Source organism: Paraburkholderia caffeinitolerans (assembly GCF_902859945.1).
GTDB classification, from domain to species: Bacteria; Pseudomonadota; Gammaproteobacteria; order Burkholderiales; family Burkholderiaceae; genus Paraburkholderia; species Paraburkholderia caffeinitolerans.
The window spans coordinates 1-57671 of sequence record NZ_CADIKL010000005.1 but is presented as its reverse complement, the minus strand read 5'-3'; the positions used below and the strand labels follow the sequence as shown (position 1 = coordinate 57671).

The 57671-nt window shown below is 67.1% G+C and carries 52 protein-coding genes and 1 pseudogene (1 of these 53 running past the window's edge); 26 read left to right on the top strand and 27 right to left on the bottom strand.

The window, feature by feature from the left end:
- The 6 genes from HV773_RS06250 to HV773_RS06225 all read left to right on the top strand — a co-directional run.
- Positions 1–864, top strand: partial view of a UDP-2,3-diacylglucosamine diphosphatase gene (locus tag HV773_RS06250; protein WP_129561585.1) — the 3' portion only. It extends 90 nt beyond the left edge of the window; the window shows 864 of its 954 coding nt (coding positions 91–954); its start codon lies beyond the left edge, outside the window; the stop codon is at positions 862–864.
- Between the two features lie 79 nt (positions 865–943).
- Positions 944–1975 carry a glycosyltransferase family 4 protein gene (locus tag HV773_RS06245; protein ID WP_129561584.1) on the top strand — a complete coding sequence of 344 codons (1032 nt, stop codon included), beginning with the start codon at positions 944–946 and terminating at the stop codon, positions 1973–1975.
- Between the two features lie 151 nt (positions 1976–2126).
- Positions 2127–2699 (top strand): diacylglycerol kinase, encoded by a 573-nt coding sequence (locus HV773_RS06240; RefSeq protein WP_129563298.1) that lies wholly within the window; start codon positions 2127–2129, stop codon positions 2697–2699.
- A 200-nt stretch (positions 2700–2899) separates the two neighbouring features.
- Positions 2900–3649, top strand: a complete 750-nt coding sequence (locus HV773_RS06235; RefSeq protein ID WP_129561583.1) for a TetR/AcrR family transcriptional regulator — start codon at positions 2900–2902, stop codon at positions 3647–3649.
- Positions 3646–4230 carry an LOG family protein gene (locus HV773_RS06230; RefSeq protein ID WP_129561582.1) on the top strand — a complete coding sequence of 195 codons (585 nt, stop codon included), beginning with the start codon at positions 3646–3648 and terminating at the stop codon, positions 4228–4230. Before HV773_RS06235 ends, HV773_RS06230 begins: the two co-directional genes overlap by 4 nt.
- Before the next feature lie 81 nt (positions 4231–4311).
- Positions 4312–5058 carry an SDR family oxidoreductase gene (locus HV773_RS06225; protein WP_129561581.1) on the top strand — a complete coding sequence of 249 codons (747 nt, stop codon included), beginning with the start codon at positions 4312–4314 and terminating at the stop codon, positions 5056–5058.
- Between the two features lie 17 nt (positions 5059–5075).
- Here HV773_RS06225 and HV773_RS06220 read toward each other — a convergent pair whose 3' ends face one another.
- The 5 genes from HV773_RS06220 to HV773_RS06200 all read right to left on the bottom strand — a co-directional run bounded on the left by HV773_RS06220 (position 5076) and on the right by HV773_RS06200 (position 8597).
- A complete protein-coding gene (locus HV773_RS06220) occupies positions 5076–5696 on the bottom strand; it encodes a DUF924 family protein (RefSeq protein WP_129561580.1) in 621 nt (206 codons plus the stop codon).
- On the bottom strand, positions 5693–6436 hold the full coding sequence (locus HV773_RS06215; protein WP_129561579.1) for an alanyl-tRNA editing protein: 744 nt from the start codon (positions 6434–6436) through the stop codon (positions 5693–5695). The genes HV773_RS06220 and HV773_RS06215 overlap by 4 nt, the downstream gene beginning before the upstream one ends.
- 138 nt (positions 6437–6574) lie before the next feature.
- A complete protein-coding gene (locus HV773_RS06210) occupies positions 6575–6985 on the bottom strand; it encodes a group II truncated hemoglobin (RefSeq protein WP_129561578.1) in 411 nt (136 codons plus the stop codon).
- A gap of 134 nt (positions 6986–7119) precedes the next feature.
- Positions 7120–7431 (bottom strand): zinc ribbon domain-containing protein, encoded by a 312-nt coding sequence (locus tag HV773_RS06205; protein WP_129561577.1) that lies wholly within the window; start codon positions 7429–7431, stop codon positions 7120–7122.
- Positions 7428–8597, bottom strand: coding sequence for a thiolase family protein (locus HV773_RS06200; protein WP_129561576.1), 1170 nt, complete (start codon positions 8595–8597; stop codon positions 7428–7430). The genes HV773_RS06205 and HV773_RS06200 overlap by 4 nt, the downstream gene beginning before the upstream one ends.
- A gap of 275 nt (positions 8598–8872) precedes the next feature.
- On the opposite strand from HV773_RS06200, the gene HV773_RS06195 reads away from it, so the two are divergent.
- From HV773_RS06195 to HV773_RS06175, 5 genes are all read left to right on the top strand, one after another.
- A complete protein-coding gene (locus HV773_RS06195; protein ID WP_129561575.1) occupies positions 8873–9871 on the top strand; it encodes a PDR/VanB family oxidoreductase in 999 nt (332 codons plus the stop codon).
- A gap of 62 nt (positions 9872–9933) precedes the next feature.
- A complete protein-coding gene (locus tag HV773_RS06190; RefSeq protein WP_129561574.1) occupies positions 9934–11253 on the top strand; it encodes an aromatic ring-hydroxylating dioxygenase subunit alpha in 1320 nt (439 codons plus the stop codon).
- 17 nt (positions 11254–11270) lie between these two features.
- Positions 11271–11759 carry an aromatic-ring-hydroxylating dioxygenase subunit beta gene (locus HV773_RS06185; protein WP_129561573.1) on the top strand — a complete coding sequence of 163 codons (489 nt, stop codon included), beginning with the start codon at positions 11271–11273 and terminating at the stop codon, positions 11757–11759.
- An 8-nt stretch (positions 11760–11767) separates the two neighbouring features.
- Positions 11768–13426 (top strand): AMP-binding protein, encoded by a 1659-nt coding sequence (locus HV773_RS06180; RefSeq protein WP_377731172.1) that lies wholly within the window; start codon positions 11768–11770, stop codon positions 13424–13426.
- Position 13427: 1 nt separating this feature from the next.
- Positions 13428–14180, top strand: coding sequence for an SDR family NAD(P)-dependent oxidoreductase (locus tag HV773_RS06175; RefSeq protein ID WP_227875371.1), 753 nt, complete (start codon positions 13428–13430; stop codon positions 14178–14180).
- Between the two features lie 16 nt (positions 14181–14196).
- Here the strand turns inward: HV773_RS06175 and HV773_RS06170 are convergent, their stop codons facing one another.
- The 14 genes from HV773_RS06170 to HV773_RS06105 form a co-directional block, all read right to left on the bottom strand.
- Positions 14197–14694 carry a MarR family winged helix-turn-helix transcriptional regulator gene (locus tag HV773_RS06170; RefSeq protein ID WP_129561572.1) on the bottom strand — a complete coding sequence of 166 codons (498 nt, stop codon included), beginning with the start codon at positions 14692–14694 and terminating at the stop codon, positions 14197–14199.
- A gap of 90 nt (positions 14695–14784) precedes the next feature.
- Complete coding sequence (locus HV773_RS06165) at positions 14785–17304, bottom strand: ABC transporter permease (protein ID WP_129563295.1); 2520 nt, start codon at positions 17302–17304, stop codon at positions 14785–14787.
- Between the two features lie 188 nt (positions 17305–17492).
- Positions 17493–18107 (bottom strand): DUF4126 domain-containing protein, encoded by a 615-nt coding sequence (locus tag HV773_RS06160; RefSeq protein WP_129561571.1) that lies wholly within the window; start codon positions 18105–18107, stop codon positions 17493–17495.
- A 184-nt stretch (positions 18108–18291) separates the two neighbouring features.
- Positions 18292–18612, bottom strand: coding sequence for a DMT family transporter (locus HV773_RS06155; protein ID WP_129561570.1), 321 nt, complete (start codon positions 18610–18612; stop codon positions 18292–18294).
- 132 nt (positions 18613–18744) lie between these two features.
- Complete coding sequence (gene kdpE / locus HV773_RS06150; RefSeq protein WP_129561569.1) at positions 18745–19443, bottom strand: two-component system response regulator KdpE; 699 nt, start codon at positions 19441–19443, stop codon at positions 18745–18747.
- Positions 19436–22390 carry a sensor histidine kinase gene (locus HV773_RS06145; RefSeq protein ID WP_175194377.1) on the bottom strand — a complete coding sequence of 985 codons (2955 nt, stop codon included), beginning with the start codon at positions 22388–22390 and terminating at the stop codon, positions 19436–19438. Before HV773_RS06145 ends, kdpE begins: the two co-directional genes overlap by 8 nt.
- Positions 22391–22571: 181 nt before the next feature.
- The gene (gene kdpC / locus HV773_RS06140; RefSeq protein WP_129561567.1) at positions 22572–23162 is read right to left on the bottom strand and encodes a potassium-transporting ATPase subunit KdpC; all 591 of its coding nucleotides are present in this window, start codon (positions 23160–23162) and stop codon (positions 22572–22574) included.
- 34 nt (positions 23163–23196) lie between these two features.
- Positions 23197–25308 carry a potassium-transporting ATPase subunit KdpB gene (gene kdpB / locus HV773_RS06135; protein ID WP_129561566.1) on the bottom strand — a complete coding sequence of 704 codons (2112 nt, stop codon included), beginning with the start codon at positions 25306–25308 and terminating at the stop codon, positions 23197–23199.
- A gap of 16 nt (positions 25309–25324) precedes the next feature.
- On the bottom strand, positions 25325–27130 hold the full coding sequence (kdpA, locus tag HV773_RS06130) for a potassium-transporting ATPase subunit KdpA (protein ID WP_129561565.1): 1806 nt from the start codon (positions 27128–27130) through the stop codon (positions 25325–25327).
- Positions 27127–27219, bottom strand: coding sequence for a K(+)-transporting ATPase subunit F (gene kdpF / locus HV773_RS06125; protein WP_027819619.1), 93 nt, complete (start codon positions 27217–27219; stop codon positions 27127–27129). Before kdpF ends, kdpA begins: the two co-directional genes overlap by 4 nt.
- Entirely contained in the window at positions 27216–27341 is a 126-nt protein-coding gene (locus HV773_RS06120; RefSeq protein ID WP_035527161.1) for a hypothetical protein, read from the bottom strand. The genes kdpF and HV773_RS06120 overlap by 4 nt, the downstream gene beginning before the upstream one ends.
- Positions 27342–27499: 158 nt before the next feature.
- The gene (locus HV773_RS06115) at positions 27500–28474 is read right to left on the bottom strand and encodes a quinone oxidoreductase family protein (protein ID WP_129561564.1); all 975 of its coding nucleotides are present in this window, start codon (positions 28472–28474) and stop codon (positions 27500–27502) included.
- Positions 28475–28556: 82 nt separating this feature from the next.
- Positions 28557–28946, bottom strand: a complete 390-nt coding sequence (locus HV773_RS06110) for a methylglyoxal synthase (protein WP_129561563.1) — start codon at positions 28944–28946, stop codon at positions 28557–28559.
- A gap of 72 nt (positions 28947–29018) precedes the next feature.
- Positions 29019–29798: an SDR family oxidoreductase gene (locus HV773_RS06105; protein WP_129561562.1), complete on the bottom strand. Its 780-nt coding sequence runs from the start codon at positions 29796–29798 to the stop codon at positions 29019–29021.
- 309 nt (positions 29799–30107) lie between these two features.
- On the opposite strand from HV773_RS06105, the gene upp reads away from it, so the two are divergent.
- The 10 genes from upp to mnmH all read left to right on the top strand — a co-directional run bounded on the left by upp (position 30108) and on the right by mnmH (position 40103).
- On the top strand, positions 30108–30758 hold the full coding sequence (gene upp / locus HV773_RS06100) for a uracil phosphoribosyltransferase (RefSeq protein ID WP_129561561.1): 651 nt from the start codon (positions 30108–30110) through the stop codon (positions 30756–30758).
- A 473-nt stretch (positions 30759–31231) separates the two neighbouring features.
- Positions 31232–31960, top strand: coding sequence for a YebC/PmpR family DNA-binding transcriptional regulator (locus tag HV773_RS06095; RefSeq protein ID WP_129561560.1), 729 nt, complete (start codon positions 31232–31234; stop codon positions 31958–31960).
- A gap of 168 nt (positions 31961–32128) precedes the next feature.
- A complete protein-coding gene (purD, locus tag HV773_RS06090; RefSeq protein ID WP_129561559.1) occupies positions 32129–33403 on the top strand; it encodes a phosphoribosylamine--glycine ligase in 1275 nt (424 codons plus the stop codon).
- 362 nt (positions 33404–33765) lie between these two features.
- Positions 33766–34740, top strand: a complete 975-nt coding sequence (hemF, locus tag HV773_RS06085) for an oxygen-dependent coproporphyrinogen oxidase (protein ID WP_129561558.1) — start codon at positions 33766–33768, stop codon at positions 34738–34740.
- 4 nt (positions 34741–34744) lie between these two features.
- Positions 34745–35527 (top strand): nicotinate-nucleotide adenylyltransferase, encoded by a 783-nt coding sequence (locus HV773_RS06080; RefSeq protein ID WP_129561557.1) that lies wholly within the window; start codon positions 34745–34747, stop codon positions 35525–35527.
- An 11-nt stretch (positions 35528–35538) separates the two neighbouring features.
- Complete coding sequence (rsfS, locus tag HV773_RS06075; RefSeq protein ID WP_129561556.1) at positions 35539–36006, top strand: ribosome silencing factor; 468 nt, start codon at positions 35539–35541, stop codon at positions 36004–36006.
- 113 nt (positions 36007–36119) lie between these two features.
- On the top strand, positions 36120–36590 hold the full coding sequence (rlmH, locus tag HV773_RS06070) for a 23S rRNA (pseudouridine(1915)-N(3))-methyltransferase RlmH (RefSeq protein WP_129561555.1): 471 nt from the start codon (positions 36120–36122) through the stop codon (positions 36588–36590).
- A gap of 151 nt (positions 36591–36741) precedes the next feature.
- On the top strand, positions 36742–37365 hold the full coding sequence (locus HV773_RS06065; protein WP_129561554.1) for a Maf family protein: 624 nt from the start codon (positions 36742–36744) through the stop codon (positions 37363–37365).
- A gap of 8 nt (positions 37366–37373) precedes the next feature.
- Positions 37374–38843, top strand: coding sequence for a ribonuclease G (gene rng, locus HV773_RS06060; RefSeq protein ID WP_129561553.1), 1470 nt, complete (start codon positions 37374–37376; stop codon positions 38841–38843).
- Positions 38844–39026: 183 nt separating this feature from the next.
- Complete coding sequence (gene mnmH / locus HV773_RS06055) at positions 39027–40103, top strand: tRNA 2-selenouridine(34) synthase MnmH (protein WP_129561552.1); 1077 nt, start codon at positions 39027–39029, stop codon at positions 40101–40103.
- 128 nt (positions 40104–40231) lie between these two features.
- On the opposite strand, the gene HV773_RS06050 is transcribed toward mnmH, so the two are convergent.
- The 3 genes from HV773_RS06050 to msbA form a co-directional block, all read right to left on the bottom strand.
- On the bottom strand, positions 40232–40543 hold the full coding sequence (locus tag HV773_RS06050; protein WP_129561551.1) for a DUF4148 domain-containing protein: 312 nt from the start codon (positions 40541–40543) through the stop codon (positions 40232–40234).
- 187 nt (positions 40544–40730) lie between these two features.
- Positions 40731–41813, bottom strand: coding sequence for a glycosyltransferase family 4 protein (locus HV773_RS06045; protein ID WP_129561550.1), 1083 nt, complete (start codon positions 41811–41813; stop codon positions 40731–40733).
- Positions 41814–42238: 425 nt separating this feature from the next.
- On the bottom strand, positions 42239–44032 hold the full coding sequence (gene msbA / locus HV773_RS06040; RefSeq protein WP_227875370.1) for a lipid A export permease/ATP-binding protein MsbA: 1794 nt from the start codon (positions 44030–44032) through the stop codon (positions 42239–42241).
- Between the two features lie 347 nt (positions 44033–44379).
- Here msbA and HV773_RS06035 point away from each other — a divergent pair, with 347 nt between their 5' ends.
- Positions 44380–45192 carry a glycosyltransferase family 2 protein gene (locus HV773_RS06035; RefSeq protein WP_129561549.1) on the top strand — a complete coding sequence of 271 codons (813 nt, stop codon included), beginning with the start codon at positions 44380–44382 and terminating at the stop codon, positions 45190–45192.
- A 66-nt stretch (positions 45193–45258) separates the two neighbouring features.
- On the opposite strand, the gene dnaE is transcribed toward HV773_RS06035, so the two are convergent.
- On the bottom strand, positions 45259–48834 hold the full coding sequence (dnaE, locus tag HV773_RS06030; RefSeq protein ID WP_129561548.1) for a DNA polymerase III subunit alpha: 3576 nt from the start codon (positions 48832–48834) through the stop codon (positions 45259–45261).
- A 182-nt stretch (positions 48835–49016) separates the two neighbouring features.
- Here dnaE and HV773_RS06025 point away from each other — a divergent pair, with 182 nt between their 5' ends.
- Both HV773_RS06025 and gluQRS read left to right on the top strand, forming a co-directional pair.
- Positions 49017–49901 carry a sulfurtransferase gene (locus tag HV773_RS06025; protein ID WP_227875369.1) on the top strand — a complete coding sequence of 295 codons (885 nt, stop codon included), beginning with the start codon at positions 49017–49019 and terminating at the stop codon, positions 49899–49901.
- Entirely contained in the window at positions 49898–50845 is a 948-nt protein-coding gene (gene gluQRS, locus HV773_RS06020; protein ID WP_227875368.1) for a tRNA glutamyl-Q(34) synthetase GluQRS, read from the top strand. The genes HV773_RS06025 and gluQRS overlap by 4 nt, the downstream gene beginning before the upstream one ends.
- A 108-nt stretch (positions 50846–50953) precedes the next feature.
- Here the strand turns inward: gluQRS and HV773_RS06015 are convergent, their stop codons facing one another.
- The 4 genes from HV773_RS06015 to purT all read right to left on the bottom strand — a co-directional run bounded on the left by HV773_RS06015 (position 50954) and on the right by purT (position 55056).
- Entirely contained in the window at positions 50954–52441 is a 1488-nt protein-coding gene (locus HV773_RS06015) for a DEAD/DEAH box helicase (protein WP_129561546.1), read from the bottom strand.
- Positions 52442–52953: 512 nt separating this feature from the next.
- Entirely contained in the window at positions 52954–53385 is a 432-nt protein-coding gene (locus HV773_RS06010; RefSeq protein ID WP_129561545.1) for an MliC family protein, read from the bottom strand.
- Positions 53386–53472: 87 nt separating this feature from the next.
- Positions 53473–53619 carry a DUF6726 family protein gene (locus tag HV773_RS06005; protein ID WP_377731201.1) on the bottom strand — a complete coding sequence of 49 codons (147 nt, stop codon included), beginning with the start codon at positions 53617–53619 and terminating at the stop codon, positions 53473–53475.
- A 216-nt stretch (positions 53620–53835) separates the two neighbouring features.
- Positions 53836–55056 (bottom strand): formate-dependent phosphoribosylglycinamide formyltransferase, encoded by a 1221-nt coding sequence (purT, locus tag HV773_RS06000; protein ID WP_129561543.1) that lies wholly within the window; start codon positions 55054–55056, stop codon positions 53836–53838.
- Positions 55057–55358: 302 nt separating this feature from the next.
- On the opposite strand from purT, the gene HV773_RS05995 reads away from it, so the two are divergent.
- Positions 55359–56027 carry an META domain-containing protein gene (locus HV773_RS05995; protein ID WP_129561542.1) on the top strand — a complete coding sequence of 223 codons (669 nt, stop codon included), beginning with the start codon at positions 55359–55361 and terminating at the stop codon, positions 56025–56027.
- Positions 56028–56342: 315 nt separating this feature from the next.
- Positions 56343–57671 (top strand): annotated as a pseudogene (locus HV773_RS05990) (DNA translocase FtsK 4TM domain-containing protein); the annotation flags it as partial.

Genomic DNA, 57671 nt, shown 5'->3' with positions numbered 1-57671 from the left:
GCGGCGCCCACGCTGCCCCTGCCCTTGCCCCTGAATGGCGCGCCCGCGCCCGCCGCCCACGACGACGATCACCCCGCACCGCACCGCTACCGGACGATCTGGCTCTCCGACATTCATCTGGGCACCAGCGGCTGCCAGGCGAACTATCTGCTCGACTTCCTGCGTCACAACGAGTCGGAGTATCTGTACCTGGTGGGCGACATCATCGACGGCTGGCAACTGCGCAAAGGCTGGTACTGGCCGCAGGCGCACAACGACGTCGTGCAAAAGATCCTGCGCAAGGCGCGCAAGGGCACCCAGGTGGTCTACATCCCCGGCAATCACGACGAAGGCGCGCGCCAGTTCTGCAACCTCGCGTTCGGTGACATCCACGTGCGCGAGGAAGCGTTCCATACGACGCTCGCCGGCAAGCGCCTGTGGGTCGTGCACGGCGATCTCTTCGATGGCGTGATCCAGCACGCCAAGTGGCTCGCCTATCTCGGCGACTCGGCCTACACGATGATTCTGGTGCTGAACCGCTGGTTCAACCGCGTCCGTGCGCGGATGGGCTTCCAGTACTGGTCGCTTTCTCAGTACCTCAAGCACCAGGTCAAGAACGCCGTGAACTTCATCTCGTCGTTCGAAGGCGTGATGACCGATGAAGCGCGCCGTCGCGGCTGCGACGGCGTGGTCTGCGGCCACATCCACAAAGCCGAGATCCGCGAGATCGACGACATGCTCTATTGCAACGACGGCGACTGGGTGGAAAGCCTCTCGGCGCTCGTCGAGACCTTCGAGGGCGAACTGCGCATCGTCTACTGGACCGTAATGCAGGCGCCCGAGGCGCAGGGCGCGGCGCGCAAGCCGCGCGTGAGCGCGGCCTGAACCACGCGCTTGAACCACGCTTGAGCCGCATCCGGCAAACCCGCCATTCCCACCCACGTAACCCGAGAGCCGACGACCTATGAAAGTGATGATCGTGACCGATGCATGGGAGCCGCAAGTCAACGGCGTGGTACGGACACTGAAGAACACCACGCGCGAGCTCATCGCGCTCGGGCATCAAGTCGAATTGCTCACGCCGCTCGAGTTCCGCACGGTGCCGTGCCCGACGTACCCGGAAATCCGGCTCTCGCTGATGCCGAGGCGCCATCTGCGCAAGCGCATCGACGCCTTCGGCCCCGATGCGATCCACGTCGCCACCGAAGGCCCGCTCGGGCTCGCCGCGCGCCGCTACGCCATCGATCACGACCTGCCGTTCACGACCGCCTATCACACGCGCTTTCCCGAGTACGTGCAGGCGCGCTTCGGCATTCCACTCGAAGCGACTTACCGCTTCCTGCGCTGGTTCCACAAGCCGTCGCTCGCGGTGATGGCGCCCACGCCGGTCGTGAAGACCGACCTCGAGAAGTTCGGCTTCACGAACGTCGTGCTGTGGACGCGCGGTGTCGACCTCGACATCTTCCGGCCGATGGAGTCGAAGGTGCTCAACACCGCTCGCCCGATCTTCCTCTACGTCGGGCGCGTGGCCGTCGAGAAGAACGTCGAAGCTTTCTTGAAGCTCGATCTGCCGGGCTCGAAGTGGGTCTGCGGCGAAGGCCCGGCACTCGCCGAGCTCAAGTCGCGTTATCCGCAGGCCAACTATCTGGGCGTGCTGAGCCAACCCGAACTCGCGAAGGTCTATGCCGCCGCCGACGTGTTCGTGTTCCCGAGCCGCACCGACACCTTCGGCCTCGTGCTGCTCGAAGCGCTTGCCTGCGGCACGCCGGTGGCCGCCTACCCCGTCACGGGTCCGATCGACGTGCTGGGCACAGGCGGCGCGGGCTCAATGAACGAGGATTTGCGCGAAGCGTGCCTCGAAGCGCTCAAGATCGATCGCGTCACGGCGCGCGCGTGGGCCGAGCGCTTCTCGTGGACGGCCGCATCGGAGCAGTTCGCTTCGCACCTGAAGCCGCGCTCGCACACGGCAATGCAGGAATCGGGCGCGGCGGCCTGAGCGCCGCCCGCAGTCCGCAGCGAAGCCGATGACCCCCACCCGCCCTGCGCTTGCCCCCACCGACACCGACGACGGTGGCCAGACGCTCACAGCCGCGCCCCGCGCAACGGGCGAAGACGCGTGCGATACTGCGGCATCGACTTCGTCTGTTATGACCCCACGTCCTTCATCCCCTTCCAAGGCGCCCACAGCGCCCCCGTCATCGCGCGCGGGCGAGCGCCCCGCGCCGCCTCGCGAACCGCTCGCCGCACTCGAGCCGCCGGAGCCCGCGCATCTGCACGAGCCGCTGGGCCCCGACGATCCGCTGGCCCCGCTGCCGTTCAACCCGTACAAGGGCAACCGTGGCGTGATGCGCGCGTGGAACGCGCTCAAATATTCGATCAAAGGCTTTCGCGTCGCCATCCGCGAGGAAAGCGCGTTTCGCCAGGAGCTCACGCTCGCGGCGATCCTCGTGCCCATTGGCGTGCTGGTGCCGGTCGAGCCGGTCGAGCGCGTGCTGCTGCTCGGCTCGGTGATGCTGGTGCTGATCGTCGAGCTGCTCAATTCGAGCATCGAAAACGCCGTCGACCGCATCGGCCTCGAACGCAACGAGCTTTCGGGGCGCGCCAAGGATCTCGGCAGCGCGGCCGTCACGCTAGCGCTCCTCACCTGCGTGATGGCCTGGGGTTTGATCCTCGTGCCGCGCTTCGGCCCCGCGCTGCTGCACTGGCTCGGCGCGCGCTGAGAGCAAGGCCGGTCCCGCGCCGCACACCCCTTTCCCGGCGTTCATGTCCTGCTTGCCGGACAGGCCCGGCTGTGCGCCAGGAGCGTCGGTTTATAATCGAACGACAGTCTTAAAATACGACCCCCCGCGACCGGGCACGCGACGCTTCGCACTTGCGCGAGCGTTGCCGGCCCGGCGCCGCACCTCCAAGGCCGGACGACATGGATTCAAAACCTCCCCGCCGTACACGCGAACGGATTCTTGAGCTGTCGTTGAAACTGTTCAACGAGATCGGCGAGCCCAACGTCACCACGACGACCATCGCCGAGGAAATGGAGATCAGTCCAGGCAACCTGTACTACCACTTCCGCAACAAAGACGACATCATCAACAGCATCTTCAGCCAGTTCGAGCAGGAGATCGAAAAGCGTCTGCGTTTCCCGGACGACCATCGCGCCACCATCGACGAGATGTGGGCCTACCTGCAGTACATGGTCGATTTCACGTGGCGCTACCGCTTCCTCTACCGCGACCTGAACGACCTGCTCGCGCGCAATCGCACGCTGGAGATGCATTTCAAGCAGATCATCAGCCACAAGGTGCACTTCGCGAAGCAGTTCTGCGAACAGCTCGTGGAAGACGGCGAGATGGTCGCCACGGCCGCCGAGATCGACGTGATCTCGACCAATATCGGCGTCATAGCCACGTACTGGCTCTCGTACCAGTTCGTGATGAACCCGCGCAAGTACAACGACCAGGAAGCGATCCAGGACGAGTTGCACCAGGTGAGCGTGCAGATCATTTCGCTGATGGCGCCTTATCTGCGCGGCCGCGCACGCCAGCTCTTCGACGATCTCGTCACGGGCAAGCTGCCCAAGCGGCAGTTCTACGATTACCTGCCGCCGCGCGAAGGCACGGCGGGAGCGACAGGCGTGGCAGGCGCCAAGGACAACAAGGATTCCCGCGCATGAAAGCAGTCTGCGTATATTGCGGCTCCTCGATGGGAGCCAGACCGGTCTATCACGAAGCGGCGCAGGCGTTCGGGCGCGCGCTCGTCGACGCGAACCTCGCACTCGTCTACGGCGGCGGCAAGGTGGGCCTGATGGGCGTGATCGCCGACACCGTGATGGCGCACGGCGGCCGCGCGATCGGCGTGATTCCCGAACTTCTGGTGGACAAGGAAGTCGGCCACAACGGCTTGACGGAGCTGCACGTCGTGCCCGACATGCATCAGCGCAAGAAGATGATGGCCGATCTCTCCGATGCGTTCGTCGCGATGCCCGGCGGCGCGGGCACGCTCGAAGAGCTGTTCGAGGTCTACACGTGGGCGCAGCTCGGCTATCACCACAAGCCGGTGGGCGTGCTCAATATCGACCACTTCTACGACCCGCTCATCGCGCTGCTCGATCACACCGTGCGCGAAGGCTTCATGCGCCAGACCTATTTCGATCTGCTGCAGATCGACAGCGACCCCGCTGCGCTGATCGGCAAGCTTCAGCAGTACCACGCGCCCGCCAAGGATAAGTGGGCCGATCAGCGCGAGAAGGTCTGAGCCCTTGAGCCCGCGCTGATCCGCACCGCACGTGCATCCCCATGCTTCGCATGGGCGCCATCGACAGGAGGTGACACCCAGATGGGCAAAGTCGTTCTGATCACAGGCGCGAGCCGCGGCATCGGCCGCGCGTGCGCTCGGCTGCTCGGCGCGCACGGCTGGACCGTGGGCGTGAATTATCTGCACAACGAACCGGCCGCCGAGGAAACCGCGGCCGAAGTGGGCCGCGCGGGCGGCCACGCGCGCGTGCTGCGCGGCGACGTCGCCAGCGAGGCCGATGTGGTCGCGATGTTCGACACGCTCGAATCGGCGTACGGACGCATCGATGCGCTCGTGAACAACGCAGGCATTGTCGCGCCCGGCTCGCAAGTCGCCGACATGGACGCCGCGCGCCTCAAGCGCATGTTCGACGTGAACGTCTACGGCGCCTTCTTGTGCGCGCGCGAAGCGGCCCGGCGCATGTCGAAGGATCGCGGCGGCGACGGCGGCGCGATCGTGAATGTGTCCTCGGCTGCGTCGCGCATCGGCTCGCCCAACGAGTACGTCGACTATGCGTCGTCCAAGGGCGCCATCGACACGATGACGATCGGTCTCGCCAAGGAACTCGGCCCGCAGGGCGTGCGCGTGAATGCGGTGCGCCCGGGCCTCATCGACACGGAAATCCATGCGAGCGGCGGCCGGCCCGAGCGCGCGGCCGTGCTCGGCGCGCAAACGCCGCTCGGGCGTCCTGGCAGCGCCGAAGAAGTGGCGCAAACGATCGTGTGGCTGTTGAGCGATGCGGCGTCGTACGTGACCGGCGCCCTGCTCGACGTGAGTGGCGGGCGCTGAGCGACCCGCCCAGCGCGTCAGAACGACGAGCCCGGCTCGAGCAGAAACGCGGCTTCGGCGCCGGTGGTCGGGCGCCCGAGCTGCGCGTTGCGGTGCGGGAACCGCCCGAAGCGTTCGATGACGGCCGCGTGGCGCAGCGCGTAATCGTAGTAGCCCTTGCATTCCGGATCCTGCGCGAGCTCGCCGAAAAGCCGCAACGATTCGCGCTGCGCCTCGGCGGATTCCGCGTGCTCGAACGGCAGATACGCGAACACGCGATGTTGCGGGCTCGGCAGACGCCGATCGGCCCCGCTCTCCACCATCGCGCGCGCAATGTCGAGCGCCTTGTCGTCCGAGGAAAACGCGCGCGGCGTGCCGCGATGGCAATTACGCGAGAACTGGTCGAGCAGAATCACGAGCGCCAGCGCGCCTTCAGGCGTCGCGCACCACGTATCGAGTTCGCCCGCGCACGCGGCATCGAGCAGCGCGCCGAAGCGTTCGCGCAACCGCGCATCGAACGCCACATCCTTGCGAAACCACATCTTGCGCTCGTGGCCGAATTCCACCGAGCCCGGCAGGCCGAACCAGAAGTCGAGCACCTCACGCGCGCGCGGATCGAGCCCGCCGTGCGTGCGAGCGGCATCGGGCGCGGCGCTCATTCGGCCAGCTCCAGCACGAGCCGGCGTGTGCGCGCGCTCTTCTTTTCGAGCTTCGCCACGCGCAGGCGGCCGATCTCTTCGGTATTGCGCACGTGCGTGCCGCCGCAAGGCTGCAGGTCGACGTTCTCGATGCGCAGCAGACGCGCGCGTCCAAGCCCCATCGGCGGCTTCACGCTCATCGTGCGTACGAGTTCGGGGCGCTGCTGCATTTGCTCGTCGGTGATCCATTCGGTGGCCACGGGATGCGCCCCGGCCACCAGTTCGGCGAGGCGTGCCTCAACCATCTCGCGTTCGATCGGCTCGACGGTCGCGAAGTCAAGGCGCGCGTAGTCGGTCGTGATGCTGCAGCCGTCCACTGCATAGGGCAGCACTGCGCACATCAGATGGCTCGCCGTATGCAGCCGCATATGCCGATGCCGGCGCGCCCAATCGATTTCCGCGCGCACGCGCTCGCCGGCGGCAAGGCGCGCGAGCAGCGCCTCTTGGCCCGGTGCGGGGACGTGCAGTGCGTCGTCGGGTGTCGCGCCTTCGAATTTGGCCTTGCGCGTGTCGGCGATCTCGATGCGCGTGCCGTCGGCAAGCACGAGCGCGCCGGTGTCGCCGGCCTGGCCGCCGCCGAGCGGATAGAACACGGTCTGGTCGAGCCGCACGCCATCGTCGCCGACGGCAATCACGGTGGCGTCGCACTGCGTGAGATACGCGTCTTCGCGAAAGAGCGCGCGGGTGGGAGGTGTTGTCATGGGGATCAATGGCCTCGTTTTGATGCCGAATCCTGCATTATGGCGGCCCGAGCTCCGGGCCGAAATACAGGCTGCACGCGCGGCACAGCCGGACTGTACTGGCGCGCACGCCGGGACGGTCGGCTGTCAGAACCGACTTCAGCCCGGATGATTGCGCATCCAGTCGGCAGTATCGAAAAACGAATGCAGCAGACGCTCGCGCAGCGCCTCGGACAGCCCGACATCCTCCATCGCCCAGGCCATGCAGCGCAGCCACTGGTCGCGCTCGGACGAGGCGATGGCGAACGGCAGATGGCGCGCGCGCAGGCGCGGATGGCCGAAGCGCTCGATGTAGTGGTCCGGGCCGCCGAGCCAGCCGCACAGGAACCAGAACAGTTTGTCGCGCGAGCCGTCCAGCGTCTGCGGGTGCATCGCGCGGATGCCAGCAAACTCGGGCTCGAGGTCCATCAGGTCATAAAAACGGTCGACGAGCTCGCGCACGCGCGCCTCGCCGCCGACGAGTTCGAAGGCCGTGGGTTGCTGCGGCGCTTCGTCGGCTGGATCGGTCATACGGTTCTATTGTTGCGAAAACGGTGGCGGCAAGGCGCATGGAGTCCTGCCGGGGAAACGGCCATTTTCGCATGGCGGCGCAGGCAACGCGCGCGTCGCTTGCGCCCTTACCGCGCCGTGCTAGCGGTGGCCTGCTAACGTTTTCGCGCCCACACCCGCATGTCCGTATCGATGACAAGCGCCACCGCTTCGCCCTCGCGCAGCGCCGTGTCGCTGCGCGCGATCACCACTGGCCCCGCTTCGGCGCGCACGCTGGCGAGGTACACATCGCCTCCGCCCTGCGCCCCCACGCGATGCCGCACAACAGTGCTTTCCTCCACCGCGCCGCCGGCTGCGGCCTCGCTCGCCGAGTCCGCCGCGCCGCAGCGCGGGCAGCGGTAGCGCGCCGGAAACACCGCTTCCCCGCATGCGTTGCAGCGCTGGATCATCAGAACGGTTTCGCTCATGCCGGCCTCCTTTCGAGCACTACGGCATTCGCACACATGCCGTAGCGATACTGCACCATGCCGTAGCCGCTCACGAGCGCGAGCCGCGCCTCGCGCACCTGGCGCGCGCCGGCCAGGCCCTGGAGCTGCCGGATCGCTTCGACGAGCCCATGCATGCCGCCTGCCGCGCCCGCCTGCCCCGCCGATAGCTGCCCGCCCGAGGTGTTCACCGCCAACTCGCGCGACGCGATGCGCGCGATCAGCGCGCGCAAATCGCCGCCGGGTGCGTAGCCGAGATCGGCGAGCTGGATCAGCGTCATCACCGGGTAGTCGTCGTAGACCGAGATCACGTCGATGTCGGCCGACGTAACGGCCGCCTGCGCCCAGAGCGCGCTGGCGAGCGCGGCGAGGCCCGTCTCCAGGCCGTCGCCCGTCTGATGATCGGGGTTGTAGCGGCATTGCAAGGCGCGCACATGAAGCGGCTCAGGCGCGTGTTCGGCCTGCGTTTTCACGAGATCCGCGCGCGCCACCACGACGGCGTTCGCCCCGCACACCACGGGCACGCAGTCGAAGCGCCCGAGCGGGTCGGCCACGCGCGGCGCGGCGAGATACTCGTCGAGCGTGAGCGGTGCGCGGTACACCGCGCCCGGATTGAGCGCGGCCCACTCGCGCTGCGCCACGCACAAGGCGCCGTAATCACGCGCGTCCAGCCCGTAGCGGCGCGCATGGCGCTGCGTGAGCATCGAGAACAGGCTGTTCGGCCCGCCGTTTTCGAGCGGCCGCAGGTAGGTGCGCGTCGTGAGGTTGTAGTGCTCGACCAGTTGCCGGAAATCGGCGGCCTCGAAGCGGTCGCCGGAAAGCAGCACGATCACCGAGGCGTCGCCGTGCTGCACCGCGCGGATCGCGTGCTGCAGCAGGTTGATCGCGCTCGCGCCGCCGTGGCAGTCGTCCATGCACCAGCGTGGGCTGATGCCCAGCCGCCAGGCCATGTCGATCGCATGATCGGGCGCGAGCGTGAACGACGCCACGCCAAGGCCATCCACCTCGCGCGCATCGAACCCCGATTGCTCGAGCGCCAGCGCGAACGCCTGGGCAAGCAAATCGCCGGTCGTGTACTCCGGCGCCTGGCGCCGATACGGCACCTCGACGCCGCAAACAACGGCAGCGCCGCCGAAATCAGATTCCATGTCCCCTCCTCGCACGGCATGCCGCCACGCGTGTCCTGTCCGTGTTCATCTTGCCTCGACTCCTCTCGTACGACGATTCGCACCGCCCCGGCCTCGGCCTCGGGAGCACCCGCCTTGACAGCCGGTTTTTTTCATTATCCAATAAAACACATGAATTTTCATATTTTCGAATCTAAAGGGTTTACGCGCAGATCCCCTTCGCAGCGCGTCAATCCTGCTGATCGACGCCTGATCGCAACAGGCAGCGCCCCCATCGCAGCACAAGGAGCCTCGCAATGAGCACCGCGCCCGTCACCGATGCCTTCGACGTCGTCGTCGAAACCATCGAACCGCTTACGTCGCACGTCACCGCGTTTCGCCTGCGCGCGCCCGATGGCCGGGCGCTGCCCGGCTTCACGGCGGGCGCGCATATCCGCGTGCAAGTGGGTGGCGGCGACTGGCGCGCCTATTCGCTCATCAATCTCGCATCCGAAGCCTGCACCGCAAGCGAACACGCGCCCGATCACTACCTGATCGCCGTGCGCCGCGAAGACTCGGGCGCGGGCGGCTCGCTGTGGATGCACACCCAGGTGCGCGCCGGCGCCACGCTGCGCATCGCAGCGCCCGTCAACGCCTTCGCGCTCGACGCCGCCACCGCCGACGCCGTGCTGATCGCGGGCGGCATCGGCATCACGCCGATCGCCTCGATGGCCGCCACGCTCGCCGCGCGCGACTGCCGCTACACCTTGCACTACACGGGGCGCTCGATCGCGCAACTCGCCTTCGTCGACGCACTGCGCGCGCTCGCGGGCGAGCACCTGCATCTCTATGGCGACGACGAAGCCAGCGAAGCCAAGCGCTTCGACCTCGCGCGCCTGTTCGCCACGCTCACGCCGGGCCAGCCGCTCTATGTGTGCGGCCCGCAAGGCCTGATCGACGCAGTCATCGCGCTCGCTGCCGAGCGCGGCTGGCCGCGCGAGCGCATCCGCTCCGAACTGTTCACAGCAGCCGCGCCCCATGCCGGCGATGCCGCATTCGAAGTCGAACTGCGCCAGAGCGGCATGACGCTAACCGTGGCCCCCGCGCAGACGATCCTCGACGCCATGCTCGACGCCGGGCTCGATCCGCTCTACGACTGCAAGCGCGGCGAATGCGGCGTGTGCCAGGTGGGCGTGATCGAAGGCGCAGTCGATCACCGCGATTACTGCCTGAGCGAAGCGGAAAAGTGCTCGGGCAAGGTGATGCATATCTGCGTGTCGCGCGCCCGCGCGGGCCGCCTCATCATCGACGCCTAAACATCAAGACGCACTACAAAACGCACCACAAAACGCATCACGCCCCAGCCAAGGAGCCCGCCATGCCCCGCTATCGCGAAGACGCCGCAGCGCTCGCCGCGCTCGTCGAACCGGACCAGGTCCACCGCGACGTGTATCTGGATCAGGAAGTGTTCGACCTCGAAATGGAGCGGCTCTTTCACCGCACCTGGGTCTATCTCGGCCACACGAGCCAGGTGCCCAACACCGGCGACTACCTCACCGTCGACATCGCAAAAGAGCCGCTCGTGATGGTGCGCCAGGCCGACGGCAGCGTGCGCGTGCTGAAGAACCGCTGCGCCCACAAGGGCGCGAAGCTCGTGAGCGCGCCCACCGGCAACACCGGCAAGTTCTTCCGCTGTCCTTACCATGCATGGACCTACAAGACCGACGGCAAGCCGCTCGCGATCCCGCTGAAAAACGGCTACGAAGGCACGCGCATGAGCGAATGCCCCTCGGGACAAGGCCTGAGCGCCGCGGCCAACGTAGAGACGTATCGCGGCTTCGTGTTCGTGCGCCTATCCGAAGAAGGCCCGTCGTTCAGCGACTATTTCGGCGACTCGCTCTCGTCCATCGACAACATGGCCGACCGCTCGCCCGAAGGCGAGCTGGAAGTTGCGGGGGGCTGCCTGCGCTACGTGCACAACTGCAACTGGAAGATGTTCGTCGAGAACCTCAACGACACGATGCACCCGATGGTGGCGCACGAGTCATCGGCGGGCACAGCGAAAAAGCTCTGGGACGGCAAGAGCGCCGAGGAGCCCAAGCCCATGGCCATCGAGCAGTTCGTGCCGTTCGTATCCGACTACGCGTTCTTCGACGGCATGGGCGTGCGCGTGTTCGAGAACGGCCACAGCTACACAGGCGTGAACTTCTCGATCCATTCGAGCTACGCGGCTCTGCCCGAGTACGAGCAGCAGCTCGCCGCGGCCTGGGGCGAGGAAAAGGCGAAGCAGGTACTCGGCACCGCGCGCCACAACACGGTCTACTACCCCAGCCTCACGATCAAGGGCGCGATCCAGGCGATCCGCGTGGTGCGCCCGATCGCGCCGGACAAGACGGTGATCGAATCGTGGACCTTCCGCCTCAAGGGCGCGCCCGAGGTGCTGCTGCAACGCACGCTCACGTATTCGCGCCTCATCAACTCGCCGATGTCGGTGGTGGGCCACGACGACCTGCACGCGTACCGCGCGATCCAGGAGGGACTCGCCGCGAACGGCAACGCATGGGTGAGCCTGCATCGCGACTATCGCGCCGACGAAAGCGAAGCGCGCGACCTTACCGTCAACGGCACGAGCGAGATCTCGATGCGCAACCAGTTCCGTGCGTGGGCGCGCTATATGGCGCCGCAGACGTCGAAATAATTCCGGGGGACCTAGCGATGAACGCCACACCTGACACGGCCCTGCGCGAAACGCTCGCCGATTTCGTCTACCGCGAGGCGCGCCTCATCGACGAAAAACAGCTCGACGCGTGGTACGAGCTCTTCGCCGAAGACGGCCTCTACTGGATTCCGCTCGGGCCGGATCAGCGCGACGGCCTCAATCACGCTTCGCTGATGTACGAAGACCGCCTGCTGCTCAAGCTGCGCGTCGAGCGTCTGAAACAGCCGCGCGCCTTCTCGCAGCAGCCCGAGAGCCGCTGCCAGCACGTGCTGCAACGGCCGGAGATCGAGTCCGCGGGCGCCGATGGCTATCGCCTGCGCACGCCGTTTTTCTACGCCGAAGCGCGCGGCGACGAGCAACTGATTTTCACGGGCATCGTGCGCCATCACCTCGTCGAGGAAGACGGCGCGCTGCGCATCCGCGAAAAGCGCATCGACCTGCTCAATTGCGACGCGGCGCTGCCGTCGGTCCAGCTCTTCATGTGAGGCACACGGTGAACCACGAACCACGCCATTCCGATCCATTGCCCTTCCCTTCGGTTTATGCGGCCTTTGCCGCGAGCGCCGCGCGCTATCCCGATCAAGACTTCCTCGTCGTGCTGCCGGAAACCGCGCAGATTTACGGCATCGACGCGCAAACGCTGCGCTATGGCGAGGCGCTCGCCCAGGTCGACGCACTCGCCGCGCGCTACCGCGCCGCCGGCTTCGGCTCCGGTCATCGCGCGGGGCTGATGCTCGAGAACCGGCCCGCGTTCTTCCTGCACTGGCTCGCGCTGAACGCGCTCGGCGTCTCGGTCGTGCCGCTCTCGACCGAGTTGCGTGCCGCCGAGCTCGAATACATCACGGGCCACAGCGAACTCGATCTTGCGGTCGCGCCTTCGGCACGTCACGCCGATTTGCGCGCGGCGGCGCTTGCCGCGCAACGCAGCGTCGCGCTCCACGACGCCGAGGCCGATGCGAACGCGATCCCGCCCGCCGCCGCCGAAGCCCACGCGCACGCGCCCGACGCCAACACCGAATGCGCGCTGCTCTACACCTCGGGCACGACAGGCCGCCCGAAAGCCTGCGTGCTGCCCAACGAGTACTTTCTGCTCGCGGGCCTCTGGTACAACCGCATCGGCGGCTTGTGCGCGTTGCGGCCCGGCGTCGAACGCCTCGTCACGCCGCTGCCGATGACGCACATGAACGCGATGGCGTACTCGACCATGGCGATGATCCTCGCAGGCGGCGCCATCGTCGCGCTCGACCGCTTTCATCCGCGCAGCTGGTGGGCGAGCGTGCGCGACGCGCGCGCGACCGTGATCCACTATCTCGGCGTGATGCCGGCCATGCTGCTCGGCGCGCCGGAAGCCGCGCACGACCGCGACCACGCGGTGCGCTTCGGCTTTGGCGCGGGCGTCGACAAGACCCTGCACGCACCGTTCGAAACCCGCTTCGGCATCCCGTTGCTCGAAGCCTGGGCGATGACCGAAACCGGCGCGGGCGCCGTGGTGATCGCCAACCGCGAGCCGCGCAACATCGGCATGTCGTGCTTCGGCAAGCCTGAGGCAGCGCTGGACGTTCGGATCGTCGGCGACGATGGCCAGCCGGCGCGCGCGGGCGAGCCAGGTGAATTGCTCGTGCGCGCGAGCGGCGAGGCGCCGCGCCGGGGTTTTTTCCGCGAATATCTCAAGGATGCCGAAGCAACGGCGGCAGCGTGGGAAGGCGGCTGGTTCCATACCGGCGACATCGTTAAGCAAGACGCCGACGGCCAGATGTACTTCGTCGACCGAAAGAAGAACGTGATTCGCCGCAGCGGTGAGAACATCTCTGCGGTCGAAGTTGAGAGCGTGCTGCGCAAGCATCCCTGCGTGGCCGACGTAGCCGTCGCGGCCACGCCCGACCCGGTGCGCGGCGACGAAGTGCTCGCCTGCGTCGTCGCGCGCGAGCCGCTGCGCGAAGCCGAACGCGCCGCGCGCGCCGCCGAACTCGTGGCGCTCTGCCTCGCGCAGCTCGCGTATTTCAAGGCGCCCGGCTATGTCGCATTCGTCGACGCGCTGCCGCTCACCGGCACGCAGAAGGTGCAGCGCGCCGCCCTCAAGGACCTCGCGCGCACGCTGCCCGGCACGCCGGGCTGCATCGACACGCGCACCATGAAGAAACGCCAGGACTGACATGACGACGAACACCAGCCCAAACAACGCGATGAAGCGCGCCGCCATCGTGACCGGCGGCAATGCCGGCATCGGCCGAGCGGTCGTCGAGCATCTGCTCGAAGCCGGCTATGAAGTGATCTCGCTCGACCTGCGCGCGAACGCGCCGGGGCACGCGCGCCTTCACACCGTCGAGATCGATCTGTGCGACGCAACGGCCACGCGCGAAGCCGCAGCCGAAATCGCGGCGCGTCATGCGCCCACCACGCTGATCCACAACGCCGGGGCGATCCGCCCGGCGCTTCTGCCCGATGTCGCGCACGAGGACCTGCTCGCGCTCACGAATCTGCATCTCGCTGCGCCCATCGCGCTCGCGCAGGCCATGCTGCCCGCCATGCGCGCGCAGCATTTCGGCCGTCTCGTGCTGGTTTCGTCGCGCGCGGCGCTCGGGCTCGCTACGCGCACGGCCTACTCCGCGACCAAGGCGGGCATGCTCGGGCTCGTGCGCACCTGGGCGCTCGAACTCGGGCCGCTAGGCGTCACCGCGAACGCGATTGCGCCGGGCCCGATCCAGACCGACATGTTCCATGAGATCGTGCCCGCCGACAGCCCGAAGGTCGCGCAAATCGCCGCCGGCATTCCCGTGGGCCGGCTCGGCCAGCCCGACGACATCGCACGCGCCGCGATGTTCTTCGCGGCGCCGGAGAACGGCTTCGTCACGGGGCAGACGCTTTATGTGTGCGGCGGCACGAGCACGGGAAGCCTCGCGCTTTGATGGGCCTCGGCCCGGCTCACTTCGCGTGCTGCTCGATCAGCTTGCGCAGCACGTCGACGAAAATCTTCGCCGTCTCGGGCTCGAACGGCAGCAGCACTGAAGCCTCGTGCTCCAGCGCGAGCACCACCAGTTCTGCGGCGAGCGTGCTGCCATGCGGCGTGAGCGCAACGAGCGTGCGGCGGCGGCTCGCCGGATCCTCCTGACGCACGACCAGCCCCGCCGCCTCCATGCGGTCGATCAGCTTGCTCACCGTGGGCTGCTTCGCGAGAATCACGCGCCCCAGATCGCCCATCGGCAAAGAGCCGTCGGAAAGACACGCGAGCACGCGCCATTGCAGCACCGGAATCTTCTTGCGCGCGAGCGTGGCGTGGAATTCGTCGGAAATCAGGCTGCTCGCGCGCGCGAGCAGCGCGGCGAGATAGGTGTCGAGAAAGCGCATCGGCGCGGCGTCGCCGTGCGTGGCCGGCTGGGTCGTACGCTTTGATGCGCGCTTTGGAGTCGATTCGATATTCATGGCATGGGCGAAAAAAGCCCTGGCATCATATGCCGAAATCCATGCCGATGGCAGGCCCCGCGCGTCACTGAACCGCGGTGCCCGCGCCCTTCACGCATCGCGCAGCGATTGCAGCGCGGGCCGCGCGAGCACATGCCGCAGGCTGATCCATCCGCCCACGCCCGCGCAGACCACGCCCGCCGCGACGCCCCCGGGCAAAAGCCACGGATCGAACGCGAGATGGAAGGCGAACACTTTCGTGGCCAGCACCGAACCCACGGCCAGCGCGCCCACCGCCGCCATCAGCCCCGCGAGCGCACCCACGGCGACGAACTCGGCCACCTGCACGGCGCGCACCTGCGCATGCGAAGCGCCCAGCGCGCGCAGCAGCGCCGACTCGTGCATGCGCTCGTCGCGCGTGCCCGCGAGCGCCGCGTAGAGCACCAGCACGCCCGCCGCGAGCGTGAACAGAAACAGGAACTGCACCGCGTTGATCACCTGCTCCAGCATGCGCTGAACCTGCGCGAGAATCGGGCCGACGTCGATGGCGGTCACGTTCGGATACTGCGCCACGAGCCCGTCCACCACGGCGCGCTGCGTCTCGGGCAGATGAAAACTCGTGATGTACGTGCCGGGAAAATCGCGCAGCAGCGCGGGCGGCATCAGCACGAAGAAGTTCACCTTGAACGAGCCCCAGTCGAGCTTGCGCACGCTCGTCACGGGCGCCGTCACTTCGAGGCCGGTCACGTCGAAGGTGAGCACGTCGCCGGGCTTCACATGAATCAGCTTCGCGAGCCCCTGCTCGATCGAAAGCTGCGGCGCGCTCGACTCGCCGTACCAGGTGCCCGCTTCGATGCGGTTGTCCTCGGGCAATTGCGTCGTGTACGAGAGGTTGAACTCGCGGTCGACGAGACGGCGCGCATCCTCGCTCTTGTACTTCACCGGATCCACGGGCTTGCCATTGATCGTGACGAGACGCCCGCGCACCATCGGTTCGAGATCGGGATTCGCAATTCCGTGCGCCGTGAGCCACGCGGCCACGGCGTTGCGCTGATCGGGCTGGATGTCGATGAGGAATTCATTGGGCGCATCGGGCGGCGTGGACTTGCGCCAGCCGTCGATCAGGTCGTTGCGCGTCATCGCGATGAGCAGCAGGCACATCAGGCCGATCGCGAGCGAGGTGATCTGCAGCGCGCTCGCGCCGGGCCGCCGCTCGAGCGACGCGAGCGCATAGCGCCAGCCCACGCCCGCGCGCGCCTCAAAGCCGTTGCGCTGGCTGCGCGCCATGCGCGCCGCGCCCCACAGCGCGACCCGCGCCACGCCCGCGAACACGACGAGACCCAGCGCAAAGCCGCCGGCAACGATGCCGCCGAGCTTAAGCTCGCCCGCCGCAATCACCAGCAGCCCAGCAAACAGCGCAATGCCGATGGCGTAAGCAACCCATGCTGTGCGGCTCTCATCGCCCCACTCGCGGCGCAGCACGCGCACGGGCGGCACGCGCGTGAGCGGCAGGAGCGGCGGCAGCGCGAAGCCGAGTAGCAGCACGAGGCCTGCCGCGATCCCTTCGAGCGCGGGCAGCGGTCCGGGGTTCGGCAGCACCACGTCGATCAGCGTGCCGAGCCAGGCCAGCAGGGCGAGATGGCCCGCGTAGCCTAGCACCACGCCCAGCACGCCGCCCACCATCCCGAGACCCGTGAATTCGAGCACGAACAGCGCGCGCAGCGTGCGCTGGCTCGCGCCGAGGCAGCGCATCGCGGCACAGCCGTCGAGATGCCGGCGTGTGTAGCGGTGCGCGGCCATCGCGATCGCCACGGCCGCAAGCAGCGCCGTGAGCAGCGAAACGAGCATGAGAAAGTGACGCGCGCGATCGAGCGCCTGGCGCACCTGCGGCTGTCCGTCCTGCAACGACTCAAGGCCAACGCCGCGCAGCTTGCCGCCGTCCACGCGCGCATGCGCCCACTCGGTAAACCGTGCGACGGCGGGATCGGGGCCCACCACGAGTAGCCGGTACGTGACGCGGCTGCCGTAGCCCGTCAGGCCGGTCGAGGGCAGATCGGCGGCGTTGAGCATCAGGCGCGGCGAGAAGTTCACGAACGAAAAGCCGCGATCGAGTTCGCGCGTGATGAGCGCGCCGATCGTGAAAGTGCGCGTGCCGACCTTCACCCGGCTACCCACGTGGACCTTGAGCGCATCGAGCAGTTGCTGATCGACCCAGACCGTGCCGGGTGGCGGAATGCCCCGCACCTCGCGCTCGGGCGCGCCGGGCGCGGACGCGAGGCGCAGCGCCCCGCGCAGCGGATAGCCCGGCGAGACCGACTTGACCGCCGCGAGGCGCGTGGCCGCCCGGGCATCAGACACACCCGGCGCACCCTCGGCGCTCACCATGCTCGGGAAGATCGCCGTGGTCGCGGTGCGCAGGGCCAGCGACTGCGCCTCTTGAGCAAAGGCGGGGTCGACGGGATGGTCGGCGCGCACGATGAAGTCGGCGGCGATCATGGCCCGTGCGTCGCGCTCGAGGCCGCGCTGGAGCCGGTCAGCGAGAAAGCCCACGCTCGCGAGCGCCGCCACCGCGAGGACGAGCGCCAGCAACAGCATGGTCAGCTCGCCGGCGCGCCAGTCGCGCGCGCTCATGCGCGCGGCAAGGCGCACGAGGTCGGGCCAGCCAAGCGTAGTACGAGGTTTGGGAAGTACGGGAGGGGCCACGCCTGCCCCACCGCCGCGCGGCTGCTCACTGCCCGAGCGTGACGGAATGGGTCCGGAACGGCCCGGACTGCCGCCCGACGCGGCGCTGGAAGAAGACGAGGAAGGCCCGGCGCCGCTCAATCGTGGCGGCTCCGCAGCGAGAAGCGCGAGACCATGTGCGTGGCCATACCGCGAAACCCGCCCTGCACGCCGCGCCACAAGCGCGGCAAGGCCCACGTGGCCACCAGCAGGAAGGCCACGAGCATCACCAGAAACAGCAACGGCATGAACAACGCGAGCAGCACGCCAACGAAGGTCATGCCGTCCTCCGCGCCGGACGTGACGACATTCGACACCGGCTCGGGCGAAAGATTGATGAGCGCGCGCGTGCCGGCCTTGGCCAGATGCGCGGTGCCCGCGAGCGTGCCACCGGCGAGCGCTGCGATGGTGAGCAGCGCCGGGTCGGCATGGCCGAGCGCGCCGGCCGCCAGCACCGCGCCGGCGGGAATGCGGATAAAGGTATGCACGGCGTCCCAGAGCGAGTCGAACGCAGGGACCTTATCGGCGAGGAATTCGAGCACCGTGAATGCGGCGGCGACGCCTATCACCCAGGGCGAGGCGAGAATCGCCAGTGTGTCGGGCAAGTGGATGAAGCCGAGGCGCTGCAGCACGCCGGCTATCAGAACCGTGAGGTAGAGGCGCAGACCGCTGCCCCAGGACAGCCCGGCGGCAAGCGAAAGTGATTCCAGCATGACTGCCTCCTCGCGCGAGGCGCGTGCGGCGCCGTCCCCACGAATCAGACGTGGTGCGGAGTGTTGGGTGTTATCGGGCTATGGTCGTTCCATTATAGCCACGCAAACCTCCGCGCCGCTGGTGCGTTGCACGAGCGCACCGGACGTGGCGCGCCCGGCACGGCAACGCAAGGACGCCAGCGCCTCAGGCCGCCGACGAGAGCTTGAGCCCGACGAGCCCGAGCACGATCAGCGCGGCGCTGGCCACGCGCGCGACGCTTGCCGCTTCGCCCATCACGATGATGCCGAGGATGAACGCGCCCACCGCGCCGATGCCGGTCCACACCGCGTAGGCCGTGCCGAGCGGCAGTTGGCGCATGGCGAGCGCGAGCAGCCAGAAGCTGCCGAGCGCCGTCACGATGGTGAACGCCGACCAGCCGAGCTTCGTAAACCCTTCGGACAGTTTGAGACCGGACGCCCATGCGACTTCGAGCACGCCGGCAATAAGGAGGTAAATCCAGGCCATGAGAACGTTCCCCTGAGAATTGGGGCCGTCCCCGTTTGAAGATGAGACGCAAGGTCGTCCTTACGCATCGGTAAGTATACCACGGGGGTCTGTAGCCGGCTCGGGCCGGCCGCCCACTCCGGCACTACCGCGCTACTGCACGCCCACCAGCCGATACCCCACGCCCGTCTCGGTGACGATGTGCTCGGGCTGCGCGGGATCGCGCTCCAATTTCTGCCTTAGATGCGCCATGTAGATGCGCAGATAGTGGCTGCTCTCGACATGCGATGGCCCCCAGACCTCGCGCAGCAATTGCCGGTGGGTCAGCACCCGGCCCGCGTCGCGCACGAGCGTGGCGAGCAGGCGGTACTCGATCGGCGTGAGGTGCACGGGCGCGCCATCGCGCGTCACCTGGCGCAGGCCCAGGTCGACCGTCACCGCGCCGAAGCTCACCTGCGGCGCTTCGTTCGCGCCGCCCCGGTTGCGGCGGCGCAGATGCGCGCGAATGCGCGCGAGCAGCTCGGAGACGCCGAACGGCTTGGTGAGGTAATCGTCGGCGCCGGCGTCGAGCGCGGCAACCTTTTCGCTCTCCTGGGTGCGCGCCGACAGCACGATCACCGGCAGGTCGCTCCAGCCGCGCAGCTCGCGGATCACGTCGAGCCCATCGGTATCGGGCAGGCCCAGATCGACGATCACGAGGTCGGGCTTGCGCGTCGCCGCCTCGACGAGCCCCTGCTTGCCGGTCTCGGCGTCGTAGACAGCAATGCCCTCCCCCTCCAGCGACGCGCGCACGAAGCGGCGAATCTGCTTTTCGTCTTCGATCAGGACAACGGAGAGGCTCGGATCACTCATGGGCGGCAGGATTGGCAGGTTTGGATTCCACTGCGGAGTCGGGGTCCACGGCGTGCGCACCGTGCGCACCGTGCGATTCATGTGCGTCGTGTGCGTCGGCCCCCTCGTGCGCGGATTCATCGGCATCGGCGACGTCGGTGGGCAACGGCGGCGGCGTCTGCACCGGCAGCGCGAACCAGAACGATGCGCCTTCGACGTGGCCATCGGCGTCCGCGCGGTTGGTCGCGCCGATTGTACCGTCGTGCGCCTCCACGATTGCGCGGCAGATCGCGAGCCCGAGGCCGATGCCGGGCTTCGCCGATTCCTTCTCGCCGCGCGTGAACTTCTCGAACACGCGCTCGCCCATGCCGTGCGGCAGGCCTGGGCCCGTGTCGTCGATGCTCACGCGCACGAACGGCTGACCGTCCTGCTCGATGCGGCGCGCCGAGATCGTGAGCGGCGTATCGGGCGGCGTGTACTTCGCGGCGTTTTCCAGCAAGTTCGAGAAGAGCCGCTCCATGAGCACCGCGTCGAGCTGCAGCAAAGGCAAGCCCTCTTCGAGCTGCACGTGCACGGGGTGTCGCGCCAGCACACGGCGGCACGCGGCCAGCGCCGCGCCCACGGTTTCCTCGAGCAGCGTCCATTGCCGGTTGAGCTTGAGGCTGCCCGCCTGCAGGCGCGCCATGTCGAGCAGATTCGTGACGATGCCGGTCATGCGCAGCGCTTCGTCGTGGATCGCCTCGATGAGCTCGCCCGAGCGTGCGTTCTGCACGTCGGCGGGCGCGCCGGTCGCATCGGACCCATGCGTCTGCGCGAGCATCGACGAAAAGCCGACGATGGCCGTAAGCGGCGTGCGCAGGTCGTGCGAGATGGCCGAGAGCAGCGAATTGCGCAATCGTTCGGACTCCATGTTGACGAGCGCGTCGCGCGCGATCTCCACGTAGTGCACGCGTTCGAGCGCGAGCGCGATCTGCGCGGCGAACGCGTCGAGCATGCGCTGCTGCTCGGGCACCTGCATCTCGCGTGCGTCGCGCGTGACCACGGCCAGCACGCCGCGCGTGCGCATCGGCGCCTTGAGCGGCAGGTAGAGCGCCGCAGCCGCCGGAAGCGTGTCGGTGCCGTGGCCCGCAGGCTTTTGCTGGTCGTAGACCCACTGGCCCACGTCGATGTCGAGACTCCCTGGCTCGAGCATGATCTGCGGATCGGGGTCCTCGATCTTCTGCTGAACCTTGTCGGCACTGTCGGGCAGCAGCATCGCCACGCGCGCGCCGAACACCTCGCTCACGTGACGGCTGCCGATCGCGACGATCTGCTCGGTCGCGAGCGCGGCCGCCAGTTCGCGCGCCATCGCGTACATCGCGCCCGTGCGCTGCTCGCGCCGCTGCGCAACGCTCGCCTCGCGGCGCAGGCTCGAGGTGAGATGGCTGATGACGAGCGAAGTAAGCAGCATGCCCACGAAGGTCAGCAGGTACTGCGTGTCGCTCACCGAGAACGACAGGCGCGGCGGCACGAAGAAAAAGTCGTAGGCGGCCACGCTCGCGAACGAGAGCAGCACGCCTGGGCCGCGCCCAAGCTTGGTCGCCGTGAAGATCACGCCGAGCAGATAGAGCATCACGAGATTGGCGAGCGCAATGCGGTCGAGCAAGGTGCTTGCGAGCACCGTGATGGCCGCGCAGATCAGCAGCGCCGCCGCATAGGCGCGCGGCGGCGAGCGGTTCGCCGCGCCGCTGGCGATGGCCGCGCGCCACGCGTTGGCGGCGCTCGCGGCCGCCGACGCCTCGCGCAGGTCTCTACCCGCAAAGCCGCCTGCAAGCCGGTCGTTATCGGCGGCGCCCGCGCGCACCAGGGTCAGGTCGACATCCTCGGCCTTAACGGCCAGGCGCTCGCCGAACGGCCGGCGCAGCCAGCGCCACCACGATCCGCTGCTGCGCGTCGACGCGCCCGCGACGAGCTTCGAGACGTTGCGCAGCCGCGCATAGCCCGCGAGCGTGACGGCGGCGTCCTCGCCGGCGAGCGTGACGGTTTCCGCGCCCAACTCGGACGCGAGCTTGAGCGCGCCGAGCGTGCGCTGGCGCACCTCATCGGGCAAGCGCTGAAGCTTGGGCGTCTCCACGTACACGGCGATCCAGTCGGCCTTCAGGCTCGCCGCGAGCCGCGCCGATGCACGCACCAGCGCACTCGCCTCGGGGCCCGGGCCCACGCACACGAGCAGCCGCTCGCGCGCCTGCCACACATGCTGGATCGAGCGGTCGGCGCGGTACTCGTGCATCTGCGCATCGACGCGGTCGGCCGTGCGGCGCAGCGCCAGCTCGCGCAGCGCGATCAGGTTGCCCTTGCGGAAAAAATTGCGCACCGCGCGCTCGGCCTGCGCGGGCATGTACACCTTGCCGTCGCGCATGCGGTCGAGCAGTTCCTCGGCAGGCAAGTCGACGAGCGTGACTTCGTCGGCGCCGTCGAACACGCGGTCGGGCACCGTCTCCCAGACGCGGATGCCGGTGATCTGCCCCACCACGTCATTGAGGCTTTCGAGGTGCTGGACGTTGACGGTCGTGTAGACGTCAATGCCCGCGTCGAGCAGTTCGTAGACGTCCTGCCAGCGCTTCATGTGGCGCGCGCCCTGCACGTTCGAATGCGCAAGCTCGTCGACCAGCACGAGTTGCGGCTTGCGCTCGAGCGCGGCGTCCAGATCGAACTCCTCGAGCGTGCGCCCACGGTACGCGATGCGCTGGCGCGGCAGCTCTTCGAGCCCGCTCGTGAGCGCGGCGGTCTCGCTGCGCCCATGCGTCTCGACGATGCCGACCACCACGTCCACGCCCTCTTCGTTGCGGCGTCGCGCGGCCTGGAGCATCGCATAGGTCTTGCCGACGCCCGCCGACGCGCCGAAGAAAATCTTCAGCTTGCCGCGGCGGCGTTTTTCTTCGTCGCGCTGGAGCCGGTCGAGGAGTTCGTCGGGATCGGGGCGGTTCATGCGGGTTTCGTAGGAAGGTTCATCGAAGATCGTCTCACCGTGGCGGCGAATTGGCAAACCGCGAGCAAACAGCGAGCAAACAGCGTGCAACCAACGAACAAACGCAGGCACCGCATGCTGCCCAGGCGGCATGCGGTGCCCGATTGCCGTCAGCCGTCAGGCTTCGGCGTCACGCAACGGCTCAGCTCGCCGCCTTGCCGTCGAGCGCGAGGTTCAGTTCGAGCACGTTCACGCGCGGCTCGCCGAACACGCCGAACTGGCGGCCCTGGGTATAACGGTCCACGAGCGCCTGCACGTCGTTCGTGCTGAGGTTGCGTGCCTTGGCCACGCGCGCCACCTGGTACGCGGCGGCGGCCGGCGAGATCTCGGGATCGAGCCCGCTGGCCGACGAGGTCACGAGATCGGCGGGGATCGGCTGTGAGCCTGGCTGCGAAGCGTCGGTGCCCGCGGCCTTGAGCGCCGCGATGCGGCCTTTGACTTCATCGGCGAGCGCCGGGTTGGTCGGGCCGAGGTTCGAGCCGCCCGAACTCGTCGCGTTGTACGGATTCGGCGTGGTGGCCGAGAGACGGCCCCAGAAGTACTGGGGCGCGTCGAACTGCTGGCCGATCAGCTTGCTGCCCACCACCTTGCCGTTCACCTCGACGAGACTGCCGTTCACCTGGCGGTGAAACACGGCCTGGCCGAACGCGGTCATCACGGCCGGATACACGAGACCGGTGATCGCCGCGAGCACGGCGAAGATCACGATGAGAGGTCGAAACTGCGCTTTCATTCTGGATTCCTATTCATCAGGTAACACGCGACTATCAAACCCAGCCGAACGCGGTCAGCACCATGTCGATCAGCTTGATGCACGGGAACGGCAGGAGAATGCCGCCGAGGCCGTAGACCAGCAAATTGCGGCGCAGCAGCGTCGCTGCGCCGAGCGGCCGGTACTTCACGCCCTTGAGCGCGAGCGGAATCAGCATCACGATGATGAGTGCGTTGAAGATCACCGCCGAGAGAATCGCCGACGACGGCGAGCTCAGATGCATGACGTCGAGCACCCGCAACTGCGGATAGGTCGTCGCGAACGCCGCCGGAATGATCGCGAAGTACTTGGCGACGTCGTTGGCGATCGAGAAGGTCGTGAGCGAGCCGCGCGTCATGAGCATCTGCTTGCCGATCTCGACGATCTCGATGAGCTTGGTCGGATTCGAGTCGAGATCGACCATGTTGCCCGCTTCCTTCGCGGCCTGGGTGCCGGTGTTCATCGCCACTGCCACGTCGGCCTGGGCGAGCGCCGGTGCGTCGTTGGTGCCGTCGCCGGTCATCGCCACGAGCTTGCCCTGGGCCTGGTGCTCGCGAATGGTCGCGAGCTTGGTCTCGGGCGTGGCCTGCGCAAGGAAATCGTCCACGCCGGCTTCGGCGGCGATCGCGGCGGCGGTCAGGCGGTTGTCGCCCGTCACCATCACGGTCTTGATGCCCATCTTGCGCAGCTCGGCGAAACGCTCCTTGATGCCGCCCTTCACCACGTCCTTCAATTCGATCACGCCGAGCACGCGCGCGACCTTGTCGTGCATCTCCGCCACCACGAGCGGCGTGCTGCCGCGGCGCGCGATGTCGTCCACGGCCGTGTCGACTTCCGCGGGGCAACGGCCGCCGTGGGCTAAGACGTAGTGCTTGACCGCATCGGCGGCGCCCTTGCGGATCTCGCGGGCATGCGTGCCGGGCGCCGTCCCTTCGGGCGACAGGTCCACGCCGCTCATGCGCGTCTGCGCGCTGAAGGCGAGGAACACCGCGTGCAGTGCGCCCATGTCGCGCTGGCGAATGTTGAAGCGCTGCTTCGCGAGCACCACGATGCTGCGACCCTCGGGCGTTTCGTCGGCGAGCGAGGCGAGCTGCGCGGCGTCCGCGAGCGCTTCCTCGCTCACGCCGGGCGCAGGGACGAACGCGGAAGCCTGGCGATTGCCGAGCGTGATCGTGCCGGTCTTGTCGAGCAACAGCACGTCCACGTCGCCGGCGGCTTCCACCGCGCGGCCCGAGGTGGCGATCACATTGGCCTGCATCATGCGGCTCATGCCCGCCACGCCGATCGCCGAAAGCAGCCCGCCGATGGTGGTCGGAATCAGGCACACGAGCAGCGCCACGAGCACTGTGATCGTGACCACGTGGCCCATCTTCGCGGCTTCCACTGAGAACATCGAGAACGGCAGCAGCGTCGCCGTCGCAAGCAGCAGCACGATGGTCAGCGCGACCAGCAAGATCGTGAGCGCGATCTCGTTCGGCGTCTTCTGGCGCTTGGCGCCCTCGACCATCGCGATCATGCGGTCGAGGAACGCCTCGCCGGGGTTGGCCGTCACGCGCACGACGATCCAGTCCGAGAGCACGCGCGTGCCGCCCGTGACAGACGAAAAATCACCGCCCGACTCGCGAATCACCGGCGCCGATTCACCCGTGATCGCCGATTCGTCCACGGAGGCCACACCTTCGATCACCTCGCCGTCCGCCGGAATGGTGTCGCCGGTCTCGACCAGCACCACGTCGCCGCGCCGCAAATCGGACGCGGTCATGATGCGGATCGGCGACTTCGGATGCGGCTCGTTGAGCTTCTTGGCCATCACGTCTTTCTTGGCCTGGCGCAGCGATGCGGCCTGCGCTTTCGAGCGCCCTTCGGCAAGCGCCTCGGCGAAGTTCGCGAACAGCACCGTGAACCACAGCCACAGCGCGATCGCGAGAATGAAGCCGGCGGGCGCCTCGGCCTGGCCCATGAGCGCCGCGACCCAGAGGATCGTCGTGAGCACGCTGCCCACGTAGACGCAGAACATCACCGGGTTGCGCAACTGGGTGCGCGGCTTGAGTTTCCTGAACGAATCCACGATGGCCGGGCGCACGAGCGCCGGATCGAACATGGACCGTGTTGCACTATGTTGTGTCATTTGATGATGTTCCCGTTCAATGCACGCCCATCATGATCAGATGCTCCACACCGGGGCCGAGCGCGAGCGCCGGCACATAGGTGAGCGCGCCCACCAGCAGCACGGTGCCGAGCAGCAGCACGACGAAGAGCGGCCCGTGCGTGGGCAGCGTGCCGCCCGTCACAGCAATGCGCTTCTTGCTCGCGAGCGAGCCGGCAATCGCGAGCACCGGAACGATGGTGCCGAATCGGCCGAACCACATTGCGATGCCGAGCAGCCAGTTGTAGAACGGCGTATTGACCGAAAGCCCCGCGAACGCGCTGCCGTTGTTGTTCGCAGCGGAGCTGAACGCATAGAGGATTTCGGAGAAGCCATGCGCGCCGGGGTTGGCGATGCCCGCCTTGCCCGCATCGGCCAGCACGGCGATCGAGGTGCCGAGCAGCACCAGCATCGGCGTGAGCAGCACGACGATCGCGACCATCTTCATCTCGAACGATTCGATCTTCTTGCCCACGTACTCGGGCGTGCGCCCGATCATCAGGCCCGCCACGAATACGGCTAGCAGCGCGAACACGAGCATGCCGTAGAGGCCCGAACCCACTCCGCCGAAGATCACTTCGCCAAGCTGGATGAAGAGCATCGGCACGAGGCCGCCGAGCGGCGTGAGCGAGTCGTGCATCGCATTCACCGCGCCGCACGAAGCCGCCGTGGTCGCCACGACGAAGATGCCCGTCTGCGCAATGCCGAAACGCGTTTCCTTGCCTTCCATGTTGCCGCCGGCTTGCATCGCGCTGGCGTGCTGATCGACGTTCAGCGACGCTAGCATCGGATTGCCCGCCTGCTCGGCCGAGAGCTCGACGCCCACCGCGACGGCGAACGCGATCGTCATCACCGCGAGCACCGCCACGCCCTGCCTGCGGTCGCCCACGACATTGCCGAACACGAGACATAGCGCAGCCGGAATAATCAGGATCGCCAACATTTCGACGAAGTTCGAGAACGGCGTGGGATTCTCGTACGGATGCGCCGAGTTCGCGTTGAAGAAGCCACCGCCGTTGGTGCCGAGCATCTTGATCGCTTCCTGCGAGGCGACCGGACCCATGGCGAGCGTCTGCGTCGTGGCTTTCGTATCGACGGTGACGGGGTTGCCCTTCGCGTCCTTGACCGGATTGCCCTGCGCGTCGAGCTTGGGCGCCGCGTAGGTGGTGGTCTGGAGCGTCGGCACGTCCTGATACGACTTGAAGTTCTGGATCATGCCCTGGCTCATCAGCAGCGCCGCGACGATCGCCGCCATCGGCACGAGGATGTAGAGCGTCGTGCGCGTGAGATCGACCCAGAAGTTGCCGATGGTTTGCGCCGAATGGCGCGCGAAACCGCGAATCAGCGCGATCACCACGACGATGCCCGTGGCCGCCGAGAGGAAGTTCTGCACGGTGAGGCCAAGCATCTGCGTGAGGTAGCTCACGGTCTGCTCGGGCGTGTAGTCCTGCCAGTTCGTGTTGGTGACGAAGGAGACGGCAGTGTTGAACGCGCCGTCCGGCGTCATCGCGCCGAAGCTCTGCGGATTGGCGGGCAGCCAGCCTTGAATGCGCAGCAGCACGTAAAGAAAGCCCACGCCCAGCACATTGAACGAGATGGCCACCAGCGCGTAGCGCTTCCAGTTCATCTCCGCGCTCGGGTCGACCCCGGCGACGCGGTAAAGCAGATTCTCGAGCGGCGCGAACAAACGCACGACACGCGAGCGCCCATCGAGCACGCGCGTGATATAGCCCGCGACAGGCACTGCGAGCGCCAGCAGGACGACGATGAAAATCCCCGCTTGCAGGAGATTATTGGTGTTCATTCGATATCCTCCGCGCGCAGCAGCGCATGGACGAGATAAACGAACAGCAACAGTGTCGCCGCCCCCGATAGCCAGAAGATCCAGGTCATGAGCGCGCCCCCGTATCGCCCCGATCCGCGCGGCGGTACTGCATGAGCTTCCCGCAGCCGGCGATCAACGCGTAAGTGAGCGCGGCGAAGACCGCCAGCCCCCCGATATACAGCACATCCATTGTCGTGTTCTCCATTTATGGATGACGGATGGCGGTAAGGTAATGTTTATCGCGTTAAATCCGGATCAAAGGTTTTGGTGCGCGTATAAAAATCGCGTAAACGCGACGGGGACGCGCATGGCTGGCACGCGCGCCCCCGTCAGGTGAATACCCCGAAATTACGGCAGCAGAATGGTCGAGCCGGTCGTGCGGCGCGCTTCGAGATCGGCGTGAGCCTGGCCCACGTCCTGCAGCGCATAGCGCTGGTTGATCGAGGTCTTGACCTTGCCCGAGGCGACCACCTCGAACAACTCGGCGGTCATCGCCTCATAATCGGCACGCTTCGCGATGTAGGTGAAGAGCGTCGGACGCGTGAAGAACAGCGAGCCGCGCCCCGCGAACTCCGACGAATCGATGGGCGGCAGCGGCCCCGACGCATTGCCGAAGCTCACGAACATGCCAAGCGGCGCGAGGCAGTCAAGCGACTTCGTATAGGTATCCTTGCCGATCGAGTCGTACACCACGGGCACGCCCGCGCCGTTCGTGATCTCGCGCACGCGCGCGGTGAAGTCCTCGCGCGTATAGACGATCGGGTAATCGCAGCCATGCGCCTTCGCGACTTCGGCCTTCTCGTCCGAGCTCACCGTGCCGATCACGGTCGCGCCCAACGCCTTGGCCCACTGGCACACGATGAGGCCCACGCCGCCCGCGGCGGCCTGGATCAAAATCGTGTCGCCGGCCTTCACGCGGTACGTGCGGCGCAGCAGATATTGCGCGGTCAGGCCCTGCAACATGAGGGAGGCAGCCTGCTCGTCGCTGATCGCATCGGGCAGGCGGATCACCTGATCCGCGCGCAGCACGCGCTCCTGCGCATACGCGCCCGGCGGACGCCCGACATATGCCACGCGGTCGCCCGGCTTCACGAGCGTGACGCCCTGCCCCACGGCCACGACTTCGCCCGCGGCCTCCATGCCGAGACCGGCCGGCAGCGGCTGCGGATAGAGCCCGGTGCGAAAGTACACGTCGATGTAATTGAGTCCGCATGCGCTTTGCTTCACGCGGATCTCGCCCTCGCCCGGCTCGCCCACCGCGACGTCCACCCACTTCATCACTTCGGGGCCGCCGGTCTTCTCGTAACGGATTGCCTTGGTCATCCTGCCTCCTTCGTTCTGTGAGTACTGCGAGTCCCAGGGAGTTGTGCGAGTCGAGCGGCGCTGCGCCCAGAACTCGTCTCGCTCAGATCTCTTCTTTCAGGCGCAGCGTGAGCACGTCGAGGATCATGCGCGCCGTCGAGATATTCGTCGCGCACGGCACGTCGTGCACGTCGCAGGCGCGCACCAGCGCGTTAATGTCGGGCTCGTGCGGCTGCGGGGTCATGGGGTCGCGCAAGAAGATCACCACGTCGACATTGCCCTCGGCCAGCTGTGCGCCGATCTGCAGGTCGCCGCCGTGCGGGCCCGAGAGCATGCGCTCGACGTTCAGGCCGTGCGCCGCCGCAATGCGCCCGCCCGTGGTGCCGGTCGCGAGCAGCTCGCAGCGGCGCAGCGTATCGACGTACTCGCCGGCGAGCCGGATGATGTCGTCCTTCTTATGGTCGTGCGCGATCAGCGCGACGCGGGTGGGCATGGCCTTCTTCCTTGTTTCGATGAGATTGAGTGCTTCCGCGCGCGCGTCGCGCGCGGAACAGAACGTACCGGATCAGAACGTTCCTGGATATGCGCCACCGTCGATCAGCCAGTTTTGTCCCGTGATATAGCCCGCATGGACGCTGCACAGGAACGCACAGGCGCGGCCGAATTCCTCGGAGGTGCCGAAGCGGCCCGCCGGAATCGCCTTCACGCGGCGCGCGCGCACTTCATCGAGCGACAGATTGCTCGCCTTCGACTGCGCCACGATGGTGGCCTGGATGCGGTCGGTGTCGAAGGCGCCCGGCAGCAGGTTGTTGATCGTCACGCCGGTGCCCGCGACCTGACGCGCGACGCCCGCGATGAAACCCGTGAGGCCCGAACGCGCGCCGTTCGAGAGGCCGAGCACGTCGATGGGCGCCTTCACCGAGGAACTCGTGATGTTGACGATGCGCCCGAAGCCGCGCTGGCTCATGGCGTCGATGGTGGCCTGGATCAGCGCGATCGGCGTGAGCATGTTCGCTTCGAGCGCGGCAAGCCAGGCTTCGTGCGTATAGGTGCGAAAGTCGCCCGGCGGCGGGCCGCCGGCATTGTTCACGAGAATGTCGGGCGACGGACAGGCGGCAAGCGCGGCGGCGCGCCCGGCCTCGGTGGTGATGTCGCAGGCCACGGCCTTCACTTCGACGCCGGTATTCGCGCGAATCCGTGCGGCGGTCTCTTCGAGGGTTTGCGCCGTGCGCGCCACGATCGTCACGTTCACGCCCTCGGCCGCGAGCGCCTCGGCGCAGCCGCGCCCCAATCCCTTGCTTGCGGCGCACACCAGCGCGCTGCGTCCTGCGATGCCCATGTCCATCTTTACGGTCCTCGTGGTTGGCGTGACGAATCTGTGACGGCCGGAGGTCGCGACGCAGCGACGAAACTGCGGCGGCCGGCTCTCGCCCGACTTTGCGATTCTAGAAGAATCGGACCACGCGCGTGGGACGCCGCGAGCCGCGCGTGCCGCAAACTGGCCCAGCGCGGCCCCGATCCCGCTCCGTTCTTGCCCGGTTCTCGTATACTTGCGCCTGTAGCGCGGCCCAGCGCTCCCGCGAGCCTCGCCGGACCCATGCAGCCGGCAGCGCCGCCGCCCCCCAACACCCCTTGCAGCCTCGTGCGCCCCGCCATGAAACAGGACAGCCGCTTTCCGAATCTTTTCATCCTCGATCACCCGCTGATCCAGCACAAGCTCAGCCACATGCGCGATCAGAACACGTCCACGCGCACGTTCCGCGAGCTGCTGCGCGAGATCACGCTGCTGATGGGCTACGAAATCACGCGCGAGCTGCCGGTCACGACGCGCCGCGTGCAAACGCCGCTCGTCGAGATCGACGCGCCCGTGATCGCCGGCAAGAAGCTCGCGATCGTGCCGGTGCTGCGCGCAGGCGTGGGCATGTCCGACGGCCTGCTCGAGCTGATCCCGTCAGCGCGCGTCGGCCACATCGGCGTCTATCGCGCCGACGACCACCGCCCGGTCGAGTACCTCGTGCGCCTGCCCGACCTCGAGGACCGCACCTTCATTCTGTGCGACCCGATGGTGGCGACCGGCTACTCGGCGGCGCACGCCATCGACGTGCTCAAGCGCCGCGGCGTGCCCGGCGAGCGCATCAGCTTCCTCGCGCTGGTGGCCGCGCCCGAAGGCGTCGAGGTGTTCCAGCAGGCGCATCCGGACGTGCGGCTCTACGTGGCCTCGCTCGATACGCACCTGAACGAGCACGCCTATATCGTCCCGGGTCTCGGCGACGCCGGCGACCGCCTGTTCGGCACCAAGAACTGATGCCGCCCTGGGGCGGCGCCCCGGCCGCCTCGCTTCGCTGCGGTTCGCGCACCCGAAAAAATCCCCGCCCCGGCGCATCCGGGGCGTCGAGGGGGGAGGCCGAGCGAGCCCGGCGTGATAAAATTCACGTCTGCCTGACCGGGTCGACCGGGTCTGCCTGACTGTCCCCACGAGTCCCCAGGACTTCGCGAAGCGCGCCCCAATGCGCCGACGCGTCCTCGGCGCGCGTCCCGCACGAAGCGCCACCGGCAAGCCCGGCCGCACGCGCGAGCGCCTGCCGGGCGAAAACTGGCCACGGACGACCGGCTGCGGGCGACCGGCTGCGGGCAGACAGACACTCACGGATGGGCACACCGGCACGGAAGCATCGGCCGCGCATACACGAGCGCGCCACGCCGGCCCCGGCATCGTATTGAAAACTGCGGTAACGACAACTGCACCATGCACGCGTGAAGCGTGCGACGGAGAAAGGTATGGCGGGTCATTCGAAATGGGCCAACATCAAGCACAAGAAGGCGGCTGCTGACGCGAAGCGCGGCAAGGTCTGGACGCGGCTCATCAAGGAAATCCAGGTTGCGGCGCGCATGGGTGGCGGCGAGGTCGACACGAACCCGCGCCTGCGCCTGGCCGTGGACAAGGCCTACGACGCCAACATGCCCAAGGACAACATCAACCGCGCGATCCAGCGCGGCGTGGGTGGCGTCGACGGCGCGAACTACGAGGAAATCCGCTACGAAGGCTACGGCATCGGCGGCGCGGCCGTGATCGTCGACACCATGACCGACAACCGCACCCGCACCGTCGCGGAAGTGCGCCACGCGTTCTCGAAGTTCGGCGGCAACATGGGCACGGACGGCTCGGTGTCGTTCATGTTCGATCACGTCGGCCAGTTCCTGTTCGCGCCGGGCACGCCCGAAGACAAGCTGATGGACGCTGCGCTCGAAGCGGGCGCCGACGACGTCGTCACGAACGACGACGGCAGCATCGAGGTGATCTGCCCGCCCAACGACTTCCAGAAGGTGAAGGACGCGCTCGAAGGCGCGGGCTTCAAGGCCGAAATGGCCGAAGTCACGATGAAGCCGCAAACCGAAGTCGAGTTCACGGGCGACGACGCGGTGAAGATGCAAAAGCTGCTCGACGCGCTCGAAAACCTGGACGACGTCCAGGAGGTGTACACCAACGCGTCGATCGACGAGGAATAAGCCGCTTCGGCGCGAGCGGGCGCTGCGGCTGACCGGCCGCGCCACGCTCGGGCGAGCTTGAGTCGCGCCGCGGTTCGCCGCCCTGCGGTTCGCCGCCCACGCTTTCACGGCCGGCGCATTGACGCGCCGGCCGCAACTGTTTCTGGTTCTGGTCTTTCGGGGATTTACATGAAGTTACTCGTCGTCGGTTCTGGCGGCCGCGAACATGCGCTGGCGTGGAAGCTAGCGCAGTCGCCGCGCACCCAACTCGTCTACGTCGCACCGGGCAACGGCGGCACCGCGCAGGACGAGCGGCTCGCCAACGTCGACATCACGGACATCAACGAGCTCGCCGATTTCGCCGAGCGCGAACAGGTCGCCCTCACCGTGGTCGGCCCTGAAGCGCCGCTCGCGGCCGGCATCGTCAACGTGTTCCGCCAGCGCGGCCTGAAGGTGTTCGGCCCCACCAAGGAAGCCGCGCAACTCGAAAGCTCGAAAGACTTCGCCAAGGCGTTCATGAAGCGCCACAACATCCCCACGGCCGCCTATGAAACCTTCTCGGACGCGACGGCCGCGCACGCTTACGTCGAGAAAAACGGCGCGCCCATCGTGATCAAGGCCGACGGCCTTGCCGCGGGCAAGGGCGTGGTGGTGGCGATGTCGCTCGAAGAAGCGCATCAGGCCATCGACATGATGCTCGCCGACAACAAGCTCGGCGACGCCGGCGCGCGCGTGGTGATCGAGGAATTCCTCGCGGGCGAGGAAGCGAGCTTCATCGTCATGGTCGACGGCAAGCACGTGCTCGCGCTCGCGTCGAGCCAGGACCACAAGCGCCTGCAGGACGGCGACCAGGGCCCGAACACGGGCGGCATGGGCGCCTACTCGCCCGCGCCCATCGTCACGCCGCAACTGCACGCGCGCGTGATGCGCGAAATCATCCTGCCGACCGTGGCGGGCATGGAGAAGGAAGGCATCCGCTACACGGGCTTCCTCTACGCCGGCCTGATGATCGACGCGCAGGGCAACCCGAAGACGCTCGAATTCAACTGCCGCATGGGCGACCCGGAAACGCAGCCGATCATGGCGCGCCTGAAGGGCGACTTCTCGAAGGTGGTGGAGCATGCGATCGCCGGCTCGCTCGACCAGGTCGAGCTCGAATGGGACCGTCGCACCGCGCTCGGCGTGGTGCTGGCCGCGCACAACTACCCCGATACGCCGCGCAAGGGCGACCGCATCAACGACATTCCCGCCGAAACCGATGCGTCGGTCACGTTCCACGCGGGCACGCAGTTCGCGGACGGCAAGCTCGTGACCTCGGGCGGCCGCGTGCTGTGCGTGGTGGGCCTCGCCGATTCCGTTCGCAGCGCACAAAAGGTGGCTTACGAAACCGTGAACCGCATCTCGTTCGACGGCATGCAGTATCGCAACGACATCGGCTATCGCGCCGCAGGGCGCAAGCAGTAACGCCTCGCGCGCAGGAAAGGCGCGCGCCACACATGCCCGGCCTGTTGTGGGCCGGCCATCCGTGGCGGGCGCTTCGCCGCCTGGCGGCGCGCTCGCCATGGTGCGCCGCAAAATTGCCAAGCGCACGCCGGCCGGCGACCGCGCGCGGGCCAGTCCTCGTCCGCCGCACAGGCAAGGCGAGCGCGGCCCGAAGCAGCACAATATAAGCAGCGCAACAGGCGGCCGCCGCATGGGCGGCATAACCGCGAAGCCGCGCCGAACGGCGTAAGCTTGCCGCTAGCGGCCGCGCCGCGCGACCCGCACCCCGATTCCGAACCCAATCCTGGCGCAGTGCCGGCCCCGCCGCCTCGCCCGCCCCACCGATGACCGAACCGACTCAAAACGGCCCGACCCCCGTAGCGCCCGCAGGCACAACCGCTGGCGCAACCCATGACAGCGCCGCCGTACGCGCCTGGCTCGCGGGCCTGCAGACGCGGATCGCCGACACGCTCGGCGCGTTCGACGGCACGCCCTTCGCGACCGACGCGTGGCAGCGCGAACCCGGCGAGAAGCTGCGCGGCGGCGGCTGCACACGCATTCTCGAAGGCGGCCAGTTCTTCGAGCGCGGGGGCATCGGCTTTTCCGACGTCTCGGGCGACGCCCTGCCGCCCTCGGCCACGGCCGCCCGCCCCGAACTCAACGGACGCGGCTTCGAGGCGATGGGCGTCTCGCTCGTGCTGCATCCGCGCAATCCGTACTGCCCGACCGTCCACATGAACGTGCGCATGCTGCTCGCCACCAAAGCGGGCGAAGCGCCGGTGTTCTGGTTTGGCGGCGGCATGGACCTCACGCCCTATTACGGCTTCGAGGAAGACGCGCAGCATTTCCACCGCGTCTGCCACGACGCGCTCGCGCCTTACGGCACGGATCTCTACCCGCGCTTCAAGCGCTGGTGCGATGAGTACTTCTTCCTCAAGCACCGCAACGAAGCGCGCGGCATCGGCGGCATCTTCTTCGACGACTACGCCGAAGGCGGCTTCGACCAGGCGTTCGCGATGCTCAAGAGCGTAGGCGACGGCTTCCTGAAGGCGTATCTGCCGATCATCGAAAAGCGCCGCGCCACGCCTTATGGCGAAGCCGAGCGCGAATTCCAGGCATACCGGCGCGGCCGCTACGTCGAGTTCAATCTGGTCTGGGATCGCGGCACGCACTTCGGCCTGCAAAGCGGCGGTCGCAGCGAGTCGATCCTGATGTCGATGCCGCCATCCGCGAACTGGCGCTACGACTGGCAGCCGCAACCAGGCACGCCCGAAGCACGCCTGTACACCGACTTCCTGCCGGTGCGCGACTGGATCTGACGCCGTGACGCAAGACTTGACCGCCACCGCGAGTGCGCCAGCCGGCGCGCCTCCTGCGGCGCTTGCGCGCCGCGTGGGCCTGCTCGGTGGCACCTTCGATCCGATTCACGAGGGCCATCTCGCGCTCGCGCGCCATTTCGCGCGCGTGCTCGGCCTGACCGAGCTGATCCTTTTGCCCGCGGGCCAGCCCTGGCAGAAGCCCGAAGTCAGCGCCGTGGAACATCGCCTTGCGATGACGCGCGCGGCTGCGGCCTCGCTCGTGCTGCCGGGCGTGACGGTGAGCGTCGACACCGACGAAATCGAGCACAACGGCCCCACCTATACGGTGGAAACGCTGCGCCGCTGGCGCGCACGCAGCGAAAGCAACGCGCAGGCGGCGCTCACGCTGCTGATGGGCGCCGATCAGCTGCTGCATCTCGATTCGTGGCACGCCTGGCGCGAGTTGTTCGCGCTCGCGCATCTGGGCGTGGCGAGCCGGCCTGGCTTCGATTTCACGGCGCTGCCAGACGCCGTGTCGGCGGAAGTGGCCGCGCGGCGCGCCAGCGCCGCTACGCTCGCGGCCACGCGCTGCGGGCACCTGCTGATCGACGAAGCGCTTGCGCTCGATATTTCGGCCACCGAAATCCGGCGCGAACTGGGCGCGCGCGTGGCGGCGCAGACAACCCAGGCGGCACGGGCAGCGGCGCCGGCCGCGCACACAACGACTGAACCACACGGCGGCAGCGCCGCCGACAAGGTCCCCACGGCAGTGTGGGACTATATCCTTCAACATCATTTGTACAGGTAACACGGGTAAATATGGACATCCGCAAACTTCAACGCGCCATCGTCGACGGTCTCGAAGACGTCAAGGCACAAGACATTCGCATCTTCAACACGAGCCATCTGACCGAGCTGTTCGATCGCGTAATCGTCGCGAGCGGCACCTCGAACCGCCAGACCAAGGCGCTCGCCAACAGCGTGCGCGAGAAGGTCAAGGAAGCCGGCGGCGACATCATCAGCACTGAAGGCGAGGACATCGGCGAATGGGTGCTGGTGGATTGCGGCGACGCGGTCGTCCATATCCTGCAGCCCGCGCTGCGCCAGTACTACAACCTCGAGGAAATCTGGGGCGACAAGCCGGTGCGCGTGAAGCTCGCGGCCAACACGGGCTTCACCGGCGCGCGTCCGAGCGAGCCGATCGACGGCGAAGACGACGAAGAAATCGACCTGCCCGCCGTGAAGAAGCCCGCACGCAAGGCCGCATCGCGTCGCAGCGCGAAGTAATTCCGCCATCCACGCGAAGTGAACGCGCACGCTGAACTCGTTGACGAGCTCGTTATGAACACGTTGAGCACGCAGCGAACTCACAAGCGCGTCACCCGCATTCGTTTAGCACCATGAAACTGCATATCGTCGCCGTAGGGCACAAGATGCCGGACTGGATAGCAGAAGGCTTCGAGGAATACACGAAGCGCATGCCGCCCGAGTTGCGCATCGAGTTGCGCGAGGTGAAGCCCGAGCAGCGCTCGTCGGGGCGTTCAGCCGAAAGCGTGATGGCCGCCGAGCGCACGCGCATCGAAGCCGCGTTGCCGAAGAACGCGCGCATCGTGGCGCTCGACGAACGCGGCCGCGACTGGACCACCATGCAGCTCGCCCAGGCGCTGCCCGGATGGCAGCAGGACGGGCGCGACGTGGCGTTCCTGATCGGCGGAGCGGACGGGCTCGATCCGCAGATCAAGGCGCGCGCCGACACGCTGCTGCGCCTGTCCTCCCTCACGCTGCCCCACGCGATGGTGCGCGTGCTGCTGGCCGAGCAACTTTACCGCGCGTGGACCATCACGCAGAATCACCCCTATCATCGCGTTTGAAGCGCTCGCGCATAACGCCCGCCGGCGTGTGCGCCACGAGATCCACGCGCCACGGCGGCCCTCTCAGGTGCGAAACCGCGTGAATCCGCGTGAATCCGTGTGAATCCGCCTGAGCCCGATCCCCGCCTCATCAAGACGTAAAAACGCCCCGATGACCACTACCGCGCCCTATCCGTTCGTCTATCTCGCCTCGCAGAGCCCGCGCCGCCAGGAACTGCTGCAGCAACTCGGCGTGCGCTTCGAACTGCTGCTTCCGCGCCCCGACGAAGACGCCGAATCGCTCGAAGCCGTGCTGCCAGGCGAATCCGCCGACGTCTACGTCGAGCGCGTGTGCGCCGCCAAAGCCGATGCCGCGCGCGCCCGGCTCGTTGCAGGCGCCCACGCGCATGCGCCGATCCTCACGGCCGACACCACGGTGAGCATCGACGGCCATATCCTCGGCAAGCCGCACGACGCGGCCGATGCCTACGCGATGCTCGAACGGCTCGCCGGCCGCGAACACGAAGTGCTGACCGCCGTGGCCGTGGTCAACGCGGAAGGCGTGTGCCTGCCGCTCGCACTCTCGCGCTCGCACGTGCGCTTCGCCTCCGCGCTGCCCGCCGGGCTGGCACGCTACGTCGCGAGCGGCGAGCCCTTCGGCAAGGCCGGCGCATACGGCATCCAGGGGCGCGCCGCCGAGTTCATCGAGCGAATCGACGGGTCCTATTCGGGTATCATGGGTTTGCCACTTTTCGAAACGGCCGCCCTCTTGCGCGCCGCCGGCATCGACTTCTAAAAGCAATCATGAACGAAGAAATCCTGATCAACGTCACGCCTCAGGAGACGCGTGTTGCGCTGGTCCAGCAAGGTGCAGTCCAGGAGCTTCACGTCGAACGCACGCTGTCGCGCGGGCGCGTCGGCAACGTCTATCTCGGCAAGGTCGTGCGCGTGCTGCCGGGCATGCAGTCGGCGTTCATCGACATCGGCCTCGAGCGCGCGGCGTTCCTCCACGTTGCCGATATCTGGCATCCGCGCATCGCGGGCGAGGCGCATGCGAGCGTGCATCATCAGCCCATCGAAAAGACCGTGTTCGAAGGGCAAACGCTGATGGTCCAGGTCGTGAAGGATCCGATCGGCACCAAGGGCGCGCGTCTTTCGACGCAGGTGAGCATCGCGGGCCGCACGCTCGTCTATCTGCCGCAAGAGCCGCACATCGGCATCTCGCAGAAGATCGAAAGCGAAGCGGAGCGCGAAGCCGTGCGCGCGCGCCTGACCGCCGTGCTGCCCGCCGACGAGAAAGGCGGCTATATCGTGCGCACCATCGCCGAGGACGCCACGAGCGAAGAGCTTGCCGCCGATGTCGCCTACCTGCGCAAGACGTGGGCGACGATCCTCGCGCTGTCGCAGCGCATGCCGGCCACGAGCCTGCTCTATCAAGACCTCAATCTCGCGCAGCGCGTGCTGCGCGATTTCGTGAACGACGAGACCTCGCGCATTCAGGTCGATTCGCGCGAAACGTTCCAGAAGCTCACCGAATTCGCCGCCGAATTCACGCCCGCCGTGCTGGCGAAGCTGCATCACTACACGGGCGAGCGGCCGCTGTTCGACCTCTACAACATCGAGGCCGAGATCCAGCGCGCGCTCTCGCGGCGCGTCGACCTCAAGTCGGGCGGCTACCTCGTGATCGACCAGACCGAAGCGATGACGACCATCGACGTGAACACGGGCGGCTACGTGGGCGCGCGCAATTTCGACGATACGATCTTCAAGACCAATCTCGAAGCGGCGCACACCATCGCGCGCCAGTTGCGGCTGCGCAATCTGGGCGGTGTGATCATCATCGACTTCATCGACATGGAAAACGTCGAGCACCGCGACCAGGTGCTCGGCGAGCTGAAGAAGGCGCTCTCGCGCGACCGCACGCGCGTGACCGTGAACGGCTTCTCGCAACTCGGGCTCGTGGAGATGACGAGAAAGCGCACGCGCGAATCGCTCGCGCATGTGCTGTGCGAGCCCTGCCCCACGTGTCTTGGCAAGGGGCAGGTGAAGACCTCGCGCACCGTGTGCTACGACGTGCTGCGCGAAATCCTGCGTGAGTCGCGCCAGTTCAATCCGCGCGAGTTTCGCGTGGTGGCTTCGCAGCAGGTGATCGATCTGTTTCTCGAAGAAGAATCGCAGCATCTCGCGATGCTGATCGACTTCATCGGCAAGCCGGTGTCGTTGCAGGTGGAGTCGAATTTGAGCCAGGAGCAGTACGATATTGTGTTGATGTAGGGGGCGGCTGGATCAGCCAGAATCAGTGCGCATGGTCGAACGCGCGCACCCGCAACGCCATCCCCGCAGGCACCGCCCCGCCTGCCCCTACACTGCCGGCGGTCGCCGCACCGTATATCATTCGCTATTAGCCCTGCGCGACACCGGCGCGCGGCCGCCGCCCGCCACATCGGAGCACCGCAGTTGAATCACCAGCGCGCCACCCTTTCCCAACTGGGCGAGTTCGACGAGATCATCGACGTGAGAACGCCGCTCGAATACGCCGAGGACCATGTGCCCGGCGCGATCAACGCTCCCGTGCTCAGCAACGAGGAGCGCGTGATCGTCGGCACCCTGTACAAGAACTCGCCCTTCGACGCCACCCGCGTGGGCGCGGCGATCGCCGCGCGCAATATCGCCATGCATCTGGACACGACTTTCGCCGACCGTCCGCGCAACTGGCGCCCGCTCGTCTATTGCTGGCGCGGCGGCAAACGCTCGGGCTCGATGACGACCATGTTCAACATGATCGGCTGGCGTGCGCGGCAGCTCGAAGGCGGCTACAAGACCTACCGGAACGCCGTGGTCGAGTCGCTCGGCACGCTGCCCGGACAGTTGCGCTACGTCGTGCTCGCCGGCCCCACGGGCAGCGGCAAGACGCGCCTGTTACAGGCGCTCGGCCAGGCCGGCGCGCAAACGCTCGATCTCGAAGCGCTTGCCGCGCATCGCGGCTCGCTGCTCGGCGCGTTGCCCGCGCGCGGGCAACCTGCGCAAAAGTCGTTCGATACGGCGCTGGTGCAACAACTGCGCACACTCGACCCCGCGCAGCCCGTGTTCGTGGAAGCGGAAAGCCGGCGCATCGGCGCGATCACGCTGCCTGTCGCGCTGGTAGAGGGCATCCACGCGGCAACGTGCGTCGTGGTCGAGGTTGCGCTCAAGGAGCGCGTGGCGCTGCTGCTCGAAGAGTATGGCCACCTGCTCAATGACCAGACCTATTTCCGCGAGCAATTGTTGAAGCTCACGCCGCTGCATGGGCGCGAGCGCATCGAGTCGTGGTGCCGTCTGCTGGAAGAAGGCCACCACGCGGCGCTGTCCGAGACGCTCGTGACCGAGCACTACGATCCGGCGTATTCGCGCAGCACGCGCAAGCACTATCCGACGTTGGCGACCTCGCCGCGTTTCGTCTTCCATCCGATGACGGGCGAGCCAGTCGAAGAGGCGCGCACGCTGCTCACGCAACTGCGCGCCGAAAATCTGCTCGGGGAGACGTCGGGGCGATAGGCCGGCCGGCGGGTTGCCCCTTGGGCTGCCGCGGGCGGGTAGTCTTCAGCCGCCCTTCGGCGGCGCGCCCTCCGGCGGCGCCGCGCTCATTCGAGTCCATATTAGAGCGGCACTAGCGCACTCGCGGCTCAGGGGTGCGCGTACATCGCGTTCCAGTCTTCCGCCGACACCTTCGCGCCACGCGCCCCCGATTCCGTCGTGTTCGCGACACCGCCATAAGCGCTGTTGCCATTCATCGCGGCCACCTTGGCCTGGGCGGCCTGAATCGCTTCGGGGTAATGCACCTGATCGCCATCGCCGACGCGATAACCGACCTTCTGCAGTTGCACGAGCTCTTCGCGCACTTGAGCGCGGGTAATAGTCGACTGCGACTGGGCGAACGAAGCAACGGGAGCAACGAGGACAGCGGCAATAGCAACGGCTTGAATCAGGGACTTCATGATTACGACCTCCAGTGGGTTCAGGGCGGCCGATGTGCGACTGTTTGTCTGTGCATGCGGCCGATGTACGCATCGTATGCCTGCCAGACTCCAGGGTTAACACCTAAAACCATGGAGGACCTTTCCAGACTGCGGAAGAATCACTGAAGACGCCGCGTGCCGTACATGGACGGGTGCGAGGCCCAAACTAGTGGGTCGGGGAAATGTCCGCCACGAGTTCGAGCAGCGCGTCCACGTGTGCTTGCACGGTCGCGTCGTACAGGACGGCGGGGTGCGGACCCGATGGGTCACCCGGGTCGGCCGGTTCGACGCGCTGTCCGCGCGCCGCCACGGCGGCCTCGATCGCACGGCGCAGATCGGCCGAGTCACCAGGCTGGAACAGATATTTGGCGCTGTCGCCGATGGCGTCGCAGCAGCCGATATTCGACGAAAAGATTACCGGCGTACCGCACATGACCGATTCGATGCCTACCAGCCCGAACGGCTCGTAGGTCGACGCGAGAATCGAGTAATCGGCCGCGCGATAGGCGTTTTCGAGGTCCTTCACATAGCCGAGGTAGCGCACGCGCGCACTTGCGCGCTCTGGCGGGCGGCCCGCCACGGCCACCACGACCGGCAGGTCCAGCGCGGCGACCACCTGTTCGATGAGCGGCAAGCCCTTGCGCTCGTGACTGCTCGACGCAAACAGCAAGACCGTTTCGTGGTCGCCGAACCCGTATTGGCGGCGCAGTGCGGCGCGCGTGCTGGCGTCCACGGGCGAGAAGCGCTCATCATCCACAGGCGGACAGAGTACGCGGATTTTCGCCTCGTCCACGCCATACAATTCGCGAAGTTCAGAACACATAAGCTCAGAATGCGCGATGATCACGCGCGATCGAGCATATTGCTGGCTTTCGAGCGCGATTTGCCGGCTGTCGGAGCCGCGCAGCGGGCGCCCCATCGCTCGTAGAAAACCGCGGTGCGTGCCGCCGCAAATGGCGATCTCCGATCCGTCGACCCGATTACAACCGATCAGCACGTCCACGCCCGCGCGGCGGCGCAAGGTGGCCAGCCGCCGCGAGAACCACATGTCGCGCAGCTTTCCCGGCAGCAGGGAGACGTTGATGCGGTGCGGCTCCACGAGCGCATATTCCGGCACGGAGGGATCAAACTTGCGTGCGAAGAACACGGGCCGCACGCCGCGCGCGGCGAGACCCCGGATGAGGTCCATCGCGTAGCGTTCCAGGCCGCCGCTGTGCTTGAGCGCGTTGCAGGAGATTCCAACCTTCATGACCCGTCCGACCTATGAATTATTGTGGGCGCAGTTCTCGCGTGGGCCGATTATAAAGCGCCAGTTCCACACAATGCCGCAGCGCCGTGCGCCCGGGCCGCTGCAGACCGTGCCATGCCTCACACGATCCGGAAAGACTCCCGCAATACGGCGGGCCGCAGGTCTGCCAGAGCATCTCGCATACCCAAAACGGGCAGTAGTGCCTGGCTGGCCCCGTCAACACGACAATCGACCGTCCGATGTGCGCTGGCCGACATGAATCACGATTTGGCGCGCGTGTCGCGCAAGCGCGAAGTCGAACACGGCGCGGCAAGCCGCCAAGAACCTGCTGAAAACCTGCTGAGAACCTGCTAACAACGCGCTGACTACCCGCGAGCCAACCAGGCGCCCGGCATCGGGCGCCTCTCTCCTGCGCTTGCCACCGCTTACGCGGCGTTCTGCTGGAACTGGATCTTGTGCAGGTGCGCGTACAGCCCGCGCTGCTCAAGCAGTTGCTGATGCGAGCCGCGCTCGGCAATACGGCCCGCCTCCATCACGAGAATGCGGTCCGCGCGCTCGATGGTCGAAAGCCGATGCGCGATCACGAGCGTCGTACGGCCCTTCATCAGCGTTTCGAGCGCCGCCTGCACGTGGCGCTCCGACTCGGAGTCGAGCGCCGACGTCGCTTCGTCGAGAATCAGGATCGGCGCGTCCTTGTAGATCGCGCGCGCGATCGCAAGACGCTGACGCTGGCCGCCCGAGAGCTTCATGCCGTTGTCGCCAACCCGCGTCTCGATGCCTTCGGGCAATGCCGTGATCGTGTCCCAGAGGTTGGCCGCGCGCAGCGCCTCTTCCACGCGCGCGAGGTCGGCCTGCTCGCCATAGGCCACGTTGTTTGCGACCGTGTCGTTAAAGAGCGTCACGTCCTGGCTCACCATCGCGATCTGGCTGCGCAGCGCATGGATGTCGTACTCGGGCAACGGCACGCCATCGACGAGAACCTCGCCGCCACTCGGATCGAAAAAGCGCGGCAGCAGGTTCACGAGCGTGGTCTTGCCACTGCCCGACGGGCCCGCCAGCGCGATCATCTCGCCCGGTGCCGCGCTGAACGTCACGTTCTCCAGGATCGAGCGCGCACCGGGCCCATAGGAGAACGACACGTTGCGGAATTCGATCTCGCCGCGCGCGCGCTCGAGCGGCTTGCCGCCGCCCGCCGGCTCGACCGGCTCGTCGATGAGGCCGAAGATCAGCTCGGCGGCCGTCATGCCGCGCTGCAACGGCTGGTTCACGTCGATCAGATGCTTGAGCGGCGAGATCACGAGCAGCATCGAGGTCACGAACGCAACGAAGCCGCCCACGGTGGTCTGGTCGTTCGAGGCCTGCACCACGGCGATCGTGATGACGATCGCAAGCGCGATCGACGCGAGGAACTGCGTGATCGGCTGCGCAAGGCCGCCCGAGATCGTCATGCGCATCTGATAGCCGCGCAGCCGCTTGCTCATCTCGCCGAAGCGGTCCATTTCGTACTGCTCGCCGTTGTGAACCTTGACGACCTTGTAGCCGCCCACCGTCTCTTCGACGATGTACGACAGCTCGTTCGTGAGCGCCTGATGCTCGCGGTTCAGGCGGCGCAGGCGCCGGTTGATCTTGCTGACGAGCCAGCCGATGGCCGGCAGCAGCACGGCCACGATCAGCGTGAGGCGCCAGTTCAGAATGAACAGATAGCCCAGCAGGAAGACCACCGTGAGCGAGTCGCGCACCGACGTGACCAGCACGCTCAGCAGCACGCCGAGGATCTGGTTGACCTCGAACACGATCGCGTTGATGACCGTGCTCGCCGTCTCGCGCTGGAAGAACCCGACGCTCGCATGGATCATGCGCTCGAACATCTTCAGGCGCAGTTCCAGCAGGATCTTGTTGGTCATGTACTGGAGCAGATAGCCGGACGCGTATTGCGCGAGGCCGCGCACGAGCGCGAGGCCGATCACGGCGGCGGGCACGATCCATCGTGCGCTCGGGCTGCCCTTGGTGCCGAAGCCGTGGTCGAGCAGCGGCTTGAGAAGCGCCGGGATCCCAGCCTCGGTCGCGGCCACGATCGCAAGCGTGACGATGGCGGCGACCGCCACCCAGAAGAGCGGCTTGATATACGGCCAGAGACGCCGGCCGACCGACGAGGCAGTCGACTTCGGGCCGGTGCCGATCGGCTTGCTGAGAGTGGATTGAGGGGAGGTCTCGCTCAAGGAATCCTCTGGAAAAGCGTGAACTGGAAATGCGGGTGGAAATACCGGCGGGACTGCATGCGTGACTGGGCCACTTGCCCATGCCGCCGGCCGGTTCAAAGCAGATCGTCTGACAGATGGTCCGGCGGCGCGGTACGCATTGTATACGCTTGACGCAGCACGCCGTGCGATCCACCGGGAATGCAACAACAGCGATCACGCCCCGAATATTCGCCTGCAGGCGCCCAGCCCGCCCCGGCACATCGTCCACCATCGTCTAGAATACGCACCTCCGCGCCCGGCTGATTCCCAGCGGGCGCGGTGCGGTTCACCGCTTCCGACATCCCTCCAGAACAGGCGTCCTCTCCATGTCCGACGGACTTTCTCCGACCCGCCCGAGCGGCACACCGCAGGCCACCCTTTCGGTCATCGTGGTGGCGATGAACGAGGCGCACGACATTCGCGACTGCCTCGAATCGGTGCGCGGGCTCGCGATGGAAACCATCGTGTTCGATTCCGGCAGCACCGACGGCACGCCCAACATCTGCCGCGAGCTAGGCGCGCGCGTGTTCGAGACCGACTGGCCCGGCGACGGCCCGCAGAAAAACCGCGCGCTGGCCGAGGCGCGCGGCGACTGGGTGATCTGTCTGGACGCCGACGAGCGCCTGAGCCCCGAACTGCGCGCCGAACTGGAGCGCCTGCTCGCCGAAGGCACGACCCACGCCGCGTTCAGCACGCCGCGCCGCTCGAGCTTCTGCGGGCGTTTCATGAAGCACTCGGGCTGGTGGCCCGACCGCATCGAGCGCCTGTTCCGGCGCGGCAGCGCGCGCTTCACCGACGTGCGCACCCACACGCATCTGGAGATTCAGGGCACGATCGGCAGGCTCGACGGCCCGATCATCCATATTTCGATTCCCGACCTGCACGAAGCGCTCGAAAAGACCAACGCCTACTCGACGGCCGGCGCGCTCACGATGGCCGAGGACGGCAAGCGCTCGTCGCTCGCCAAGGCGCTCGGCAAGGGCTTCTGGGCGTTCTTTCGCACCTGGGTGCTCCGCGCGGGCTTTCTCGACGGCGCCGAGGGGCTGATGCTCGCGATCAACAACGCCGAGACCACGTACTACCGCTACGTGAAGCTCGCGCTGCTCACGCGCGACGGCAAGGTCGCGAAGAGACGCTGAATCCGCGGGAAGGACAGGCGGCGCAAGCGGCAGCCATTGCCGCTCGCGCTGCCTGGAAAGACATCGTCAGTAGACGATTTCGATGGAACTGCCGGCAAACTCGCCGCGCAGCGCGGCGATGAGGTCGTCGGTGGGCTTCACGCGCCAGGCGTCGCCCAGACGCACCTCACCTTGCGCGCGTTCGTTGCTATAGACGATCTGTACCGCGAGGCCGTTCGGAATAACCACCTGCTCGCGCTCGCGGCCCCGGCCTCCACCGTAGCCGCCACCATCGCGCCCGCCACGTCCGCGCGTTTCCACCACCGGCGCGGGCAGTGAATCGTCGGGTTTCGCGCGATGCGCTTCGAGCACCGAGCGCAGCGCGAGCGCGTTGGCATTGCCGTTCATCTGCACCTTCACGGCCTGCGCGTAGCGGCTGCGAGCGCGCTCCAAATCCATCACGGTATCCACCGTGAAGCGGATGCCGCCCGTGAACGCGTCGTTGCGCGCCCCGCCCTGCACGACCAGCAGTTCGTCTTCCTTGAAGAGCGCCTTGTGCGCCTCGTATTGCTCGTTGAACACCGTCACTTCGCATTGGCCGGTGCCGTCGTCGAGCAGCGCGATCAGCATCTTGCCGCGCTGGGTCATCTGCGTGCGCAGCGAGGCGATCACGCCCGCGACTAGCTTGTCGCGCCCTTCCTTGAGATCGCCGATCTTCTGGCGCACGAAACGGCGCACTTCGTCCTTGTAGGCGTCGAACAGGTGGCCCGACAGATAGAAGCCGAGCGCGCCCTTCTCTTCCTGCAATCTGCGCTTGTCGCCCCAGGCGGGTTCGTCCACGAGTTCGTGCGCGGCCAGCGGCGCGTCGCCCATGTCGAAGAGGCCAGCCTGCATGGCGTTGGCGCTCGCCTGGTCGGCGGCCTCCATCGCCATCGGCACCGAGGCGAGCAATTGCGCGCGATTCGCGTGCATCGTATCGAACGCGCCCGCGCGGATCATCGCCTCGATCGTGCGGCGGTTCACGAGGCGGCGGTCGATACGCTCGCAAAAGTCGAACAGGTCCTTGAAAAGCCCGCCCTCTTTACGCGCGCGCAAGACTTGTTCGATAGCGTTCTGGCCGCTGCCCTTGATCGCGCCAAGGCCGTAGCGGATCGTGCGCGAGCGCTTGCCTTCGGCCACATGGGCATCGGCCACCGGCTCGAAACGATACGCTGAGGCGTTCACGTCCGGCGGCAGCACCTTCAAACCGTTGGTGGCGCAGTCCTCGAACAGGATCTTCACCTTGTCGGTGTCGTCCATGGCGAGCGACATATTGGCCGCCATGAATTCGGCCGGATGGTGCGCCTTGAGCCACGCCGTGTGATACGCGAGCAGCGCGTAAGCGGCCGCGTGCGACTTGTTGAAGCCGTAGCCCGCGAACTTCTCCATCAAGTCGAAGGTCTCGTCGGCTTTCTCGCGCGTGAGGCCGTTCTTGGCCGCGCCTTCCGCGAAAATCTCGCGGTGCTGGGCCATTTCCTCGGGCTTCTTCTTGCCCATCGCGCGGCGCAACAGGTCAGCGCCGCCGAGCGAGTAGCCGCCGATGATCTGCGCCATCTGCATCACCTGCTCCTGGTAGACCATGATGCCGTAGGTCTCTTTCAGAACAGGTTCGACGCGCGGATCGGGATACTCCACCACCTCGCGGCCGTGCTTACGCGCGCAGAAGCTCGGGATCAGGTCCATCGGGCCCGGACGGTACAAGGCCACCAGCGCGATGATGTCTTCGAAGCGGTCGGGCTGGGCGTCCTTCAGCATGCCCTGCATGCCGCGGCTTTCCAGCTGGAACACGGCGACCGTATTGGCCTTCTTGAGGATCTGGAACGACGGCGCGTCGTCGAGCGGCACCTGGGCGAGCGACCAGTCCTTCTTCGACGGATCGAGCATGCGGATATAGCGCTCGGCCCAGTCGAGAATCGTGAGCGTGGTCAGGCCCAGAAAGTCGAACTTCACGAGGCCGACGGCTTCCACGTCGTCCTTGTCGTACTGGCTCACGACGCCGCTTTCGTCGCCCTGGGTGTAGAGCGGGCAGAAGTCGGTGAGCTTGCCCGGCGCGATCAGCACGCCGCCCGCGTGCATGCCGACGTTACGCGTGAGACCTTCGACGAGCTGCGCGAGGTCGAGCAGCTGGTGCACTTCGTCTTCGTTGTCGTAGCGCTCTTGCAGCAGCGGCTCTTCCTTCATCGCGTCGGCGATGGTGACGTGCTTGCCCGGCTTGAACGGAATGAGCTTGGCCACGCCGTCGGTGAAGTTGTAGCCGAGATCGAGCACGCGGCCGATGTCGCGCACCGCCGCCTTCGCGGCCATGGTGCCGAAGGTGGCGATCTGCGAGACCGCATCGGCGCCGTACTTCTCCTTCACGTACTGAATGACACGGTCGCGCCCGTGCTGGCAGAAGTCGATGTCGAAGTCGGGCATCGAGACGCGTTCCGGATTCAGGAAGCGCTCGAACAGCAGGTTGTAGCGCAGCGGATCGAGATCGGTAATGCCGAGCGCGTACGCGACCAGCGAGCCCGCGCCCGAGCCACGACCCGGCCCCACCGGCACACCGTTGTTCTTGGCCCAGTTGATGAAGTCCGCGACGATCAGGAAGTAGCCCGGAAAGCCCATCTTGATGATGGTTCCGCACTCGAAATCCAGACGCTCGTAATAGCGCGCGCGTTCGTTCTCGCGCTCGGCCTCATCCGGATAAAGCTGCACAAGGCGCTTCTCCAGGCCTTCCTTCGAAAGCTGCACGAGGTAGTCGTCAAGCGACATGCCATCGGGCGTCGGAAAGAGCGGCAGCTTCGGCTTGCCGAGTTCGAGCGTGAGGTTGCAGCGGCGCGCGATTTCGATGGTGTTCGCGACGGCCGAGGGAATGTCCGCGAACAGCGCGGCCATTTCGTCCTGGGTGCGAAACCGCTGGTCGGTCGTGAAGCGCTTCTGGCGGCGCGGATTCGCGAGAATGTCGCCCTCCGAGATGCACACGCGCGCTTCGTGCGCTGTGTATTCCTCATCGGTCATGAACTGCATCGGGTGCGTGGCCACCACCGGCAGCTTCAGTTCCGCCGCAATCGCCACAGCCTGCTCGATGTATTGCTCGGCGCCAGGCTGGCCGCAACGCTGCAACTCGATGTAATAGCCGTTCGGGAACAGCTTCGCCCAGCGCTGCGCATGACGCTTCGCGCTTTCGGCGTTGCCCGCGGCGAGCGCGAGGCCCACGTCGCCCTGCTGTGCTCCCGAGATCGCGAGCAGTCCTTCGCCCAGCCCGTTTTCGAGCCACGCGACATCGACTTCCGCGCGCCCACGATATTGATTCGTGAGCCACGCCTTGGAAAGCAGTTCGCAGAGATTGAGGTAACCGCGTTTGTCCTTCACGAGCAATAGCAGGCGCGAAGGTTTATCGCGGTCGTCCGGATTCATGATCCAGACGTCGCAGCCGGCAATGGGTTTGACCCCTTTGCCACGGGCTTCCGAGTAGAAACGGACGAGGCCGAATGCATTGCCGAGGTCGGTGAGCGCAAGCGCGCCCTGGCCGTCCTTGGCCGCCGCCTTGACGAGGTCGTCGAGGCGCACGATGCCGTCGGCAATCGAGAATTCGGAGTGGACGCGGAGATGGACGAAGCGGGGATCTGACATGGGCGTCATTGTACCTCTACGGTCCGGCGATTTTTGCCGCCATCCACGCGTGGGGCGGCGTGCCGGCCATGCGGATAAGGCCCTGCGCGCCATCAAGTCGCGCTGTCGGCCTGCAACGCGCGGTTGAGGGATAATAGCGGATTACGCCCGCCGCACAGCGGGTCTGTCTGATTCAGGTTCTCAAGTTGGCCATGCGCATTCTCAATCTCTCCGCCTACCAGTTCGCGACACTCGACAAGACCGCCGAATGGCGTCCGCTCGTGCTCGAACGCTGCAAGTCGCTCGATTTGCGGGGCACCATCCTGCTCGCACCGGAAGGCATCAATCTGTTCGTCGCGGGCGATGAAGGCAACGTGCGCGCCTTCATGGACTACATCAACCACGATCCGCTGTTCGAGGGCAAATTCGCGACCCTGCAGTTCAAGGAAAGCTTCTCGGAAGAACGCCCCTTCAACCGCATGCTCGTGCGTCTGAAGCGCGAGATCATCACCATGAAGAAGCCCGCGATCCGCCCCGAGGAAGGCCGCGCGCCGTCGGTCGCGCCGGTCGTGCTCAAGGCGTGGCTGGACCGCGGCTTCGACGACGAAGGCCGCCCGGTCGTCATGCTGGACACACGCAATGCGTTCGAAATCGACGTCGGTACGTTCGAGCAGGCGCTCGACTACCGCATCGACAAGTTCAGCGAATTCCCGGGCGTGATTGAAGCGAATCGCGCCGATCTCGAAGGCAAGACCGTGGTGTCGTTCTGCACGGGCGGCATTCGCTGCGAAAAGGCCGCGATCCACATGAAGGAAGTGGGGATCGAGCACGTTTATCAGCTCGAAGGCGGCATTCTCAAGTATTTCGAGGAAGTGGGCGGCGCGCACTACAACGGCGACTGCTTCGTGTTCGATCAGCGCACCGCGCTCAACCCGCAGCTCGAAGCGACCGACACCGTGCAATGCTTCGCGTGCCGCGCGGTCGTCTCGCCCGCCGGGCAGGCTTCGCCGCTTTACGTCGTGGGCAAGAGCTGCCCGGAATGTCATCCGGAGCGCCCTCAAACTACGGCCGAAGCCACGCCGGCACACGCTGCGTGACATTGCCGCGCGTGAGCGCACCGGCTCGAACCCATCAGGGGTATCGCGGGCGCTTCGCGCCCTCGCCCACCGGGCCGCTGCATTTCGGCTCGCTCGTCTCGGCGCTCGCAAGCTGGCTCGACGCGCGTGCACATGACGGCGCATGGCTCGTGCGCGTGGAGGACATCGACGGCCCGCGCACCGTCCCCGGCGCCGCCGAGGACATTCTCGCGACGCTCGAACGTTTCGGCTTTCACGCCGACGAGCCGCCGCAATGGCAAAGCCAGCGCCTCGACCTTTATCGCGCGGCGCTCGATCAGTTGATCGCCGCGGGCCACGTGTATCCGTGCGGCTGCACGCGCAAGGAAATCGCCGATTCGCAACTGCACGCGCACCGGCGCAACACCACATTGATCTACCCCGGCACCTGCCGCGCGGGCCTGCACGGCAAGCCCGCGCGCGCGTGGCGTCTGCGCGTGCCGGACGATGCGCCCGAGGCTGCGGTCAATCCCGCGCTGATCCGCTTCGACGACCGCTGGCAAGGGCCGCAGGAACAGGATCTGGCGACCGAAGTCGGCGATTTCGTGCTCCTGCGCGCGGACGGCCAGTGGGCGTATCAACTCGCCGTGGTGGTGGACGACGCTGCGCAGAACATCACCCACGTCGTGCGCGGCGCGGACCTGCTCGACTCCACGGCGCGCCAGATCTGGCTCCAGCAGTGCCTCGCCGTGCCCACGCCCGCGTATCTGCACGTGCCCGTCGTCACCAACGAGGAAGGCGAAAAGCTCTCGAAGCAGACCGGCGCGCAGGCGCTCGACGCCGAGCGGCCACTCGAGGCGCTGCTGGCCGCCGCGCGTCATCTCGGGCTCGAACTGCGCAACCCGGCGCCCACGACGCTCGAAGCCTTTCAGGCCGATGCGATCGATGCCTGGAAACGCCGCCTCGCGCAATTAGTGGCCCAGTGAGCGCATAGCCCACGATTGCGGACAGAAATGCAAAAGCGGCGTGCCGGTCGAAACTGGCACGCCGCTTTTTTCATTGCGCGGAAGCCGAAGCCCCGCGCGCCTCAAGCCTCAGGACGACGAAGACGAGGTCGGCTTGTTACGCCACGCCGAACCCAAGCCACCAAGCAGCGCCGCAAGCGGCTGCTTCTGCTTTTGCGACGCGGCGGGCGCGGGCTTTTCTTCGGCTGCGCTGCGCGCGCTCGGCGACGGCTCGTAGGGCTTCAGGAAAAAGTCGTCGACGGGCTGCGACTGGCGATGATGATGCGGCCGCTCGTAAGCACCGGGGCGACGGTGGCCGACGCGCTCGCCACGGCCTTCGCGGCCCTCGTGACCATCGCCGCGCCCGTCGCGCTCGCGGCGGCGGCTGCCGCCTTCGTGATGCGCGACCGGCGTGTCGACCACGAGACGCTCAACGGTCAACGGACGCTTGATCAGCTTTTCGATGTCGGCGAGCTGCTTCCTCTCGCTCGGGCTGCACAGCGAGAGCGCGTCGCCCGAGGCGCCAGCGCGGCCCGTGCGGCCGATACGGTGCACGTAGTCTTCGGCGTTGAACGGCAGGTCGAAGTTGATCACCGCCGGCAACTCGGCGATGTCGAGGCCGCGCGCGGCCACGTCGGTCGCCACCAGCGCCTCGATCTCGCCGCGCTTGAACGCGTCAAGCGCCTGCATGCGTTCGTTTTGCGAGCGGTCGCCGTGAATCGCGGCGGCCACGATGCCCTGCTTTTCGATCTGGCGCGCGAGACGGCTCGCGCCGATCTTGCTGTTGCAGAACACGATCACCTGCTTCAGGCTGCGCTCGCGGATCAGCTGCACGACGGCGCCCGTCTTGTCGCCTTCGGCGACTTCGTAGACGACCTGCGTGACGTTGGTAGCCGTCGAGTTGCTGCGCGCGACCTCAATGGTCTGCGGCGTGCGCAGATAAGTGGCAGCAAGCTTCTTGATCTCGCCCGAAAAGGTGGCCGAGAACAGCAGCGTCTGGCGCTCTTTCGGCAGCAGATTCAAGATGCGCTGGAGATCCGGCAGGAAGCCCATGTCGAGCATGCGGTCGGCTTCGTCGAGCACCAGCATCTGGACCTGGCCCAGATTCGTGGTCTTCTGCTGCACGTGGTCGAGCAGGCGGCCAGGCGTCGCGATCAGGATTTCCACGCCGCGGCGCAGTTCGTCCGATTGCGGATTCATGTCGACGCCGCCGAACACCACCGAGCTACGCAGCGCCGTGTGCTGCGCGTAGGTGCGCACGTTGTTGGCGACCTGGTCGGCCAGCTCGCGCGTGGGCGTGAGGATCAGCGCGCGCACCGGATGGCGCGCGGGCGAGGCGCTCGTGCTCGCCAGCGGCAGCAGGCGCTGAATGATCGGCAGCGAAAAGCTCGCGGTCTTGCCGGTGCCGGTCTGCGCGGCGCCCATCACGTCGCGGCCCGTGAGGACCACGGGAATGGCTTGCGCCTGAATGGGCGTGGGCGTCGTGTAGCCCTGCTCCTGGATCGCCTTGAGGATCTCGGGCGCGAGGCCGAACTGATCGAAGGTCTCGGTGCTGGGCGTGACGGCTGTGTCGGACATGATGGCTTCGCTATAAAGGCGCTGTGCGCACGAGGCGCGATGCGCCTCAAATATTCACTGCAGGGTACTGCCGGATTGCTTCGAAAAGTGCGGGCAAACTGGACGAGCGTACTGGGTTACTGAGCTTGCGGGGCCGCAGCGGCCGCGTTGGCCGTCCAGCGGACGGCTCGCGAAAGATGCCAGGCAGATTCGCGGAAACGCCGTCGAGTCAACCCATCGCGGTATGCAGGGAGCGCCGGCTGCACGGCCGCGCTCGACCCGCTCGTTCCCTTGTTGCCAGCCGGGGCGCCCGGCTGCTTCAGTCGATGTCGCAACGCCTGGGCGTCTGCCGGGTCCCGGTGCTCACGGGCGTGGCAGCTGCCCCGTCGCCGGCCAGAACCCGCCCCGAGGGCAGGCGCAATTCGGCGAAAGGCCGGTATTGTAACACCTTGGCATAAATCCCTATGGCCGGGTGGGCCGGCTTCTGCAACGCCCGACACCGGAATGGCGCGGGTGGAGAGCGCCGGGCGGCCCTAGCGCATGATCGTGGCGCAACCGGAAACGACGGGCTTGGGACTGGCTTCGGACATGTCGTCGTAGAGGTCGGCGCCGGGACCCTTGGTCCACCAGGTATAGCGGTCGGCGACGTATTTCACGCCCGACGCGGCAATCACGCCGACAAAGAGCAACCTGCGGCCCCCGACCGGAACGAGCGCGAAGCTCTGCCCGTTAGAGCCGTTGATATAGGTGACCTTGAAGGTCTTACCGTCCGCGCAGGTATAGCTGTACGTATGGCGAGGCTGAACCTGGATCTCCCGCACGTCGAGCGAGGCAGCCTGCGCGGCAGGCGCCGCGAGGCTCGCACCGGCGCCGAGGACCGCGAGCGCGAACACGCTGGCGGCGAGCCGGCGCAGCGTGCGAAGGCGGGTGGCAAGACGGTGGGCGGCGTTGCGTCCACGGATCATGGCGTGTTCTCCCAATACTCGGTTGGACCAGCGCGCGGTGCCGACGTAGTGAGTTACCGTGTTGCTTCGCTGCGCATGCATCACGGGTCAGGGGTCGATCACGTCGGCGCATGCGTCGGTGGGCGCCGCGGCCACGTGCCCGACCAACGGCACGATCTTCAAGCCCGCCGACACCACGCGGCACGGCGCGGCAGCGAGGCCGCAACCCGAGAGCGCAAAGGCGCACATCATCATCAACAACCCGCGCGGCCACCACAACGCGATCGACTTCATCATTCCGACCTTCCTGCAATTTGCAGACACGATAACCCGGTGGGCGTTGCCACGCCCCGTGCGTGGCCAGCCATCCACGACGGCGGCACACGCCGCACGGCAAAACGGCGATTATCTGGCGGCGCGCCGTCAGCACGAATGCGATAGATCGACACGGCGTCGCCAAGCCAGCGCTTGTTACGACACGCTCCCCGGCACCGGGCGCACCGCCGAGGCCGCGGCGCGTGCGCGCGAGCGGGCTTCGTCGATGTCGGCGCCGGTCGCGAGCGCGACGCCCATGCGGCGCTTCGCGAAGCTCTCGGGCTTGCCGAACAGCCGCAGGTCCGCGCCCGGCACGGCCAGTGCTTCCGCCACGCCTTCGAAGGCGATGCCACGCTCATCCATGCCGCCGTAAATCACCGCCGATGCGCCCGGCCCGCGCGCCGTCGTATCGACGGGCAGCCCGAGAATCGCGCGCGCATGCAGTTCGAACTCGGAGAAGCGCTGCGACGCGAGCGTGACAAGCCCCGTGTCGTGCGGACGCGGGCTCACTTCCGAGAACCAGACGTCATCGCCGCGCACGAACAACTCGACGCCGAACAGGCCACGCCCGCCCAGCGCCTCGGTCACCTTGTGCGCGACCTCGCGCGAGCGCTCGAGCGCCTTCGGGCTCATCGGCTGCGGCTGCCACGACTCCACGTAATCGCCGTCCACCTGGCGGTGGCCGATCGGGTCGCAGAAGTACGTCTGCACAGCGCCGCTCGCCGGGTCGTTCGCACGCACGGTGAGCTGAGTGATTTCGTATTCGAAGTCGATAAAGCCCTCGACGATCACGCGGCCATGATTCACGCGCCCGCCTGCGAGCGCGTACTGCCAGGCACGTTCGACATCGGCGTCGCTCTTGAGCACCGACTGTCCCTTGCCCGAGGACGACATCACCGGCTTCACCACGCACGGGTAGCCAACCTTGGCGATGCCGGCCTTGAGTTCGTCGAGCGAATCGGCAAATGCGTAAGGCGAGGTCGGCAAGCCCAGTTCCTCGGCGGCGAGACGCCGGATGCCTTCGCGGTTCATGGTGAGCTGCGCGGCGCGCGCGGTGGGGATCACCACGGCTGCGCCCTCGGCTTCGACGGCCGCCAGCGCATCGGTGGCGATGGCCTCGATCTCGGGCACGACGAGGTGCGGACGCTCGGCGTCGATCAGCGCGCGCAGCGCCTTGGGATCGGCCATGTCGATGACGTGGGCGCGATGCGCGACCTGATGGCCGGGCGCGTTTTCGTAGCGGTCGACGGCGATCACTTCGACGCCGAGGCGCTGCAGCGCGATGATCACTTCCTTGCCGAGTTCGCCGGCGCCGAGCAGCATGACACGGGTGGCGGAAGCGGAAAGCGGCGTGCCGATGCGAGTGCCGGTCTGCATGATGTCTCCAGGAATGAGCGTGAGGCGGCGTGTGATTCGCGCGCTTCAAGGGATGCGAATGCGAGGGAGCGCCGATGTTAACACCCCGTGCCCGGTCTCGCGCCACCTGTGTGTGAACCAAACGTGAATTGAGCGCGCATTGCGCGAGAAATAGGTTCCACGCAGGTTCCACGCGCGCCTCGACCGGGCGCGCGAACCAGGCTTTTACCAGGCTTTTGTAAATCTTTAGCGAGCCTTTGCGCTCGCATGCGGCCCCTTGGTGCGTTACGCTTACGCCTTCGCCAGTTATAAGGAACGATGCGATGCCCCACCGCTCGAGCACACGCCCCGCCGCACGCAAGATTGCGCGCCTGCTCGCCTCGCGTGTGTCATACACCGCGCCGTTCGCGGCCGCCGCTGCGGCTGCGCTCCTGCTTGCCGCCTGCAAGCTGCCGGTTCACCAGGACACGTCCGTAGCGCCGCCCGACCCGTTCAATCCCGCAACGACGGAATTGCTCGACAACACGCATTGGCAACTCGTCGAATGGAAACGCGCCGACGGCACGCAGCGCGCGGTGCCGGGCGCGAGCACCGACAGCGGCGCCCCTGATGCTCCGCCCGCGCGGCCCATCACGCTCGACCTCTCGACTGCCAGCGGCCAGCGCCATGCAAGCGGCTTCTCGGGCTGCAATCGCTACATGGGCAGCTACTCGCTCAAGAACGGGCTGCTCTCGTTTGGCCGGCTCGCGGGAACGCTGATGGCATGCTCCGGCAAGGGCGGCGAAATCGAAGGCCCGTATCTCGACGCGCTCGCGCACATCCAGCGTTCGGGCGTGCAAATGCGCGAACCGCAGGCACTCCTCGTCGTGCTCGAAAACGGCGATCGCATGACGTTCGCCCAAGCGAGTGCGCCCGCTGCCGCCGGTGCACCTGCAAGCGCGCCGTCGGGGGCGTCCGCCTCCGCCGCCACGCCCGCGAAGCCGAGCAAGTGAGGCGTCGCGCCGTCCAGCAGCCGCGCGCTCGAACGGCGCGGCTCTCTCTGGCGCGCGGTCTCACGCGCCTGGCGCATGGCTTGGCACACTAACTCATGGCCCTCGGTTTTCTCCCCGCTGAGCTCCGCACGGTTTCCGGCGCGGTTTCCTCCTGAAGCCCACCCCGCTCATAGCCCTGCGTGCCGGGCTTGCAGCACACTCGCCCGGCGCCGGCACGGCCGCGCCGGTTGCGGCGCGGCAACGCGCATTGCAGTGCCCAAGGGCTTGGCGGTTACACTCGACACGTTGCACATCTCTTAAGCGTTGATCTCTGGCATGCACACGGTAGTCCCTGGCTGGTTCGGCTTATCCGCCATCTGGTTCGTCCCTCTGATCTGGCGTCTCGTGAAGTCGGTGCTGCCTGGCGGCGCGGGCTTGCGCGGCCCCGGCACGATCCGGCTTTGGCTCGGTTTTGTCTGCGTGCTGCTGGCGAGCTGCACGCTCGAAGCCACGCTTCTGAACATCGACGGCTTCGATGCGCTCGGGCACGCGCTCGCGGGCGGGCTCGGCAAGCTGATCGGGCACACCGCCGCGCCGCTTGCGATGGCGGCGCTGCTGTTCGTGAGCCTGCCCTGGCTCATCGATTTCCGCTGGCGCGACTTCTTCGCGTGGGCCGACGTCTCGCTCGGTCTCGGGCTCAATATCCGCCCGTCCAACCCAGACGACGATGAACGCCGCAGCCGCCGCGCATCCAGACAGGACGCCGCACAGCCGCAAGGCGCGGCGCGCTCGGGTTCGAATGGGCTGAGCGGTTTGGGAAACCTCGGCAAGCTGGCTAGCGGCCTTGGCAACGGCCTGGGGCTTGGGAGCAGGACGTCCTCGGGCACGGCGCCTGGCATGGGCTCAAGCAACGCAAGCGGCACCCCTGGTGCAGGCGGCTTTGCCGAGCCGCTCGACGGCGCACGCCGCAAACGCCCAACTGTATGGCGTCCGCAGATGCCGGGCAAACGCGCGGCGACCACCGCCGGGGCGAGTGCCGCCGGTGTGGCAAGCGCCACCGCGAGCGCGACAGCGCGGAACACCGATGGCGCATTCGCGGCACATGGCGGGACGCGTGGCAGTGCCTCGCCGTGGCGCACCGAACCGGATTTCGCGTCGCCGGAGCCGAGCCCCGCCGCCGCATGGGCGCGCTCCGAACCGACCGCTCCGGCCGGCTGGCTGCGCGACGGCCAACTGGCCGACGCCCGCCGCAGCCCGGCAACGGCTGCGAACGGTGCGACGCTGGCGACCCCGCCAGCCGGTTTCTCCACCGACACGCGCCGCCAGGCATTGGCCGACATCGGCGGCACTCCGTTCGGCGGTGCTCCGTCAGGTGGCGCGGCGCTTGCCGGCGCAGCAGGCAGCCCGCCGATGCGGCGCACCGCTCCGATCCCCGCGGCGGCCCCGGCTGCCACTGCCGCCGCCCCGCTCTCGTCCGCGATTTCGCCGCCGATTTCACCCATGAGCGCGGCGGGCGTGCGTCCGATGGCAGCAGCCGCCACACTCGCATCGACGGCCGCGGTCACGCCGCGCGGCTTCTCCGCGCCGCGCGACCCGCTGGTTTCGCCGTTTGCGCAACCGGCACAGGCACGCCGCAGCGCGCCGCCGCCCGTCGCGGGCAGCACC

Bases quoted from the DNA above. Each gene is read 5' to 3' on its own strand.
- HV773_RS06105 (WP_129561562.1), bottom strand. From the start codon at position 29,798: ATGGACATGGGCATCGCAGGACGCAGCGCGCTGGTGTGCGCCGCAAGC.
- HV773_RS06005 (WP_377731201.1), bottom strand. From the start codon at position 53,619: ATGATGATGTGCGCCTTTGCGCTCTCGGGTTGCGGCCTCGCTGCCGCG.
- HV773_RS06195 (WP_129561575.1), top strand. From the start codon at position 8,873: ATGAGCACCGCGCCCGTCACCGATGCCTTCGACGTCGTCGTCGAAACC.
- kdpC (WP_129561567.1), bottom strand. From the start codon at position 23,162: ATGAAAGCGCAGTTTCGACCTCTCATCGTGATCTTCGCCGTGCTCGCG.
- HV773_RS06115 (WP_129561564.1), bottom strand. From the start codon at position 28,474: ATGACCAAGGCAATCCGTTACGAGAAGACCGGCGGCCCCGAAGTGATG.
- kdpE (WP_129561569.1), bottom strand. From the start codon at position 19,443: ATGAGTGATCCGAGCCTCTCCGTTGTCCTGATCGAAGACGAAAAGCAG.
- HV773_RS06190 (WP_129561574.1), top strand. From the start codon at position 9,934: ATGCCCCGCTATCGCGAAGACGCCGCAGCGCTCGCCGCGCTCGTCGAA.
- HV773_RS06050 (WP_129561551.1), bottom strand. From the start codon at position 40,543: ATGAAGTCCCTGATTCAAGCCGTTGCTATTGCCGCTGTCCTCGTTGCT.
- HV773_RS06065 (WP_129561554.1), top strand. From the start codon at position 36,742: ATGACCACTACCGCGCCCTATCCGTTCGTCTATCTCGCCTCGCAGAGC.
- upp (WP_129561561.1), top strand. From the start codon at position 30,108: ATGAAACAGGACAGCCGCTTTCCGAATCTTTTCATCCTCGATCACCCG.
- HV773_RS06015 (WP_129561546.1), bottom strand. From the start codon at position 52,441: ATGTCCGACACAGCCGTCACGCCCAGCACCGAGACCTTCGATCAGTTC.
- HV773_RS06110 (WP_129561563.1), bottom strand. From the start codon at position 28,946: ATGCCCACCCGCGTCGCGCTGATCGCGCACGACCATAAGAAGGACGAC.
- HV773_RS06170 (WP_129561572.1), bottom strand. From the start codon at position 14,694: ATGAATATCGAATCGACTCCAAAGCGCGCATCAAAGCGTACGACCCAG.
- HV773_RS06165 (WP_129563295.1), bottom strand. From the start codon at position 17,304: ATGAGCGCGCGCGACTGGCGCGCCGGCGAGCTGACCATGCTGTTGCTG.
- HV773_RS06225 (WP_129561581.1), top strand. From the start codon at position 4,312: ATGGGCAAAGTCGTTCTGATCACAGGCGCGAGCCGCGGCATCGGCCGC.
- HV773_RS06035 (WP_129561549.1), top strand. From the start codon at position 44,380: ATGTCCGACGGACTTTCTCCGACCCGCCCGAGCGGCACACCGCAGGCC.
- HV773_RS06145 (WP_175194377.1), bottom strand. From the start codon at position 22,390: ATGAACCGCCCCGATCCCGACGAACTCCTCGACCGGCTCCAGCGCGAC.
- HV773_RS06045 (WP_129561550.1), bottom strand. From the start codon at position 41,813: ATGAAGGTTGGAATCTCCTGCAACGCGCTCAAGCACAGCGGCGGCCTG.
- HV773_RS06210 (WP_129561578.1), bottom strand. From the start codon at position 6,985: ATGACCGATCCAGCCGACGAAGCGCCGCAGCAACCCACGGCCTTCGAA.
- hemF (WP_129561558.1), top strand. From the start codon at position 33,766: ATGACCGAACCGACTCAAAACGGCCCGACCCCCGTAGCGCCCGCAGGC.
- purT (WP_129561543.1), bottom strand. From the start codon at position 55,056: ATGCAGACCGGCACTCGCATCGGCACGCCGCTTTCCGCTTCCGCCACC.
- HV773_RS06215 (WP_129561579.1), bottom strand. From the start codon at position 6,436: ATGACAACACCTCCCACCCGCGCGCTCTTTCGCGAAGACGCGTATCTC.
- kdpF (WP_027819619.1), bottom strand. From the start codon at position 27,219: ATGACCTGGATCTTCTGGCTATCGGGGGCGGCGACACTGTTGCTGTTC.
- HV773_RS06025 (WP_227875369.1), top strand. From the start codon at position 49,017: ATGCGCATTCTCAATCTCTCCGCCTACCAGTTCGCGACACTCGACAAG.
- HV773_RS06185 (WP_129561573.1), top strand. From the start codon at position 11,271: ATGAACGCCACACCTGACACGGCCCTGCGCGAAACGCTCGCCGATTTC.
- kdpB (WP_129561566.1), bottom strand. From the start codon at position 25,308: ATGACACAACATAGTGCAACACGGTCCATGTTCGATCCGGCGCTCGTG.
- HV773_RS06175 (WP_227875371.1), top strand. From the start codon at position 13,428: ATGACGACGAACACCAGCCCAAACAACGCGATGAAGCGCGCCGCCATC.
- HV773_RS06010 (WP_129561545.1), bottom strand. From the start codon at position 53,385: ATGATCCGTGGACGCAACGCCGCCCACCGTCTTGCCACCCGCCTTCGC.
- HV773_RS06205 (WP_129561577.1), bottom strand. From the start codon at position 7,431: ATGAGCGAAACCGTTCTGATGATCCAGCGCTGCAACGCATGCGGGGAA.
- HV773_RS06230 (WP_129561582.1), top strand. From the start codon at position 3,646: ATGAAAGCAGTCTGCGTATATTGCGGCTCCTCGATGGGAGCCAGACCG.
- dnaE (WP_129561548.1), bottom strand. From the start codon at position 48,834: ATGACGCCCATGTCAGATCCCCGCTTCGTCCATCTCCGCGTCCACTCC.
- rsfS (WP_129561556.1), top strand. From the start codon at position 35,539: ATGGACATCCGCAAACTTCAACGCGCCATCGTCGACGGTCTCGAAGAC.
- HV773_RS06095 (WP_129561560.1), top strand. From the start codon at position 31,232: ATGGCGGGTCATTCGAAATGGGCCAACATCAAGCACAAGAAGGCGGCT.
- HV773_RS06235 (WP_129561583.1), top strand. From the start codon at position 2,900: ATGGATTCAAAACCTCCCCGCCGTACACGCGAACGGATTCTTGAGCTG.
- HV773_RS06160 (WP_129561571.1), bottom strand. From the start codon at position 18,107: ATGCTGGAATCACTTTCGCTTGCCGCCGGGCTGTCCTGGGGCAGCGGT.
- HV773_RS06220 (WP_129561580.1), bottom strand. From the start codon at position 5,696: ATGAGCGCCGCGCCCGATGCCGCTCGCACGCACGGCGGGCTCGATCCG.
- HV773_RS06120 (WP_035527161.1), bottom strand. From the start codon at position 27,341: ATGGATGTGCTGTATATCGGGGGGCTGGCGGTCTTCGCCGCGCTCACT.
- rlmH (WP_129561555.1), top strand. From the start codon at position 36,120: ATGAAACTGCATATCGTCGCCGTAGGGCACAAGATGCCGGACTGGATA.
- kdpA (WP_129561565.1), bottom strand. From the start codon at position 27,130: ATGAACACCAATAATCTCCTGCAAGCGGGGATTTTCATCGTCGTCCTG.
- purD (WP_129561559.1), top strand. From the start codon at position 32,129: ATGAAGTTACTCGTCGTCGGTTCTGGCGGCCGCGAACATGCGCTGGCG.
- HV773_RS06200 (WP_129561576.1), bottom strand. From the start codon at position 8,597: ATGGAATCTGATTTCGGCGGCGCTGCCGTTGTTTGCGGCGTCGAGGTG.
- HV773_RS06155 (WP_129561570.1), bottom strand. From the start codon at position 18,612: ATGGCCTGGATTTACCTCCTTATTGCCGGCGTGCTCGAAGTCGCATGG.
- HV773_RS05995 (WP_129561542.1), top strand. From the start codon at position 55,359: ATGCCCCACCGCTCGAGCACACGCCCCGCCGCACGCAAGATTGCGCGC.
- HV773_RS06240 (WP_129563298.1), top strand. From the start codon at position 2,127: ATGACCCCACGTCCTTCATCCCCTTCCAAGGCGCCCACAGCGCCCCCG.
- HV773_RS06245 (WP_129561584.1), top strand. From the start codon at position 944: ATGAAAGTGATGATCGTGACCGATGCATGGGAGCCGCAAGTCAACGGC.
- rng (WP_129561553.1), top strand. From the start codon at position 37,374: ATGAACGAAGAAATCCTGATCAACGTCACGCCTCAGGAGACGCGTGTT.